Origin of the sequence: Frondihabitans sp. 4ASC-45 (assembly GCF_049472575.1) — a bacterium.
Classification (GTDB): domain Bacteria; phylum Actinomycetota; class Actinomycetes; order Actinomycetales; family Microbacteriaceae; genus Frondihabitans.
Map to the genome: position 1 here is coordinate 1 of NZ_JBCEBN010000010.1, position 57114 is coordinate 57114.

Annotated in this window: 52 protein-coding genes and 1 pseudogene (1 of these 53 only partly in view); 32 read left to right on the forward strand and 21 right to left on the reverse strand. The window is 68.5% G+C overall.

All coding sequences use genetic code 11. The annotated features are described in order from the left end of the window. The first annotated feature begins 51 nt into the window (after positions 1–51). The 6 genes from VH571_RS14445 (at position 52) to VH571_RS14470 (ending at position 6391) form a co-directional block, all read left to right on the forward strand. Positions 52–1065, forward strand: coding sequence for a sortase (locus tag VH571_RS14445; protein WP_423265125.1), 1014 nt, complete (start codon positions 52–54; stop codon positions 1063–1065). Positions 1066–1078: 13 nt separating this feature from the next. Then, the gene (locus tag VH571_RS14450; RefSeq protein ID WP_423265126.1) at positions 1079–2008 is read left to right on the forward strand and encodes a phosphate ABC transporter ATP-binding protein; all 930 of its coding nucleotides are present in this window, start codon (positions 1079–1081) and stop codon (positions 2006–2008) included. Between the two features lie 179 nt (positions 2009–2187). Beyond that, positions 2188–3099 (forward strand): ribokinase, encoded by a 912-nt coding sequence (locus VH571_RS14455; protein ID WP_423265127.1) that lies wholly within the window; start codon positions 2188–2190, stop codon positions 3097–3099. Positions 3100–3111: 12 nt separating this feature from the next. Next, positions 3112–4113 (forward strand): Gfo/Idh/MocA family protein, encoded by a 1002-nt coding sequence (locus tag VH571_RS14460; RefSeq protein WP_423265128.1) that lies wholly within the window; start codon positions 3112–3114, stop codon positions 4111–4113. A gap of 56 nt (positions 4114–4169) precedes the next feature. After that, positions 4170–5675 carry a D-alanyl-D-alanine carboxypeptidase/D-alanyl-D-alanine-endopeptidase gene (locus VH571_RS14465; protein WP_423265129.1) on the forward strand — a complete coding sequence of 502 codons (1506 nt, stop codon included), beginning with the start codon at positions 4170–4172 and terminating at the stop codon, positions 5673–5675. After that, a complete protein-coding gene (locus VH571_RS14470) occupies positions 5672–6391 on the forward strand; it encodes an isochorismatase family protein (RefSeq protein ID WP_423265218.1) in 720 nt (239 codons plus the stop codon). The genes VH571_RS14465 and VH571_RS14470 overlap by 4 nt, the downstream gene beginning before the upstream one ends. A 636-nt stretch (positions 6392–7027) precedes the next feature. Here the strand turns inward: VH571_RS14470 and VH571_RS14475 are convergent. The 9 genes and pseudogenes from VH571_RS14475 to VH571_RS14515 all read right to left on the reverse strand — a co-directional run bounded on the left by VH571_RS14475 (position 7028) and on the right by VH571_RS14515 (position 16131). Then, a complete protein-coding gene (locus tag VH571_RS14475) occupies positions 7028–9025 on the reverse strand; it encodes an ABC transporter ATP-binding protein (RefSeq protein WP_423265130.1) in 1998 nt (665 codons plus the stop codon). Between the two features lie 91 nt (positions 9026–9116). Then, positions 9117–10490: an MFS transporter gene (locus VH571_RS14480; RefSeq protein ID WP_423265131.1), complete on the reverse strand. Its 1374-nt coding sequence runs from the start codon at positions 10488–10490 to the stop codon at positions 9117–9119. A 212-nt stretch (positions 10491–10702) separates the two neighbouring features. Beyond that, a pseudogene (gene ribA, locus VH571_RS14485) lies at positions 10703–11296 on the reverse strand (GTP cyclohydrolase II); the annotation flags it as partial. Between the two features lie 26 nt (positions 11297–11322). Continuing rightward, positions 11323–12324, reverse strand: coding sequence for a bifunctional diaminohydroxyphosphoribosylaminopyrimidine deaminase/5-amino-6-(5-phosphoribosylamino)uracil reductase RibD (ribD, locus tag VH571_RS14490; protein ID WP_423265219.1), 1002 nt, complete (start codon positions 12322–12324; stop codon positions 11323–11325). A gap of 160 nt (positions 12325–12484) precedes the next feature. Next, a complete protein-coding gene (locus VH571_RS14495) occupies positions 12485–13042 on the reverse strand; it encodes a GNAT family N-acetyltransferase (RefSeq protein ID WP_423265132.1) in 558 nt (185 codons plus the stop codon). A 19-nt stretch (positions 13043–13061) separates the two neighbouring features. Further along, complete coding sequence (gene trpS / locus VH571_RS14500; protein ID WP_423265133.1) at positions 13062–14087, reverse strand: tryptophan--tRNA ligase; 1026 nt, start codon at positions 14085–14087, stop codon at positions 13062–13064. Between the two features lie 44 nt (positions 14088–14131). Beyond that, the gene (locus VH571_RS14505) at positions 14132–14977 is read right to left on the reverse strand and encodes an exodeoxyribonuclease III (RefSeq protein ID WP_423265134.1); all 846 of its coding nucleotides are present in this window, start codon (positions 14975–14977) and stop codon (positions 14132–14134) included. Between the two features lie 66 nt (positions 14978–15043). After that, positions 15044–15316 carry an HPr family phosphocarrier protein gene (locus VH571_RS14510; protein ID WP_123942003.1) on the reverse strand — a complete coding sequence of 91 codons (273 nt, stop codon included), beginning with the start codon at positions 15314–15316 and terminating at the stop codon, positions 15044–15046. A gap of 44 nt (positions 15317–15360) precedes the next feature. Next, the gene (locus VH571_RS14515) at positions 15361–16131 is read right to left on the reverse strand and encodes a DeoR/GlpR family DNA-binding transcription regulator (protein ID WP_055959507.1); all 771 of its coding nucleotides are present in this window, start codon (positions 16129–16131) and stop codon (positions 15361–15363) included. 215 nt (positions 16132–16346) lie between these two features. Between VH571_RS14515 and ptsP the strand changes: the two genes are divergently transcribed. The 6 genes from ptsP (at position 16347) to VH571_RS14545 (ending at position 22882) form a co-directional block, all read left to right on the forward strand. Further along, a complete protein-coding gene (gene ptsP, locus VH571_RS14520; RefSeq protein WP_423265135.1) occupies positions 16347–18005 on the forward strand; it encodes a phosphoenolpyruvate--protein phosphotransferase in 1659 nt (552 codons plus the stop codon). Positions 18006–18063: 58 nt separating this feature from the next. Then, positions 18064–19623 carry a PTS mannitol transporter subunit IICB gene (locus VH571_RS14525; RefSeq protein WP_055959503.1) on the forward strand — a complete coding sequence of 520 codons (1560 nt, stop codon included), beginning with the start codon at positions 18064–18066 and terminating at the stop codon, positions 19621–19623. Between the two features lie 108 nt (positions 19624–19731). Beyond that, on the forward strand, positions 19732–20169 hold the full coding sequence (locus VH571_RS14530; protein ID WP_055959501.1) for a PTS sugar transporter subunit IIA: 438 nt from the start codon (positions 19732–19734) through the stop codon (positions 20167–20169). Then, positions 20166–21344, forward strand: a complete 1179-nt coding sequence (locus VH571_RS14535; protein ID WP_423265136.1) for a mannitol-1-phosphate 5-dehydrogenase — start codon at positions 20166–20168, stop codon at positions 21342–21344. The genes VH571_RS14530 and VH571_RS14535 overlap by 4 nt, the downstream gene beginning before the upstream one ends. A 157-nt stretch (positions 21345–21501) precedes the next feature. After that, positions 21502–22548, forward strand: coding sequence for a DUF6177 family protein (locus VH571_RS14540; RefSeq protein WP_423265137.1), 1047 nt, complete (start codon positions 21502–21504; stop codon positions 22546–22548). Then, positions 22538–22882 (forward strand): hypothetical protein, encoded by a 345-nt coding sequence (locus VH571_RS14545; RefSeq protein WP_423265138.1) that lies wholly within the window; start codon positions 22538–22540, stop codon positions 22880–22882. The genes VH571_RS14540 and VH571_RS14545 overlap by 11 nt, the downstream gene beginning before the upstream one ends. Positions 22883–22932: 50 nt before the next feature. Here VH571_RS14545 and VH571_RS14550 read toward each other — a convergent pair whose 3' ends face one another. The 5 genes from VH571_RS14550 to VH571_RS14570 all read right to left on the reverse strand — a co-directional run bounded on the left by VH571_RS14550 (position 22933) and on the right by VH571_RS14570 (position 27679). Next, positions 22933–23685: a succinate dehydrogenase iron-sulfur subunit gene (locus VH571_RS14550; RefSeq protein ID WP_055959493.1), complete on the reverse strand. Its 753-nt coding sequence runs from the start codon at positions 23683–23685 to the stop codon at positions 22933–22935. 1 nt (position 23686) lies between these two features. Next, positions 23687–25501, reverse strand: coding sequence for a succinate dehydrogenase flavoprotein subunit (gene sdhA, locus VH571_RS14555; protein WP_233573016.1), 1815 nt, complete (start codon positions 25499–25501; stop codon positions 23687–23689). 21 nt (positions 25502–25522) lie between these two features. After that, positions 25523–25972, reverse strand: coding sequence for a succinate dehydrogenase hydrophobic membrane anchor subunit (locus VH571_RS14560; RefSeq protein ID WP_423265139.1), 450 nt, complete (start codon positions 25970–25972; stop codon positions 25523–25525). Positions 25973–25979: 7 nt separating this feature from the next. Further along, positions 25980–26414 carry a succinate dehydrogenase, cytochrome b556 subunit gene (gene sdhC / locus VH571_RS14565; protein ID WP_123942015.1) on the reverse strand — a complete coding sequence of 145 codons (435 nt, stop codon included), beginning with the start codon at positions 26412–26414 and terminating at the stop codon, positions 25980–25982. 92 nt (positions 26415–26506) lie between these two features. Beyond that, positions 26507–27679, reverse strand: coding sequence for a glycosyltransferase family 4 protein (locus tag VH571_RS14570; protein ID WP_423265140.1), 1173 nt, complete (start codon positions 27677–27679; stop codon positions 26507–26509). A gap of 144 nt (positions 27680–27823) precedes the next feature. Here VH571_RS14570 and VH571_RS14575 point away from each other — a divergent pair, with 144 nt between their 5' ends. The 10 genes from VH571_RS14575 to VH571_RS14620 all read left to right on the forward strand — a co-directional run bounded on the left by VH571_RS14575 (position 27824) and on the right by VH571_RS14620 (position 38218). Then, positions 27824–28933 carry a mannose-1-phosphate guanylyltransferase gene (locus tag VH571_RS14575; RefSeq protein ID WP_123942019.1) on the forward strand — a complete coding sequence of 370 codons (1110 nt, stop codon included), beginning with the start codon at positions 27824–27826 and terminating at the stop codon, positions 28931–28933. A gap of 207 nt (positions 28934–29140) precedes the next feature. Next, positions 29141–30223, forward strand: a complete 1083-nt coding sequence (locus VH571_RS14580) for a BMP family lipoprotein (protein WP_084816140.1) — start codon at positions 29141–29143, stop codon at positions 30221–30223. Positions 30224–30308: 85 nt separating this feature from the next. After that, positions 30309–31853 (forward strand): ABC transporter ATP-binding protein, encoded by a 1545-nt coding sequence (locus VH571_RS14585; RefSeq protein WP_055959483.1) that lies wholly within the window; start codon positions 30309–30311, stop codon positions 31851–31853. Next, complete coding sequence (locus VH571_RS14590) at positions 31850–33163, forward strand: ABC transporter permease (RefSeq protein ID WP_423265141.1); 1314 nt, start codon at positions 31850–31852, stop codon at positions 33161–33163. Before VH571_RS14585 ends, VH571_RS14590 begins: the two co-directional genes overlap by 4 nt. Next, positions 33160–34449: an ABC transporter permease gene (locus tag VH571_RS14595; protein WP_423265142.1), complete on the forward strand. Its 1290-nt coding sequence runs from the start codon at positions 33160–33162 to the stop codon at positions 34447–34449. The genes VH571_RS14590 and VH571_RS14595 overlap by 4 nt, the downstream gene beginning before the upstream one ends. Further along, positions 34446–34916, forward strand: a complete 471-nt coding sequence (locus VH571_RS14600) for a cytidine deaminase (RefSeq protein WP_423265143.1) — start codon at positions 34446–34448, stop codon at positions 34914–34916. Before VH571_RS14595 ends, VH571_RS14600 begins: the two co-directional genes overlap by 4 nt. After that, positions 34913–36205: a thymidine phosphorylase gene (locus tag VH571_RS14605; protein ID WP_423265144.1), complete on the forward strand. Its 1293-nt coding sequence runs from the start codon at positions 34913–34915 to the stop codon at positions 36203–36205. The genes VH571_RS14600 and VH571_RS14605 overlap by 4 nt, the downstream gene beginning before the upstream one ends. Before the next feature lie 66 nt (positions 36206–36271). Further along, complete coding sequence (locus VH571_RS14610) at positions 36272–37393, forward strand: adenosine deaminase (RefSeq protein ID WP_423265145.1); 1122 nt, start codon at positions 36272–36274, stop codon at positions 37391–37393. Between the two features lies 1 nt (position 37394). Next, positions 37395–37949, forward strand: coding sequence for a PTS sugar transporter subunit IIA (locus VH571_RS14615; RefSeq protein WP_423265146.1), 555 nt, complete (start codon positions 37395–37397; stop codon positions 37947–37949). Beyond that, a complete protein-coding gene (locus VH571_RS14620) occupies positions 37946–38218 on the forward strand; it encodes a PTS sugar transporter subunit IIB (RefSeq protein ID WP_123942037.1) in 273 nt (90 codons plus the stop codon). Before VH571_RS14615 ends, VH571_RS14620 begins: the two co-directional genes overlap by 4 nt. 301 nt (positions 38219–38519) lie before the next feature. Here VH571_RS14620 and VH571_RS14625 read toward each other — a convergent pair whose 3' ends face one another. Further along, a complete protein-coding gene (locus VH571_RS14625; protein WP_423265147.1) occupies positions 38520–40256 on the reverse strand; it encodes a phospho-sugar mutase in 1737 nt (578 codons plus the stop codon). After that, entirely contained in the window at positions 40253–41107 is an 855-nt protein-coding gene (locus tag VH571_RS14630; RefSeq protein WP_423265148.1) for a purine-nucleoside phosphorylase, read from the reverse strand. The genes VH571_RS14625 and VH571_RS14630 overlap by 4 nt, the downstream gene beginning before the upstream one ends. Before the next feature lie 188 nt (positions 41108–41295). On the opposite strand from VH571_RS14630, the gene VH571_RS14635 reads away from it, so the two are divergent. Continuing rightward, positions 41296–42183: an endonuclease domain-containing protein gene (locus VH571_RS14635; RefSeq protein ID WP_423265149.1), complete on the forward strand. Its 888-nt coding sequence runs from the start codon at positions 41296–41298 to the stop codon at positions 42181–42183. 311 nt (positions 42184–42494) lie between these two features. On the opposite strand, the gene VH571_RS14640 is transcribed toward VH571_RS14635, so the two are convergent. Both VH571_RS14640 and VH571_RS14645 read right to left on the reverse strand, forming a co-directional pair. Beyond that, positions 42495–44282: an acetyl/propionyl/methylcrotonyl-CoA carboxylase subunit alpha gene (locus VH571_RS14640; RefSeq protein ID WP_423265150.1), complete on the reverse strand. Its 1788-nt coding sequence runs from the start codon at positions 44280–44282 to the stop codon at positions 42495–42497. Positions 44283–44387: 105 nt separating this feature from the next. Continuing rightward, positions 44388–45077 (reverse strand): Maf family protein, encoded by a 690-nt coding sequence (locus VH571_RS14645; RefSeq protein WP_423265151.1) that lies wholly within the window; start codon positions 45075–45077, stop codon positions 44388–44390. Between the two features lie 38 nt (positions 45078–45115). Between VH571_RS14645 and VH571_RS14650 the strand changes: the two genes are divergently transcribed. The 4 genes from VH571_RS14650 to VH571_RS14665 all read left to right on the forward strand — a co-directional run bounded on the left by VH571_RS14650 (position 45116) and on the right by VH571_RS14665 (position 49487). After that, a complete protein-coding gene (locus VH571_RS14650) occupies positions 45116–46345 on the forward strand; it encodes a class I SAM-dependent RNA methyltransferase (protein ID WP_423265152.1) in 1230 nt (409 codons plus the stop codon). 85 nt (positions 46346–46430) lie between these two features. Further along, positions 46431–47132 (forward strand): response regulator transcription factor, encoded by a 702-nt coding sequence (locus tag VH571_RS14655; RefSeq protein ID WP_055962098.1) that lies wholly within the window; start codon positions 46431–46433, stop codon positions 47130–47132. Further along, positions 47122–48405, forward strand: coding sequence for a sensor histidine kinase (locus VH571_RS14660; RefSeq protein ID WP_423265153.1), 1284 nt, complete (start codon positions 47122–47124; stop codon positions 48403–48405). Before VH571_RS14655 ends, VH571_RS14660 begins: the two co-directional genes overlap by 11 nt. Next, positions 48402–49487: a hypothetical protein gene (locus tag VH571_RS14665; RefSeq protein WP_423265154.1), complete on the forward strand. Its 1086-nt coding sequence runs from the start codon at positions 48402–48404 to the stop codon at positions 49485–49487. Before VH571_RS14660 ends, VH571_RS14665 begins: the two co-directional genes overlap by 4 nt. Positions 49488–49868: 381 nt before the next feature. On the opposite strand, the gene VH571_RS14670 is transcribed toward VH571_RS14665, so the two are convergent. After that, positions 49869–50108: an acyl-CoA carboxylase epsilon subunit gene (locus tag VH571_RS14670; protein ID WP_423265155.1), complete on the reverse strand. Its 240-nt coding sequence runs from the start codon at positions 50106–50108 to the stop codon at positions 49869–49871. Then, positions 50105–51703, reverse strand: coding sequence for an acyl-CoA carboxylase subunit beta (locus tag VH571_RS14675; protein WP_423265156.1), 1599 nt, complete (start codon positions 51701–51703; stop codon positions 50105–50107). The genes VH571_RS14670 and VH571_RS14675 overlap by 4 nt, the downstream gene beginning before the upstream one ends. A 141-nt stretch (positions 51704–51844) precedes the next feature. On the opposite strand from VH571_RS14675, the gene VH571_RS14680 reads away from it, so the two are divergent. The 5 genes from VH571_RS14680 (at position 51845) to purE (ending at position 56407) form a co-directional block, all read left to right on the forward strand. After that, on the forward strand, positions 51845–52660 hold the full coding sequence (locus tag VH571_RS14680) for a biotin--[acetyl-CoA-carboxylase] ligase (RefSeq protein WP_423265157.1): 816 nt from the start codon (positions 51845–51847) through the stop codon (positions 52658–52660). Between the two features lie 3 nt (positions 52661–52663). After that, entirely contained in the window at positions 52664–53176 is a 513-nt protein-coding gene (locus tag VH571_RS14685) for a PH domain-containing protein (RefSeq protein WP_423265158.1), read from the forward strand. Between the two features lie 83 nt (positions 53177–53259). Next, complete coding sequence (locus VH571_RS14690) at positions 53260–54603, forward strand: UDP-glucose dehydrogenase family protein (protein ID WP_423265159.1); 1344 nt, start codon at positions 53260–53262, stop codon at positions 54601–54603. Then, positions 54603–55739: a 5-(carboxyamino)imidazole ribonucleotide synthase gene (locus VH571_RS14695; RefSeq protein WP_423265160.1), complete on the forward strand. Its 1137-nt coding sequence runs from the start codon at positions 54603–54605 to the stop codon at positions 55737–55739. Before VH571_RS14690 ends, VH571_RS14695 begins: the two co-directional genes overlap by 1 nt. Before the next feature lie 200 nt (positions 55740–55939). Further along, positions 55940–56407, forward strand: coding sequence for a 5-(carboxyamino)imidazole ribonucleotide mutase (purE, locus tag VH571_RS14700; protein ID WP_055962092.1), 468 nt, complete (start codon positions 55940–55942; stop codon positions 56405–56407). A gap of 81 nt (positions 56408–56488) precedes the next feature. Here the strand turns inward: purE and VH571_RS14705 are convergent, their stop codons facing one another. After that, positions 56489–57114, reverse strand: partial view of a glycosyltransferase family 4 protein gene (locus VH571_RS14705; RefSeq protein WP_423265161.1) — the 3' portion only. It continues 520 nt past the right edge of the window; 626 of the gene's 1146 nt are visible here — the last part of the coding sequence; its start codon lies off the right edge, out of view — the gene reads right to left on this strand; the stop codon is at positions 56489–56491.

Genomic DNA, 57114 nt, shown 5'->3' on the forward strand with positions numbered 1-57114 from the left:
CTCGTGCGACCGGCCCGCTTCCCCCGTTCCTCCTCCCGACTGGCACACCACATGACCACCACCGTCCGCCCCTCGAGCGGCCCGAGCGCCCTCCTGCGGCGTCTCCGCTGGCCGAGCCGCGCCGTCTCCGGGAAGCCACGCTCTTCCGCCGGGGCCGCGGGATGGTCCGATCTCGACACCACGAGCCCCGCCGCCCAGTCGTTCCCCGCGCTGTCCACACCCGACCGCCTCCGCTTCTCGGGCTCGGCCGTCATCGTCGTCGGCCTGCTCGCGGTCGGCTTCGTCGCCCAGTTCGCCGGCGTCTCGCAGATCAGCGCCGTCCGCGACCAGCAGCTGTCGGTCTCGGATTTCCGCTACCAGCTCGCGAACGCCACCGCCCCGGTCGGCCAGACCGGCACAGACGGGCACCTGCTCGCCCTCGGCACCCCGGTGGCGATCCTCGAGATCCCCTCGATCGGTCTGAACCAGGTCGTCCTCGAGGGCACCTCCTCGTCGGTCACCGAGGGCGGGCCGGGTCACCGCCGCGACACACCGCTGCCCGGCCAGCAGGGCGCCAGCGTGCTCTACGGCCGCCAGGCCTCGAACGGTGCGCCCTTCGCCCACCTCGCCTCGCTCAAGGCCGGCGACGTCATCGTCGCGACGACCGGACAAGGATCCGCGAAGTACTCGGTGATCGGTGTTCGCCACGAGGGGGATCCCGTGCCGAAGGCGATGGCGTCGGGCGGCGGCCGACTAACCCTGGTGAGCGCCGAAGGGATGCCGTTCTTCCCCGATGGGATCGTCCGCGTCGATGCGACTCTCACGTCAGCCGCTCAGCCGACACCTCAGACCGTGCTCGACTACGCCGCGCTCGGCCAGGAGGAACTCCCGATGGTCGGCGACGGCGAAGCCTGGCCGTTCCTGCTGCTCGGGCTGATCCTCCTTTTCGGCCTGATCACGCTCTTCGCACTGAGCACACGCTTCTGGGGACGACGACAGACCTGGGTCGTCGCCGTTCCGGTGCTCCTCGCCGTCGGGCTCGTCGCCGCCCGACAGACCATGATCCTGCTTCCCAACCTGATGTGATTCGAGAACTCCCATGACTACTGCACCCGTTCCCGCACCGGTGTCCGGCACGGCCCCGCTCGACGCGCCTTCCGGTCCGTCCGCCGGTGTGCCGACCGGCCTCTCCACTACCGCCGAGTTCGGCGCCTGGTTCGACGAACCCGCCGTCGACACGGCCGCCCTTCCCGCCCTCGCCACCCTCGACGCTCGCGCGATCTCCGCCTGGTTCGGCGACCGCAAGGTGCTCGACCGGGTGTCGCTGACCATGCAGCCGGGGGAGGTGACGGCGCTGATCGGACCCTCGGGGTGCGGTAAGAGCACGTTCCTCCGGATCCTCAATCGCATGCACGAACTGGTGCCGAGCGCCTCACTCGCCGGCGAGGTGCTGCTCGACGGCGTCGACGTGTACGACGCGAGCCGCCGCATCACCGATGCCCGTCGTCAGATCGGAATGGTCTTTCAGAAGCCCAACCCGTTCCCGGCGATGAGCATCCAAGACAACGTGCTCTCCGGGCTGGCGCTGACCGGCGTGAAGCTCGACAAGTCGGCGAAGGCGGATCTCGTCGAGGAGACCCTTCTCAAGGCCGGCCTCTGGACCGAGGTCAAGGACCGCCTGCGTCAGCCGGGCGGCGGCCTCTCGGGCGGCCAGCAGCAGCGGCTCTGCATCGCGCGCTCGCTCGCCGTGCGCCCGCGAGTGCTGCTGATGGACGAGCCGTGCTCCGCACTCGACCCGACGTCGACGCGCCGCATCGAGCAGACGATCACCGAGCTCGCGACCGACGTGACCATCGTCATCGTGACCCACAACATGCAGCAGGCCCAGCGCGTCTCGAAGCGCTGCGCCTTCTTCCTCGCCGAGGCGGGCACCCCCGGTGCCATCGTCGAACACGGGCTCACCGAGGCCATGTTCGACCGCCCCCAGGATCCCCGGACTTCCGACTACGTCAACGGCCGCTTCGGCTGACGGGTCGTCCGGGCGAGGGAGCACCGGTGCTGGTGCGCCCTCCGGGTCCCGTCTCGCGCGAGCTGTTTCGGGACGGCGAGACGGGACCCCCACCAACCGCGCCGAGCGCGGCAGCTCGGCGCGGCTGTTCGGCGTGGGGCTCGGTGAATTGAGGGCGGGATCGTGACAGTCTTGACGGCGTGAACAGCTCGCGCGTCATCGTCGTCGGATCAGCGAATCAGGATTACCTCGTCCGCACCCCGAGGTCACCCCGTCCCGGTGAGACGACCATCGCGACGAGCCTCGCCAAGCAGCCCGGCGGCAAGGGCGCGAACCAAGCCGTCGCCGCCGCGCGGTTGGGGGCAGACGTCCACTTCGTCGGCGCAGTCGGTCGGGATGACGACGGCGCGCGGATCCTCCGCTCCCTTCAGACCGACGGCGTCTCGATCGACGACGTCTCGATCATCGACAGCCAGCCGACCGGCCTGGCCTTGATCATGGTCGACGACGCCGGCGAGAACTCGATCACGGTCGTCTCGGGGGCCAACAGCACCGTGACGGCCGACCGCGCCTCGCGGGCCGTGCGGCGCCTGGCACAGCCCGGGGCGATCCTCTCGCTCCAGGGGGAGCTCTCCGTTGCGGTGCTCGAGGCCAGCGTGCGGGCCGCCGCCGACACGGGTCTCCGCGTTCTGATCAACCTCGCGCCCTTCACGTCGATCGCGAGCGACGTGGTCGCGCTCGCCGACCCTCTCGTGCTTAACGAGGGCGAGGCCGCCGAGATGACGGGGCTTGCCGTCGCCGACAGGGCGGGGGCCGACGCGGCTCTCGAGGCCCTTCGGTCGCGGGCACGATCGGTCGTCATCACGCTCGGGCCCGAGGGAGCGATCTGGGCGACATCCGACGCGACCGGGCACGCACCCGCGGAGGCGACCGACGAGGTCGTCGACACGACCGGGGCAGGCGACGCCTTCACCGGCGCGATGGCCTCGGCGATCGCCCGTGGCAGCTCGCTCGCCGACGCGGTGAGCCTCGGCACCCGTGCTGGCAGCTTCGCGATCCACGGCCTCGGGGCGCAATCCTCGTACGCGAGGGCCGCCGACCTCGGCATCTGACAGGATCGACCCATGTCACGTATTCGCTGGGGAATCCTCGGTCCGGGCGGTATCGCCTCCACCTTCGTCGCCGACCTCGTCGGTGCTCGCGAACAGGGCGTCGACCTCGACGTGACCGCGGTCGGCTCGCGCACGCTGGCCACCGCACAGAAGTTCGCCGACGAGTTCGGCATCGCCCACGCGCACGGCAGCTATGAAGCTCTGGTGGCTGACGACACCGTCGATGCGATCTACATCGCCACCCCGCACGCCTTCCATCGAGACCAGGCCCTGCTCGCCATCGCCGCCGGCAAGCACGTGCTGATCGAGAAGCCGATCACGCTGAACGCCGACGAGGCACGCGAGGTCTACGCCGCGGCAGAGCAGGCCGGCGTGATCGCGCTGGAGGCGATGTGGACGCGATTCCTGCCGCAGAATCGGGAGCTCCGTCGGATCCTGCGCTCGGGAGCCATCGGCGACCTCCGTCTCTTCACCGGCACGCACGCGCAGAAGCTGCCGAGCGACCCCGACCACCGTCTCAACGACCCGGCGCTCGGTGGCGGGGCTCTGCTCGACCTCGGGGTCTACCCGGTGGCGTTCGCGCTCGATGTGCTGGGAGCGCCGACCTCGGTCAGCGCCAGCGGAGTGCTGAGCGACCGCGGCGTCGACCGATCGTCGGGCGTCGTGCTGTCGCACGACGGGGGAGCAACCTCGCTGATCTACAGCGCCCTCGACGTCGCGCTCGTCAACAGCGCCCGGATCGACGGCACCCACGGCCGTATCGAGATCGACGACACGTTCTTCGCCCCGTCGGGGTTCAGCGTCTACGCCGCCGACGGCTTGCTGGTGACGCGCTACGACGCCGACGACGACGGGCTGCGCGGAATGCAGTTCCAGGCGTTCGAGCTCGCGCGGCTCGTCGACGAGGGCTGGAGCGACGACGCCGCCCTCACGCCGGCCGCATCGATCGCGGTCATGGAGACGATGGACGAGGTGCGGCGCCAGCTCGGTGTCGTGTATCCCGGCGGCAGGTAGGGGCCAGCCTCGCTCGGGGGCTGGCGTTCTCGCTGACGTTTCGTAGGATGGCCTGGATGACTTCCGACGACGAGGCCACCTCGGCCGGCCCGCTTTCCCGCGCCACCGCCTTCATTCGCTCCCACCCCCGCGGCTCCGCGATCACGGGAGGGGCCCTGGCGCTGGTGCTGTTCGGCGGCTCCGCGCTAGCCGCCGGTGCGGCGACGGCCCCGACGGCGCCCTCGACGCAGGCGGGTGCGGTCGCCGACTCCACGCCGTCGCCGTCCGCTCCGTCGTCGAAGAAGGCCACCCCCAAGGCCACCTCGACCCCGAAAGCGACCGCGTCGGCCGAGCGTGCAAAACCGTCGCCCGTCGCCTCGCCCGTGCCGCTGCGCACCTGCTCCGTCGCCTCCGCGGCCGCCGACGGCCGTCTCGGCACCTTCGAGGGCACTGTCGTGAACGCCGCGACCGGCGCGACCCTCTTCGACCGCAACGGCCAGACCCCGGCGCGCACCGGAAGCGTGATGAAGACGCTCACGACCGCGACCGCGCTCTCGGTGCTCGGCCCCGACTACCGCTTCACGACCAAGGTCGTCGGCAAAGACGGCGACATCACGCTCGTCGGCGGCGGCGACGCCACTCTCTCGGCCACGCCGGCCGGTTCCGAGAGCGTCTACAGCGGAGCGCCGAAGCTCAGCGACCTCGCCACGCAGGTCAAATCGCGCCTCGGCACGAAGGCGCTCAAGTCGATCCAGCTCGACGACAGCTTCTGGAACGACGCCGACCGCTACGACGCCAGCTGGCCCCTCACCGAGCGCACCATCGGCTACCAGCCCGAGGTCGTCGCGCTCATGGTCGACGGCGATCGTGCCAACCCCGCCTTGGCGACGAGCCCGCGCAGCACCGACCCGGTCGGCCGTGCCGGTGAGGCCTTCCGCGCGGCCCTCGCCGCAGCCGGGGTGAAGGGCGCCTCGACGGCCCCACTCACCCGCGGCGTCGCGACCAGCAAGACCGTGCTCGGGCAGGTGCAGTCGCAGCCCGTGTCGACCCTCGTCGGGCAGATGATCCCGAACAGCGACAACACGCTGGCCGAGATGTTCGCTCGCGTGTCGTCAAAGGTCTCAGGATCCGACGGCTCGGCCGCATCCCTCACGAGCGTCTACCAGGCGGCCCTGAAGAAGGCGTACAGCCTCGACTCGTCGAAAATCAAGATCGTCGACGGCTCCGGCGAGAGCGCCAATAACGGCGTTCCGACGGCTTTCGAGGCGAACCTGATGATCAAGGTGCTGAACCGCGAAGGATCCCTCGGGGTCCTGTACGACGCCCTGCCCGTCTCGGGCCAGAGCGGCACCCTGGCGACGCGGTTCACCGGCGCGAACGCCGTCGCCCGCGGGGCCGTCCACGCCAAAACCGGCTGGATCGACAGCGCCTACACGCTCGCCGGAACCATCGACGCGAAAGACGGCACCAAGCTGGCGTTCGCGTTCTACGCCATCGGCAACGTCACCGGCACAGCCCGCGAGGCGCTCGACACGCTGACCACCGCCGCCTACTCGTGCGGCGCCAACCTGACCAACTCGTGATGCGCGCGCTCCTCATCGTCGACGTGCAGAACGACTTCACGGAGGGCGGGGCACTCGGCGTCGACGGGGGAGCGGCGGTCGCGCGGGGGATCACGGCGTTGGTGCGGGGTGGTGCCGGGGGTGCTGGGAGTGCCGGTGCTGGGGGCGCTGGCGGTGCCTCGGGTGTGTCTGGCGCTTCTGCCTCGGGTGTGTCTGGCGCGTCTGCTGCTTACGACCTCGTGGTGGCGTCGCGGGACTGGCACGATGCGGGGAACGACAACGGTGGGCATTTTGCGGGGGGAGCGGATCCTGATTTCGTTACTACCTGGCCTGTGCACTGCGTGGCCGGCACCGTCGGCGCGGACTACCACCCGAGCCTCGACACGGCTTTGATCGATGTGCATGTTCGCAAGGGCATGGGCGAGCCCGCGTACTCGATGTTCGAGGGCGTGACCGACGACGGCTCGCGCGTGGCGTCGGTGCTGGCCCGAGCCGGCGTCGACTCGGTCGACGTGGTCGGCATCGCGACCGACTACTGCGTGCGGGCCTCGGCGCTTGACGCGGTGGCGCTGCTCGGGGCGGGCGTGGGTGGCTTGCGTAATTCGCGTGGTGCTGGTGCTGGTGCTGGCGGTGCTGGGCGGGTGCGCGTGCTCGGCGATCTCGTCGCGGGCGTCGATGCCCGCTCGAGCGCCGCGGCTCTCGACGAGATGCGTGCTGCGGGCATCGAGGTCGTGTAGTCGCGCTGCGCTCGCTTTTGCTTCTGCCTGCGCCGAGATCGCACTTGGCGTCGGGTGTGGGCGACCTCAACTGCGATCTCGGCGTCGTGGGTCCGCCCGGGCCCGCCCGCCTGCCGCGAGATGGCCCTACCCACGATAAGCGTGGCTAGCTCCCGTCGATTAGGCCATCTCGTTGAGGCTCGTTGCCCGCGCCGAGATCGCACTTGGCGTCGGGTGTGGGCGACCTCAACTGCGATCTCGGCGTCGTGGGCTGTCCGGCAGTGTCCGCCCGCACGCCGCGAGATGGCCGTACCTACGTCGAGCGTGGCTAGCTCCCGTCAATTGGGCCATCTCGTGGGGGGAGCGACCGCCGTTCGCGCGTGCACCCAGGGCTATGGCCCGCACCATCGGCCCAGACCCGCAAGAGCGGCGTGCACCCGCCGGCTAGGGCGGCTGCCTGGGTCGACCGTGCGGGTGTGAGCCGATCGTGCGGGTGTGAGCCGATCGTGCGGGTGTGAGCCGATCGCGTGGGTGCGAGTCGGCCGGGCGGGTGCGAGTCGGCCGGGCGGGTGCGAGCCGGCCGGTCGGGTGCGAGCCGGCCGGTCGGGTGCGAGCCGGCCGGTCGGGTGCGAGCCGAAGCCAGCACACAGCCGCGAACTACACGAGCAGCTGGTGCTTGGCGAGATCGCGGTAGAGGGGCGTGCTTTGAACGAGCTCGGAGTGCGTGCCGACACCGACCACGGAGCCCTCGGCGAGCACGACGATCTGGTCGGAGTCGACCACCGTCGAGAGGCGGTGGGCGATGATGATCAGCGTGCGGTTCTCGGCGACCGCGTCGATCGCCTCGCGGAGACGCTGCTCGTTGATGCCGTCGAGAGACGAGGTCGACTCGTCGAGCAGAAGGATCGGCGGTGCCGCAAGAAGGGTGCGCGCGATGGCGAGGCGCTGCTTCTCGCCACCGGACAGCATCACGCCGTCTTCGCCGACCTGGGCGTCGAGGCCGTGCTCGCCGCGTTCGAGAACGGCGGTGAGGTTGACGGCCTCGAGTACGCGACGGCAGTCGTCGTCGGTGGCGCCGGGAGCGCCGAGCACGAGGTTGTCTCGGATCGTGCCGGCGAGCACGGGAGCGTCTTGCTCGACGTAGCCGATCTGAGCCCGGAGCTCGATGCGGTCGAGAGCCCGGATGTCGACGCCGCCGAGTCGGATCACGCCGGTCGTCGGATCGTAGAAGCGTTCGATGAGCGCGAGGATGGTTGACTTACCGGCACCGGACGGCCCGACTAGCGCGGTGCGCTTGCCCTGGGGTGCAGTGAACGAGACGCCGCGGAGCACTGTCAGGTCGGAGTCGACGCCCGATGACGGCGCAGGTTTGGGGGTGATGGGGGCGAGGAGCTCCTCCTCGCTGGGAGGAGCGGTCGGGTAGCTGAACTCGACGCCCTCGAAGGTCAGCGAGTGGTCGGACTCGGCCACGGTGCCAGCAGTCGCGGCCGCTCGGGCCAGAGCCTCGTCGTTCGCGGTCTCACCGGGGAGATCGATGATCTCTTGGATGCGGCCGAGAGCACCGAGCGCGGAGTTGACGCTGGTGACGGCGCCGAACGCCTGGCCGAGAGGCATGATCATGAGGAACAGGAACAGAATGAACGAAACGAGGTCGGCGATCGTGTCGGCACCGGTCGCGACACGGTAGCCGCCCACGCCGAGGACGACGAGGAACGACACCTGCATGGCGACGCTGGCGATCGGCACGACGACGGCGGAGGCGCTCGCCACCTCGAGACCGCGGTCGTAGGCGCCGCGGGCATCGACGTCGATGGCGTCGATTTCGCGCTCCGTGGCCCCGGAAGCCCGGACCGTGCGAATAGACGAGATAGCCCGCTCGACGGCGGCGGTCAGGTCGCCGACTTTGCGCTGTGCCCGCTGGCTCGCAACGCGGATGCGGCGCGACAGCGTCACGACGACCACGACCGAGATGGCCACGATCAGCACCGTGAGGGCCAGCAGCACGGGGTCGATGATTGCCATGCCGATGATGGCGCCGATGAAGGTGAGCGAGCCGCCGACCGCATCGACGAGCCCCTGCGTGAGGACGGCCCGGAGCAGGGTGGTGTCGGAGCCGACGCGCGACACGAGGTCGCCCGTCCGTCGCGCGTCGAATTCGCTGATCGGGAGGTTGAGCATCCGCGCAACGAGTCGACGGCGGCTCGAGAGCACGACCGCCTCGCCAGTTCGTTGCAGGAGGTAGTGCTGGAACCCGTTGACCAGGCCCGAGACGACCACCAAGGCGACGAGGGCGAAGACCAATGGCCCGAGAGGCTTGTTGGCCTGGACGAAGCCGATCACCTGCTGAACGAGCAGCGGTTGAGCCAGCGATGCGGCCGCACCGAGAACACTGAGCCCGACGATCACGAAGAGCACCGGTTTGTTCTCGAAGAGGTAGGGCAGCAGCTGGCTGAACTTCGCTCTGGGCCCCTCGGGAATGGGCCGCCCGTTACGGTCGAGACGCGGCGGGCGAGGGCGACGCGCGCGCTTCTTCGTGCCGGACGACGCAGAACCCGAAGAAGACGCCGAACCCGCAGCAGACGAAGACGCCGAGTCGGCAGAGGGCACCGACGCGGTCGGAGAAGCGGTGGGGCGCGAGTCGGTGTCGGAGCTCATTCTGTCCTTCTGATGGGTGCTCCGTCGATTTTAGCCTCGGCGTCCGACACCGCCCACGAATCCCTCGGGTCTGTGAATAACAGCCAGACGGCTAGCTCAGGTTGTCGCCGTAGTCGACGTCGCGCGTCTCTTTGCTGAGCACCAGTGCGCCGAGCGTGATGAGCGCCATCGCCGACAGGTAGACGCCGACGAGCCAGGTGCTTCCCTCGGCGGCTTTCCAGAGCGCCACGGCGATGAAGGGGGCGACTGCGGCGCCCAGGATGCTCGCAAAGTTGTAGCTGATGGCGGATCCTGTGTATCTGACGTTCGCGGGAAACAGCTCCGGCAGCACCGCACCCATGGGCCCGAAGGTGAGCCCCATCAGGATGAACCCGACGATCAGCAGACCCTGCGCACCGGCGAAACCTGCCCCGAAGAGCGGGGTGAACAAAAAGCCGAAGACGAGGATCCCACTGGTCACCACGAGCAGGAGGCGTCGCCGACCGAAGCGCTCGGCCAGCGGCCCCGACACGAGCGTGAAGATGCCGAAGAACGCGACACCGACGATGAGCATGAGCAGGAACTTCTCGCGGGTGTAGCCGAGCCCGGCCACGGGGGCGTCGGCTGGTGTCGTGCCGTAGGTGAGCGTGAACGTCGTCATCAGGTAGAAGAGCGTGTAGGTCGCCAGCATGATGAACGTGCCGAGGATCAGCTGACGCCAGCTGGTGCGGAACACGCGGCCGAGGGGGAGCTTCGACACGTTTCCGGTCTCGATGACCTTGGTGAACGCGGGGGTCTCGACGAGCTTGAATCGGGCGTAGAGGCCGACCGCGACGAGCAGGGCCGAGCCGAGGAACGGGATGCGCCAGCCCCAGCTGGCGAACGCCTCGGCCGACATCGACACGTTGAGCACCAGGAACAGCCCGTTGGCGATCATGAAGCCGATGGGTGCGCCGAGCTGCGGGAACGTGCCGTAGATGGCGCGCTTGCCCTTGGGGGCGTTCTCCGTCGCGAGCAACGCCGCCCCGCTCCATTCGCCGCCGAGTCCGAAGCCCTGGGCGAAGCGCAGGATGACGAGGAACGTCGGAGCCAGAATCGACCATCCGGTGGTTGTGCCGGCGGGAATGAGTCCGATCAAGAAGGTCGCGATACCCATCGTGAGCAGCGATGCGATGAGTGTGTTCTTCCGACCGATGCGGTCACCGAAGTGGCCGAAGACGATCGAGCCGACCGGTCGGGCGACGAAGGCGACGCCGAAGACCGCGAACGACTGGAGCAGAGCGATCGTCGGGTCGGAGTTGGCGAAGAAGAGGGTGGGGAACACCAGCACTGCCGCGGTCGCGTAGACGTAGAAGTCGTAGAACTCGATCGAGGTGCCGATGAGGCTCGCGACGATGACGCGGGAGCGCGAGTTCACCGGCGCGGCGTCGGAGCCGGTCGCGGTGGGCTTGCCGGGTGTTGCGGGCGTGGTGGTGCGGGCTGACATGCGAGTGTCTCCGTCGCTGACGTGCAGGGTGCGAGCCCGAGAGATCGCACCGAGAGAGGCGGCGGAGAGGCGCTTCGAGAGGCGGCGCGGGGTGAGGCGGGGCTCCCGAGCATCGTCGCCACCGGGGAAGTAATTGGCCGTTTGTAACAGCCGAGTGGCACATTACTACGACACGCCCGGCCCGTCGAACCGCGCGGCAGGGTTTCGCGAGCTCAGGCGGTACCGAGCGACCCCGGAAGCTGGTGTCCCATCCGGTCGCGCTTGGTGTCGAGGTACGACTCGTTGAACGTGCCGACGCCGACGACGAGGGGCACCATCTCGCTGACCTCGATGTCGTGCTGCGTGAGCTGCAGACGCTTGTCGGGGTTGTTCGACAGCAGCCGCACCGATGTGATGCCGAGGTCGCGCAGGATGTCGGCGGCCGCGACGTACTCGCGCGCGTCGGCGGGGAGTCCGAGCGCGAGGTTCGCGTCGAGCGTGTCGAGGCCCTCCTCCTGCAGCTTGTAGGCGCGCAGCTTGTTGATGAGGCCGATGCCTCGGCCCTCGTGGCCCCGGAGGTAGATCACCACGCCGCCGTGGTCGCGAATGGTGTCGAGGGCGGCGTCGAGCTGGGGCCCGCACTCGCACTTGAGTGACCCGAACGCTTCACCGGTGAGGCACTCCGAGTGCACGCGCACGATGGCGCCGTCGCCGGGACGCCCCGACACGATGGCGATGTGGTCCGCTCCGGTGTCGAGGTCGCGGTAGGCGCGCATGCGGAACGTGCCGTGCGTCGTCGGAACGGTGGTCTCGACTTCGAATGAGACGTGCGGTCGAACCGCGGGGGTGTCGGTCATGAAGAGCTCCCGCTCCGGGTGCGGGCGAGGATCGCGAGATCGTCGCCGAGGGGTGTGACGTGCGTCACGGTGAGACGGTGCTGCCCGTCGATCGTGTCGACGCCGAGGTCGCCGAGGGCGAGCCCGGGGCCACCGATCAGCGTCGGCGCCAGGTAGACGAGGATGTCGTCGGCGAGACCCCGACGGATGAATTCGGAGGCGACCGTCGGCCCGCCCTCGACGAACACGGTGCGGATTTCGCGGGCGTACAGGTCGGACAGCACCGCGTCGAGGTCGCGTGTGCCGGTGACGATCGCTTCGCGAGGGTGCTTCAGGATCCGACTGGTCGCCGGCAGGGACCGCTCACCAACCACCACCGGCACGGGCTGGCTCGCGAGCAACTCGCCGCCGTCGCCCCGGGCGGTCAGGCTCGGGTCGTCGCTGAGGACCGTGCCTGTTCCGACGAGGATGGCGTCGTGCTCCGCACGCTGCTCGTGTACGTGCTGACGAGCGGCCGCGCCCGTGATCCACTGGCTCGTGCCGTCGGAGGCCGCGGCGCGGCCGTCGAGGCTCGACGCCCATTTCACGGTGACGAACGGTCGGCCGAGTCGCACGGCGGTCAGCCATCGGCGCATCCACTCTGAGACCTCGTCGACCAGGACGCCCTCGTCGACCGGGACGCCGGCGTCTCTGAGACGCTCCTTGCCTCCGCCCGAGTGAGCACCGGGATCCTCGACGGAGAAGACGACCCGACTGATTCCCGCGTGGATGAGGGCCTCGCTGCACGGGCCCGTCCGCCCCCAGTGGTTGCAGGGTTCGAGCGTGACGACGGCGGTCAGGCCGCGTGCGTCGCCCCCGGGGAGTTTCGCGAGTGCGTCGACCTCGGCGTGCGGTGTGCCGGCCCCGCGGTGCCAGCCCTCGGCGACGGTCGCTCCGGCGTCGTCGAGCAGGACGCAGCCGACTCGAGCGTGCGGGCCGGTGACGGGACCGTGGGCGGCGAGGCTGAGTGCGTGCCGCATCGCAGTCGCGAGTCGGTCGGGGGAGAGGGGCACTGATCGGTCTTTCGAGTAGGGGGTTGCTGTTCGACCTTAGCCAACGCCCTCCGCCGTGCTGTATTCCGGGCAGGGTCGCAGGAGAGCAGTGGTGGCGCGGCAGGCAGGGTCAGAGCGGAGAGCCGACTCAGGGCCGAGCGACGCTCTCGGCCGGCCAGCCGGGCTTTTCGGTGGCGTCGTCGGTAGCCGAGAGAATGCCCTTCCAGCACTTCGGGTGACGCCCGGCGCGGTCGGGCTGGAGCCCGGGGCCCGTACCGATGTACCTGAAGCCGGAACGGCGGGCGACTCCGGCCGAACCGGTGTTGCCGACGTAGCCCTCCCACCGGATGTCAGGAAGGCCCTCGTCGAAGGTCCAGTCGCTGACCAGGCGCAGTGCCTCCGTCATCAGGCCGCGCCCCCGTGCCTCGGCGGCGGACCAGAAACCGACGTCGCGGTGCAGCAGACGGATGCTGATCATTCCGACGAGCAGGCTCGACCCGGGCTCGCGGAGCCCCCAGGTGTACTCGCGGCCGGTCGTCCAGCCGCGCTCGACCACCTGCGAGACGAAGAACTGGGCGTCGCGGAACGTGTACGGCACCGGCACCGTCGTGTACTTCTGGAGCTGTTCGTCTTGGCAGGCATCGAAGATGGCGCCGACATCGGCCGTCCGCGGCACTTCGAGCCGCAGCCGCTTCGATTCGAGCACGAACGGCAGCATGGTGTCGTCAGCCGAGCTGTCGACCGGAAGGGCCCCGACGGACGAAGCCGATCTTGTCGTAGACCGTCGCCAGAGTCGCCTCGGCGATTTCGGCCGCGCGGTCGGCGTTCTCGGCGAGGACCCGGTCGAGCTCGGCGGGGTCGTCGAGCAGCTCGAGGGTGCGTTCGCGGACCGGGGTGAACTTCTCGACGACGGCCTCGGCCACGTCACCCTTGAGATCGCCGTAGCCGCGCCCGGCATACGACTCTTCGAGCGCGGGGATCGCGGTGCCGGTGAAGGCCGACAGGATCGCGAGGAGGTTGGAGACGCCGGGCTTGGCACCCCGGTCGAAGCGGATTTCGCGTTCGGTGTCGGTGACCGCGCTCTTGATCTTCTTCGCGGTCTTCTTCGGCTCGTCGAGCATCCAGACGATGCCAGCGTCGCTCGCGGCCGACTTGCTCATCTTCGACTCCGGGTTCTGGAGGTCGTAGATGCGCGCGGTGTCTTTGAGAATGTAGGGCTCGGGCACGACGAACGTCTCGCCGAACCTCGAGTTGAAGCGCCCGGCCAGGGTGCGCGTGAGCTCGACGTGCTGCTTCTGGTCGTCGCCGACCGGAACGAGCTCGGTGCCGTAGAGCAGGATGTCTGCGGCCATCAGCACCGGGTAGGTGAAGAGGCCGACCGAGGCGGAGTCGGCGCCCTGCTTGGCCGACTTGTCTTTGAACTGTGTCATCCGGCTCGCCTCGCCGAAGCCCGTGAGCGTGTTGAGCACCCAGGCGAGCTCGGCATGGGCCGGCACGTGCGACTGGATGAAGAGAATGGACTTCGACGGGTCGATGCCACCGGCGATGTACTGCGCGGCAGTGCGGCGCGTGGTCGCCCGGAGCACCTCGGGGTCTTGCGGCACGGTTATGGCGTGCATGTCGACGACGCAGAAGAGGGCGTCGTATGTGTCTTGCAGCGCGACCCACTGCTGGAGGGCGCCGATGTAGTTGCCGGCGTGGAGGGAGTCGCCAGACGGCTGCATGCCGGAGAAGAGACGGGGGAGTGACATTGCGTTCCTCGGAGGAAGAGAGGGGAAGGAAAAGGGGAAGAGTTTTAGAAGGAGTAGTCGACGACGACAGGGGTGTGGTCGGACCATCGCTTGTCGTACGACTCGGCACGGTCGACGGCGTAGGCGGTGACCTTGTCGGCCAGAGCCGGAGTCGCCATCTGGTAGTCGATGCGCCAACCGGAATCGTTGTCGAAGGCCTGACCGCGCCATGACCACCAGGTATACGGCCCGTCGACCTCGCCGGCGGCCCGGCGACCCACATCGACCCAGCCGAGACCCGGGCCGGTCGTGCCGTCGACACCCTCGACGCTCGTACCCGCCTCGCCGAAGAACCGGTCGAAGTAGGCACGCTCGCGGGGCAGGAACCCGGCGCGCTTGACGTTGCCCTTCCAGTTTTTGATGTCGAGAGGAGTGTGCCCGACGTTGAGATCGCCCGTGACCACAGCCAACTCGTTGTGCTCCTGGAGTTCGGGAAGTCGCTTCGACATGGCGTCGAGGAACTTCCACTTCTCGTCTTGCTTGGGAGTGTCGACCTCGCCGGAGTGCACGTAGGTGCTGACGACGGTGACGATTGTGCCGTCGACGTCGTAGTCGGCCTCCAACCAGCGGCCGGCGCTGTCGAAGTCGGTCGGGCCGAGGTCGACGCGGTGGATCTCGGCCTTCTTGCGGCTGGCGATCGCGACACCCGCGCGACCCTTTGCGGACGCGGGGTCGTGGAGCACGTTCCACTCGGGGCCGAGGAGACCCTCGATGTCGTCGGTGGACGCCCGCACCTCCTGAATCGTGAGGATGTCGACGTCGCGGCTCTCGACCCACTCGCCCATGCCCTTGCGGTAGGCGGCGCGGATGCCGTTGACGTTGACAGTGGCGAGACGGAGACGTGAACCCATGCCGAAAAGACTACTGGCGCCCACCGACATGAGTGTCGAGGGCGCCAGCGGGGAAGAGCGGAGCGGTCAGGCCGCGTCGTGGTCGGTCGTGAGGAACTCGACCAGAGAGTCGGCGGTGGTCTCGGCGTCGTCGCCCGAGACGGTGAGGACGACCTCGTCGCCCGTGTTCACACCGAGGCCGAGCAGTCCGAGGATGCTCGCCGCGTTGACCGACTTGTCGCCCTTCGCGATGGTGACCTGGTGGCCGGAGGCCGTGACCGTCTGGACGAACAGCGACGCGGGTCGGGCGTGCAGGCCGGACGACGAGGCGACGGTGACGGTACGGGTGGCTTCGGACATGACTCCTCCAAGGGAAGTGGCTAGATGGTGATGGTGGTCGACGATCAGGCGCGGCCAGGCCAGAAGACCTCGGTGCCGGCCCCCTCGACCTCGCGGACGAGATCGAGGTTGACGCTCGGGTCAGTGATGATCGTATCGATCGCGGCGATGGGTGCGACGCGACCGAACTCCTCTCGGCCGAACTTGGTGTGATCTGCCAGGAGAACGCTTCGGCGGGCCGACTTGATGAGGGCCGACTTCACGGCCGCCTCCGAGATGTTGTGGGTGGTGAGGCCCCGTTCTGGCGTAATTCCGCCGACGCTGAGGAACGCGGTGTCGACCGAGACCATGCCGACGAGCTGGTGCGTCCAAGTGCCGACACCGGCGAGCGAGTCACGGCGGATGCTGCCGCCGAGCAGGTGGAGGTCGATGCCCGGGCGGTTGGCGACGGCCATGGCCACCGGCAGCGAATGCGTCACGACCGTCAGGCCGCGGTCAGACGGCAGCATCTGGGCGAGCAGGATCGTCGAGGTGCCGGCGTCGATGATGATCGAGCCGTTCTCGGGGATCTCGTCGACGGCCGCCTGCGCGATCACCATCTTCTCGGCCGTGTTGATTCCGCCTCGGTCGCCGACGCCCGGGTGGAAGGTGATGCGTTCCACGGGGATCGCCCCGCCGTGCGCCCGACGGACCAACCCTCGCCGCTCCAGGCTGGTGAGGTCGCGACGGATGGTCTCGGGAGTGACCTCGAGCAATTCGGCGAGGTCTCGGACATCGACCCGACCGTGCTGCCGAGCCTCTTCGACGATGCGGAGGTGGCGTTCTGGAGCGTACATCGGTCCTCATCGGTGAGAAATGGGCATCTTCGGGGTCGCAAACTCGGATCCGGAACCCAACCAAGCGCAAACAAATGTCTGTTGATGCATTTTTAGCCCTGATTTTGTTTGTTTGTCAATTCACTTCGAGGTATGGTCGTCCTTGCGCCTCGTGCGCGTTAGTCATGCGACGACAGTCGCTCCCAGACAGCTCAGCCCAGATGAAGGAGTCTCGGATGCCCGAACTGACCGGTGTAGGCGTAGGTCGCGGTACCGCGTCCGGCCCCGTCCTCCGTATGGCCGAACCCCTTGGCGAACCCGACCAGACCCCTCTCCAGGGCGACGCGGCCGACGCCAAGGCCCGAGTCGGCGAGGCGCTCGCGTTCGTCGCCGCGGATCTCGGCACGCGAGGCGCGGCAGCCGGCGGAGACGCGCAGGCCGTTCTCGAGGCGCAGGCGCTCATGGCTCAGGATCCCTCGATCCTCGATGACGTCCACGCACAGATCGACTCCGGCACGAACCCCGAGCGAGCGGTCTTCACGGCCTTCAAGTCGTTCCAAGACATCTTGAGCGGCATGGGCGGCTACATGGGCGAGCGCGCCGCCGACCTGGGCGACGTGGGCCAGCGGATCATTGCGCACCTCCGCGGCGTCAACGCTCCGGGCGTGCCCGAGTCGGCCACCCCCTTCATCCTCGTCGCCCGCGACCTCGCACCGGCCGACACGGCCCTTCTCGACCTCGACAAGGTGCTCGCTCTCATCACACGCGACGGCGGTCCCACGTCTCACACCGCGATCCTCGCCCGGTCCAAGGGCATCACGGCGATCGTCGGAGTTACCGAGGCCGAGAAGCTCGGCGACGGCGACGTCGTCATCGTCGACTCCGCTGCCGGCGTCGTCGTGACCGACCCCACCGCCGAGCAAATCGCCGACGCCGAGCAGAAGCGGGCCGAGCGTCTCGCCGCAGCCTCCGCGCCGCTCACGCCGGGCGCCCTCGCCGACGGCACGAAGGTTCCCCTCCTCGCGAACCTCGGCTCTCCGAAAGACGCCGCGGCGGCTGTCGCCCTCGGCGCCGAGGGCGTCGGGCTGTTCCGCACCGAGTTCCTGTTCCTCGACGCGCCCTACGCCCCCGACGTCGCCTCGCAGAAGGCGTCGTACGTCGCCCTGCTGAAGGAGTTCCCCGGCAAGAAGGTCGTCGTCCGTGCCCTCGACGCCGGTGCCGACAAGCCTCTGCCGTTCCTCACCGACTCGGGCGAAGAGAACCCGGCCCTCGGTCGTCGCGGCCTCCGCGCCCTTCGCGCCCACGAGCAGATCCTCCGCGACCAGCTCACGGCGCTCGCCGAAGCAGACGCCGAGACCGACGCCGACCTCTGGGTCATGGCGCCGATGGTCGCCGACGTCGAAGAGACCGAGTACTTCGTCGATCTGGCTCGCGAGCTCGGCATCAAGACCGCCGGAGTCATGGCCGAGGTCCCGTCGCTCGCACTGATGGCCGACCAGGTGCTCGGTGTCGCCGACTTCGTCTCGATCGGCACCAACGACCTCACCCAGTACACGATGGCCGCCGACCGCATGCTCGGCACCGTCGCCTCCTACCAGGATCCCTGGCACCCGGCAGTTCTGCGCCTCGTCGCCCAGCTCGGCGAGGCCGGCGCGCGGGCATCGAAGGGCGTGGGCATCTGCGGTGAGGCGGCCAGCGATCCGCTCCTCGCGGTCGTGCTCGTGGGCCTCGGCGCCACCACCCTGTCCATGACGCCCGCGGCCCTGGCCGATGTGCGCGCGGAACTCTCGACTCACACCCTCGACGAGGCGAAGGCGATGGCTCAGGCCGCCGTCGCCGCTCCGTCGGCTGCTGCGGCTCGTGCCGCGGCGGTGTCCTCCGTCTCCACCTCGTAATCAGCAACCCTGCCCTCCCGCATCACAACCCCCCACCACACGACAGAAAGATCCGACAATGACAACGACGTCTCCTGACGCCCGAGTGAAGGAAAGCGAAGGCGCCCGCGTTCGCATCCAGCGCTTTGGTGCCTTCCTCTCCGGCATGGTCATGCCCAACATCGCGATCTTCATCGCGTGGGGCTTCATCACCGCCTTCTTCATCGAGACCGGCTGGACTCCGGTCGGCATCCTCGGCGGCTTCGGCACCACCGACGGGGTGGCCAACATCGGCCTCGTCTCGCCGATCCTCACCTACCTGATCCCCCTCGCGATCGCCTTCCAGGGTGGCCGTATGGTCTATGACACCCGCGGCGCCGTCGTCGGATCGATCATGGCCATGGGTGTCATCGTCGGTGCGAACGGCACCATCATGATCCTCGGTGCGATGGTCTGTGGCCCCCTCGGCGCATTCCTCATCAAGCGTCTCGACCGCATCTGGGACGGCAAGATCAAGCCCGGCTTCGAGATGCTGGTCAACAACTACGCTGCCGGTATCCTCGGCTTCGCGCTCGCCCTCATCGGCTTCTTCTGGCTCGCGCCGCTCTTCAAGCTGATCGCCACCGGCCTCGGCAACGCGGTCGAGACCCTCATCAACGCCGGTCTGCTGCCGCTCGCGAGCATCATCATCGAGCCCGCCAAGATCCTGTTCCTCAACAACGCGATCAACCACGGCGTTCTCGACCAGCTCGGCGCCCAGCAGGTCCAGGACTCGGGCAAGTCGATCCTGTTCCTACTCGAGGCCAACCCCGGCCCCGGCCTCGGAATCCTCCTCGCCTTCACTTTCTTCGGAATCGGTGCGGCCCGTGCCTCGGCTCCCGGCGCGATCATCATCCAGTTCTTCGGTGGAATCCACGAGATCTACTTCCCGTTCGTGCTGCAGAAGCCTCAGCTGCTGCTCGCCGTCATCCTCGGTGGCGCCACTGGCGTCGGCACGAACGTCGCGTTCAACTCGGGTCTCGTCGCACCGGCCTCGCCCGGCTCGATCATCGCGGTCCTGGCCAACACGTCGCGTGACAGCTACGTCGGCGTGATCCTCTCGGTCGTCCTCTCGGCAGCCGTCTCGGGTGTCGTCGCTTCGCTGCTCCTCATCGCCAGCCGCAAGAGCGACCTGGCTCGTGAGGGCGCCGGCGACATGACCGAGGCGCTCGCCAAGATGCAGGCCTCGAAGGGCCGCGACGCCAACGCCGCGACCACCGCGCTGTTCGGCAACAACGCCCCCGCGACCGAAGAAGAGGCCGAGTCCTCCTTCGGCGGCGTCGGCACCGCTGGCGGAACGACGACGACGGCGACGCGCATCGACAACATCGTGTTCGCCTGCGACGCCGGAATGGGCTCCAGCGCCATGGGTGCGAGCGTGCTCCGCAACAAGATCAAGAAGGCCGGCATCGAAGGGGTCACGGTCGTCAACAAGTCGATCGCCAACCTCACCGGTGACGAGCAGCTCATCATCACGCACCAGGATCTGACCGCCCGTGCCAAGCAGAAGAACCCCACTGCCCAGCACATCTCGGTCGACAACTTCATGAACTCGCCGAAGTACGACGAGGTCGTCAACGAGATCTCGCACCAAAACTGATCCGCGGCCGGGGGGGATCCCTCAAGGATCCGACCCGGCTCACGATTCACACCAAGGACGGCGCCCTTTCGAGGGCGCCGTCCGTCGAACGAAAGTAGCATCAGAGTTATGACCGATTCCGTCCTGCAGAAGAGCCAGATCAAAGCCGAAGGCACCGCCACCACCAAGTTGGAGGCGATGAGAGAGGCCAGCGAGATCCTTCTGGAGGCGGGCTCGGTCACAGCCGACTACCTGCCGGCCATGATCGAGCGCGAGAAGAGCGTCTCGACCTACATGGGCAACTTCCTCGCGATCCCGCACGGCACCAACGAGGCGAAAGACGCGATCCTCAAGTCGGCCCTCTCGTTCGTCCGCTACACGACCCCGATCGACTGGGACGGCAACCCCGTCCACTTCGTCGTCGGAATCGCCGGCATCGAGAACGAGCACCTCGACATCCTCTCCAAGATCGCGATCATCTTCTCCGACGACGACCAGGTGCAGGCGCTTCGCGACGCCGCCGGCGTCGACGAGATCTTCACGCAGCTCGAAGAGGTCAACGAGTGAGCGACAGCACCGACTCGACTCCCGGCACCGCCGTCCACTTCGGCGCCGGTAACATCGGCCGAGGCTTCGTCGGCCTGCTGCTCCACGAGGCCGGCTACGAGGTCGTCTTTTCTGACGTCAACGCCGAGCTGATCAACGAGCTCGCCGCCGCCGACTCCTACGTGGTGCACGAGGTCGGAACGGGAGCCCGCGACCACGAGGTCACTCGGTTCCGCGCGCTCAACTCGTCGGCCGATCCCGCGGCGGTCGTCCAGGCCGTTGCCACCGCCGACATCGTCACCTGCGCCGTGGGCCCGAACGTGCTGCGCTACATCGCGCCGGCGATCGCCGAGGGCCTCGCAGCGCGCGACGCCGCGCTGCCGAAACTCGCCGTTCTCGCCTGCGAGAATGCGATCAACGCGACCGACCGCCTCGAGGAGTTCATCGTCGCCGCCCTGCCGGGCGGAGCCTCGGATCCTTCTCTCGCGAAAGCGATCTTCGCCAACACGGCCGTCGACCGCATCGTGCCGGCGCAGGCCCCGGGCCAGGGCCTCGACGTCACCGTCGAGACCTACTTCGAGTGGGCCATCGACCGCACGCCGTTCGAGGGCGCCGAGCCCCAGATTCCGGGTGTCCACTGGGTCGACGGCCTCGAAGCCTCGATCGAGCGGAAGCTCTTCACGGTCAACACCGGCCACGCGACGACGGCGTACTTCGGTTTTGCCGCCGGCGCCGAAAAGATCTCGGACGCCATCGCGCTGCCCGAGGTCCATGCCGCTGTCGAGGCAGTCCTCGCTGAGACGAGCGCGCTGCTCATCGCCAAGCACGAGCTCGACCCGGCCGAGCACGCGAAGTACGTCGCGGCGATTCTCACGCGCTTCGAGAACGCGAGCCTGCCCGACACGGTCACCCGTGTTGGTCGCCAGCCGCTCCGCAAGCTGTCGCGAGACGAGCGGTTTGTATCGCCCGGTGCGGCCATTGCCGAGTCGGGCACCGAGCCGACTGCGCTGCTCGACGCCATGGGCGCGGCGTTGAAGTTCGACGTCACCGACGACGAGCAGAGCGTCGAGCTGCAGGCGATGCTGGCCGACACCTCGCTCGACGATGAGACCGTCGCGACGACGATCACGGGCCTCGATGCCGGGCACCCGCTCGTCGCCCCGTTCGCCGCACGAGTAGCTGCCGCGCGCGCCTAGCCCGCACCTCGAACCGACCTGAATCGGCCACCCCGACGCGAAGACCGTGTCGGGGTGGCCGATTCGCGTCTGGCCGTCGCGGCGGCCGACGAGTTCGCACCGCCCAGGATCCGACCCGGCTGGGCCGGTCGCGCACCCCCGGGAGTTCACTGGTCGCGTGGGCATACCGATTCGCCACCCTCTGATCGACGAGGTCACTCCGCACGTCGTGCGGATCGACTCTCGGGCGGTCGTGGTGCGCCTGAGTCCGCCGCTCGCCGAGCTGCTGGCTCGGCCGGCTCTCGGCGGGAGGCGCTTCGTGCTCGTCACCCCCGACACGTCGCGGCTCACTATTGGGCTCCGGGCTGCGCTGGTCGCCGCCGGGGGCGTCTGGGCGGTGACGACGCCGACCGGATTTCGCGACGGGATCACGGGTGTCGAACGCGCGTCGATCGACGACGCCGTGGAGGCACCCGTGGCGCCGCCTGGACAGGAGGCCGACGGTAGTCAGCCCGCCGCCTCGTGGGAGCAGGCTGTCGCCGACACGACGCAACTCAGCATCGACGTGGCGCTGCTGCATGCGGAGGCGCACGACACGGTGCTCGGCGGGGCGCTCGAGGCCCTGGCCGACGCCGTTTCGGGGACGAAGCCGCTCGTGTGGGGCCGGACCGAGCCGCTCGATCACGTTTGGGATCGCTGGGTGCTCACACAAGACGCACGGCATCGTGCTCCGGTGCCGTCTCGGATCCTCGTCGAGGGAGACCGTCTCTCCGCCGCCGTCACCGCCCGTGTCTCCGACGACGGGATCGAGGAGACCATCGCGCTGACCGTGGAGGTGCCGGGCGGAATCGAGGGGCTCGACCGTGCGATCGACCGGCTCCGGGCCGCGCTGGCCGAGCTCAGCAGGCGTTCGACGCCGACCTTCGCGCTCGTGCTGGCCCGCGTCGGCGAACCGGATCGGTGCCTGCGACCCGTCGAGTACCCGCCGCCGAACCCGGTCGCGCTTCTGATCGGTGCACCCTCGGTGGCACGCCTCGATCTCGACAGCCGGGACTTCGCCGGCGAGCAAGACGTGGTCGTCGTGGGCAGGCCCGCAGAGCCCGCCTACCTTCTGACGCTGGGGAGCGCGGCCAGCTCGGGGTGGGAGAGACTGAACGACGCGCTCAACTCGGTCGGCGGTGAGCCGATTGACCGGCGCGGGAGACGGGATCCTCATGCCCCGTGAGATCACAATTCTGAGCCCGGTCGACTTCGGCCTCACCGCTGTCGCGACGGCGTCGGAGGGGTTCGGCGGAGCGGTCGAGGTGCGCGAGATCGATGCGGGGGCGGCGCTTCAGGTCATGGCCGGCGACGGGGCCGTGCTACTGACCGTGTATCGACCGCTCCTGCTGAAGAGTGCGGGCGAGGTCGCTCGACTCCTGCCCGACGCACCCGACGTGGCGCTGCCGATCTGGTGGAGTGATGGGTTCTCGCCTCTCGGTGGCTCCGGTGAGGCGGGAGTGTCGATTGCCCTGCGGCTCGCTCTCGCGCTTGACGCGGTGTGTGTGGTCGCTGACTAGTGGGTCTGCGGGCTGCTCGGACCCGCAAGCGGCGGGAGGAAGCGCTAGGCCTACGCGTGACCCCGCAAGACAGCAGCCTTGACCTCGGCGATCGCCTGCGTCACCTGGATGCCACGCGGGCACGCCTCGGTGCAGTTGAACGTGGTGCGGCAACGCCACACGCCCTCTTTGTCGTTGAGGATGTCGAGGCGGACCTCGGAAGCCTCGTCGCGCGAGTCGAAGATGAAGCGGTGCGCATTGACGATGGCCGCCGGGCCGAAGTACTGGCCGTCGGTCCAGAAGACGGGGCACGACGAGGTGCACGCGGCGCAGAGGATGCACTTCGTGGTGTCGTCGAAGCGGGCGCGCTGCTCTGCCGACTGAAGTCGCTCTTTGTCGGGCTTCGACGAGGACTGCAGGAAGGGCTGCACTTCGCGGTAGGAGGCGAAGAAGGGCTCCATGTCGACGACGAGGTCTTTCTCGAGGGGCAGACCCTTGATCGCCTCGACGTAGACCGGCTTCGAGATGTCGAGGTCTTTCATGAGCGTCTTGCAGGCAAGACGATTGCGGCCGTTGATCCGCATGGCGTCGGAGCCACAGACGCCGTGAGCGCATGAGCGGCGGAACGTCAGCGAGCCGTCTTGCTCCCACTTGATCTGGTGCAGCGCGTCGAGCACGCGGTCGGTGGGGAGCATCTCGACCGAGAACTCCTGCCAGCGGGGCTCGGTGTCGGTGTCGGGATCGAAGCGGCGGATCATCATCGTCGCGGTGAACTTCTGGATCGCGTCGGCTGCAGCCGGACGCTCTTCGAGGACGGTGCTCATGTCAGTACTTCCGTTCCATCGGCTGGTAGTTCGTGATAACGACTGGCTTCGTGTCGAGTTTGATGTGGTCGCCGGCGTCAGCGGAGTGCGCGTCACCCGTGAGGTAGGCCATCGTGTGCACGAGCCACTTCTCGTCGTCGCGCTTCGGGAAGTCTTCGCGGAAGTGACCGCCGCGGCTCTCCTGGCGGGAAAGCGCCGAATAGACGACGACCTCGGCGAGGTCGAGCAGGAAGCCGAGCTCGATCGCCTCGAGCAGGTCGGTGTTGAAGCGCTTGCCCTTGTCTTGCACCGAGATGTTCAAGAACCGCTCGCGCAGCTCCTCGATCTTCTCGGTCACGGCGGTCAGCGTCTCTTCGGTGCGGAACACCTGGGCGTTGTCGTCCATCGAGTCTTGGAGCTCTTTGCGGAGTGTCGCGATCCGCTCGGTGCCGGTCGCTCCGCGCACCTGATCGATGAGGCCCTTCACGAAGTCGGCTGCGTCGTCGGGGAGCGGCACGAAATCGGCGGTCTTGACGTACTCGACGGCGTTGTCACCGGCGCGCTTGCCGAAGACGTTGATGTCGAGCAAGGAATTGGTGCCGAGACGGTTGGAGCCGTGCACGCTGACGCAGGCGCACTCGCCGGCGGCATAGAGGCCGGGCACGACCGTGGTGTTGTCGGCGAGCACCTCGGCCTTGACGTTGGTGGGGATGCCACCCATCGCGTAGTGAGCCGTCGGGAGCACAGGAACGGGCTCGGTGTACGGCTCGACGCCGAGGTAGGTGCGCGCGAACTCGGTGATGTCAGGCAGCTTGGCATCGATCACCTCGGGAGAGAGGTGGGTGATGTCGAGGTACAAATAGTCTTTGTTCGGGCCGGCGCCGCGACCCTCGCGGATCTCGGTGCGCATGCACCGGGCGATGATATCGCGGGGCGCCAGGTCTTTGATCGTGGGGGCGTAGCGCTCCATGAAGCGTTCGCCCTCGCTGTTGCGGAGGATGGCGCCCTCGCCACGGGCCGCCTCTGACAGGAGGATGCCGAGGCCCGCGAGGCCGGTGGGGTGGAACTGGAAGAACTCCATGTCTTCGAGCGGGAGGCCCTTGCGCCAGATGATGCCGACGCCGTCGCCGGTGAGCGTGTGCGCGTTCGAGGTCGTCTTGTAGATCTTGCCGAAGCCGCCCGTCGCGAAGATGACGGCCTTGCCCTGGAACACGTGCAGCTCGCCGGTCGAGAGCTCGTAGGCGACGACGCCCGCGGGGCGCTTCTCACCGTCGACCTCGGTCATGATCAGATCGAGCACGTAGAACTCGTTGAAGAAGTTGATGCCCAGCTTGACGCAGTTCTGGAAGAGCGTCTGCAGGATCATGTGGCCGGTGCGGTCGGCCGCGTAGCAGGCGCGACGCACGGGTGCCTTGCCGTGCTCAGACGTGTGGCCACCGAAGCGGCGCTGGTCGATCTTGCCCTCGGGGGTGCGGTTGAACGGCAGCCCCATGTTCTCGAGCTCAAGCACGGCGGTGATCGCCTCTTTGGCGAGGATCTCGGCGGCGTCTTGGTCGACGAGGTAGTCGCCGCCCTTGACGGTGTCGAAGGTGTGCCACTCCCAGTTGTCGTCTTCGACGTTCGCGAGAGCCGCGGCCATTCCGCCCTGAGCCGCACCGGTGTGCGAGCGGGTCGGGTACAGCTTCGAGATCACGGCGGTCGACGCACCGGCACCGGCCTGAATGGCGGCGCGCATTCCGGCACCACCGGCACCGACGATGACGATGTCGTGCTGGTGGTAGTGGATGCCGTCGACGGTGCGTGTCGGGGCGGTGGAGGAGTCTGGGATGTCTGACACGAGAGCCTTACGAGAGAGGGATTACTGGGCCGGGCAGAACGACGGGAGGTCGCTCGGAAGTGCGCCGGCGGGGCAGGGGCTGAAGGTCCACACGACGAGCGTGCCGAGGACCAGCAGGACGACGCTGGAGATGACGAGGGCCAACACGATGATCTTGCGGAGGCGCTGGTTGCCCACGTAGTCGTTCACGATCGTGCGCATGCCGTTCGAGCCGTGGATCAGGGCGAGCCACAGCAGGAGGGTGTCCCAGACCTTCCAGAACGGGTTGGCCCACTTGCCGGCGACGAAGCCGAAGTCGATGGCCTTGACGCCGCCCTCGCCTGCGATCAGGTTGGTGAAGAGGTGGGCGAAGATCAGCACCACGAGCAGCACGCCGCTGCCGCGCATGTACAGCCAGCCCCACTTCTCGAAGTTGGTGCTGCGCTTCGACACCCGCGCCGAGCGGGGAGCTTCGATGGTCTCGGTGGTCATCAGTGCATCACTCCGAGAAGACGTTCATGAGCTGGCGGGGGACGAAGCCGATGAGGAGGATGATCCACAGCGCGATCACGATCCAGAACATCAACCTCTGGTGCTTCGTGCCGTTGCCCCAGAAGTCGATGAGGATGATGCGCAGCCCGTTGAGGGCGTGGAAGCCGATCGCGGCGACGAGAGCCGTCTCGCCGAGCCCCATGATGGGCGTCTTGTAGGTGCCGATCACGGCGTTGTAGGCCGCGGGGCTGACCCGTACGAGAGCGGTGTCGAGAATGTGCACCAGGAGGAAGAAGTAGATCGACACACCGGTGATGCGATGGAGCACCCACGACCACATGCCTTCACGACCGCGGTAGAGCGTTCCCTGCACCCGACCAGGTCGGGGTGCGGGGATCTTCGGTGCGGGGGATCCGGTAAGGACCCCTGTCTGCTCGGCCATGAGCAACCCTCCAACTGGTCGGGGTGTGTCCGTAAGAAAAACTATTCCATCCTAGGCATCAGCCGAGAGTGGCCCGGACGGGGCCCTTCGACTTATCTCGATACCGAGAGAATGCTGGGACGCCGGGCGGCCGGCCTCCCGACACCCGTGGCGAAGGTCGAGCGTGCCGTCTCGTAGTGCTCGATGAGCTCGTCGCCGAGGGCCGTCCAGGTGCGCGCGACGACGGTGCGACGGCCGGCCTCGCCGAGTCGGGCCCGCTGCTCGGGCGACTCGACGAGAGACAGCACGGCGCGGCGGAACGAGTGCTCGTGCCGCGGGTCGAAGAGGTAGCCGTCGACGCCGTGGCGCACCAGGTCGAGCGGCCCTCCGGCGGCGGGTGCGACGACCGGCAGACCCGAGGCGTGTGCCTCCTGCAGCGTCTGGCCGAAGGTCTCGGTCGTGCCCGTGTGCACGAAGACGTCGAACGCCGCGTACGCCGTGGCGAGCTCCTCCCCGCGGAGGGCGCCCGTGAACACCGGGTCGAGCGGCGCGAGCTTGCGAGCGAGGGCACCCCGGCTCGGACCGTCGCCGACGACGACCAGCCGGATGTCTCGGATCCTGCGCAGCGCCGTCAGCCGCTCGAGCTCCTTCTCGGGTGCCAGGCGCCCCACGTAGCCGACGACGACCCGGTCGTCGCCGCCGAACGACGAGCGCAGGATCCGAGTGCGCGCCTCGAGACGCCGGTTCGGGTGGTAGAGGGCCGAGTCGACCCCTCGCCCCCACGTGGCGAGCGATTCGACGCCGATCCGCTCGAGGTCGCGGCGCGACGCCTGCGACGGCACGAGCGTGAGGGTCGCCCCCTGGTGCACGCGGCGGATCAGCTTCCAGACGAGAGCGGTTCCGGCGGCGCCGAAGCCGTTGCGGCCGGCGTACTTGGCCATATCGGTCTGGAAGATGGCCACGCTCGGCACACCGAGGCGGGCCGCCGCGGTGATCGCCTGGGCGCCGAGCACGAGGGGTGACGCGGCGTGCACGACGTCGGGGTCGAAGCCGGCGAGGAGGGCGCTCAGCTGGGGGCCGGGGATGCCGACCGGAAACTGGCGGTAGCCCACCGCCGGCATGCGGTGGACGGGAAAACCGGCGAAGCGATCGGGCCCGCGCCCGGCCGGGGCGATCACCATCGCCTCGTGGCCGCGGTCACGCAGGTGCTCCAGCACCCGGCACACGCTCGTGGTGACCCCGTTCAAGGTCGGCAGGAAGCTCTCGGTGACGATGGCTACGCGCAATCTGTTCCCCTCGGTTGCTGCTTGGAGGCTAGAAGCCCGGCGTGACGGGGGAGTGGCGGTGCTGTGAACGGCGGGTAGCGCGAGAGGGGCCGGGTCAGGGGGGCTTCTCGCGGATCCTCGGCGGCTCGCCGATAGGGTGTGGCCATGACAGCACTCGACCGCTTCTACAGCATCATCCCGGCCGGCGGGATCGGCTCGCGCCTCTGGCCGCTCAGCCGGGCCGACGCCCCCAAGTTCTTGCACGACCTCACCGGCAGCGGATCGACGCTGCTCCGGGGCACGTGGGATCGCTTGGCGCCGCTCAACGGCGATCAGCGGATCATGGTGGTCACCGGTCGCTCGCACCGGGCCGCCGTCGAGGCGCAGCTGCCCGACCTCCACGACCACAACGTGGTGCTCGAGTCGGAGCCCAAAGACTCGACCGCGGCGATCGGTCTCGCCGCCGCCATTCTGGTGAAGCGCGAGCCCGATGTGATCATCGGCTCGTTCGCGGCCGACCACGTCATCGCCGACCAGCGCGGTTTCGTCCGCGCCGTGAAGGAGGCCATCGCGGCCGCCGACGCGGGCTACATCGCGACCATCGGCATCACGCCCACCGAGCCCGCAGTCGGATTCGGATACATCCACCGGGGCGAACCCCTCGAGATCGAGGGGGCGCCGCACGCCGCCGCCGTCACCTCGTTCGTCGAGAAGCCCGAGTTCGAGACCGCCGAGGCCTACCTCGCCGACGGCAACTACCTCTGGAACGGCGGCATGTTCATCTCGCGCGCCGACCGCCTCCTCGAACAGCTCGGCGAGACGCGCCCGGAGCTGCTCGCCGGGCTGCTCGAACTGGCCGACGCCTGGGACACCCCGGCCAGGGGCGCCGTCGTCGACCAGATCTGGCCGAACCTCGAGAAGATCGCCATCGACTACACGGTCGCCGAGCCCGCTGCCGCGCAGGGGCGCCTCGCGGTCATCCCGGGCGACTTCGACTGGGACGACGTGGGCGACTTCGCCTCGATCGCCAAGCTGCACTCGAAGGGGCGCGCCTCCGATCTCGCGATCCTGGGCGAGAACGCGCGCGTGCTCGCCGACTCGTCGTCGGGCATCGTCGTCAGCCAGGGCGACCGTCTCATCTCGCTGATCGGCGTCACCGACATCGTCGTGGTCGACACCCCGGACGCCCTGCTCGTCACGACGAGCGCCAACGCGCAGCGGGTGAAGAGCGTCGTCGACGCGCTCAAGCTCTCGGGGCGCAACGACGTCCTCTGAGGTGCCCGGCCGACGCGAGCGGCATCGGGCATCGCTAGCACATCGCAGATATCGGCGCTGTTTCGCGTTGGTCGCGAGTCGGTAACGCTTGAGTCAACCGGGTCGACCGTGGTCAATACACCGCGTCACTTTAGGTAACCTGCCAGACATAGTGCTCAGCACCCGATGCTGGGCCGATTCTTGAGAATGACTGTCTGGGAGGACACTTTGACAATCTCAGCGCGGAAGGCCGTACTCACCGGCCTCGCCATCGTGGGCTCGACGGCGATCCTCGCCGGCTGCGGCTCCGCACCCGAAGCAACCGGAACTGCCAGCAGTGGCGCGAAGTCGAGCTACCTGCCGTGCATGGTCTCCGACTCGGGCGGGTTCAACGACAAGTCGTTCAACCAGCTCGGCCTCGAGGGGCTCCAGGAGGCGGCGACGACGCTCGGCTCCCAGGAGAAGCACGTCGAGTCGGCCGACGAGACCGTTTTCAACTCCAACATCACCAGCCTCGTCAACTCGAAGTGCAACCTGATCATCACCGTCGGATTCCTTCTCGCCGACGCGACGAAGACGGCCGCTGCGGCGAACCCGAACGTCGACTTCGCCACCATCGACGACTCGTCGAACACGGGCAAGAACGTCCAGGCGATCACGTTCAACACCTCCGAGGCCGCGTTCCTCGGTGGCTATGCGGCTGCTGCCTACTCGAAGAGCGGCGTCGTCGGCACCATGGGCGGTCTCCAGATCCCGACCGTCACCATCTTCATGGACGGCTTCGCCGACGGTGTGAAGTACTACAACGAGCAGAAGAACAAGAACGTCAAGGTCGTCGGCTGGAACGTCGACAGCCAGAAGGGCGTCTTCACCGGTGGCTTCGAGGCCGGAACCTCCGCCAAGCAGGCCGCTCAGAACCTCCTCGACCAGGACGCCGACGTCATCATGCCCGTCGGTGGCCCGATCTACCAGAGCGCCGCACAGGCCGTGAAAGACGCTGACAACGGCACCGTCCTGATCGGTGTCGACTCCGACACCTACGAGACCGACCCCGCCAACAAGTCGCTGTTCCTCACCAGCGTGGAGAAGGGCATCAAGCCCGCCACCAACGACGTCGTCACCGCGGCCGCGGAGGGCAAGTTCTCGAACAAGGCCTACGTCGGAACCCTCGCTAACGACGGTGTCGGACTGGCGCCGTTCCACGACTACGCAGACAAGGTCCCCTCGACCCTGCAGGGCGAGCTCGACAAGATCAAGGCCGGCATCATCGACGGTTCGATCCCCGTCGAGTCGAAGGCCACCGAGAAGTAGCACCTCAGGAGGGCCCGGAGCGACTATCGTCACTTCGGGCCCTCCGCTCTGCTCCGCCCCTGCCCCCGATCCAGGGAGAACCACCATGAAGCTCGAACTCCAGGGCATCACCAAGCGCTTCGGCGCCCTCACCGCGAACGATCACATCAGCCTCACTGTCGAGGCGGGTGAGATCCACGCTCTCCTCGGTGAGAACGGCGCCGGTAAATCCACCCTTATGAACGTCCTCTACGGCCTCTACCAGGCTGAAGAGGGCGACATTTTGCTCGACGACGTCGTCCAGCACTTCGACGGCCCCGGCGACGCCATGGCGGCCGGCATCGGCATGGTGCACCAGCACTTCATGCTCGTGCCCGTCTTCACCGTCGCCGAGAACGTCATGCTCGGCCACGAAGAGACGACCTTCGGCGGCCGCCTCGATCTGCCGGGCGCCCGCGCGAAGGTGCGCGAGATCTCACGGCGCTTCGGCTTCGACATCGACCCCGACGCCCTGGTCGAAGAACTGCCCGTCGGCGTTCAGCAGCGTGTCGAGATCATCAAGGCGCTCTCGCGCGACGCCAAGGTGCTCGTGTTCGACGAGCCCACCGCCGTGCTCACCCCGCAAGAGACCGATGAGCTGATGGTCATCATGCGGCAGCTCCGCGACGCGGGCACCGGCATCGTGTTCATCACGCACAAGCTGCGCGAGGTGCGCGAGGTCGCCGACCGCATCACGGTCATCCGCCTCGGCAAGGTCGTCGGCGAAGCCTCGCCCACCGCGTCGAACGCGGAGCTGGCCTCGCTGATGGTCGGTCGGTCGGTCGAGCTGACCGTGCAGAAGAACCCGCCGCAGATCGGCGACACAGCGCTCGTGGTCGACGACCTTCGGGTGATCGACGCGATCGGCCAGGTCGTCGTCGACGGTGTCTCGTTCGAGGTCAAGCGCGGCGAGGTGCTCGCCATCGCGGGTGTGCAGGGCAACGGGCAGACCGAGCTGACGGAGGCCCTCCTCGGACTCCAGGAGCGCGTCGAGGGGTCGGTCACTCTCGACGGCAAGCAGATCCAGGGCCTGAGCGTGCGCAAGGTGCTCGACGCCGGTGTCGGCTTCGTGCCCGAGGACCGCACCGAAGACGGTCTCGTCGGTCAGTTCACCATCGCCGAGAACCTCATGCTCGACCGCACCTACTCCGGCCCGTTCGTCAAACGGGGCTGGCTCAAACTGGTCGACCTCGCCGCGTTCGCGACCGAGAAGGTGCGCGAGTTCGACATCCGCAGCCAGGGCATCGCGACCCCGGTCGGCCGACTCTCCGGCGGAAACCAGCAGAAGGTCGTGCTCGCCCGCGAGCTCTCGCGCGACCTGCGCCTGTTCGTGGCGGCCCAGCCGACGCGAGGCATCGACGTCGGCTCGATCGAATTCGTGCACAAGCGCATCGTCGAGACCCGCGACTCGGGCGTGCCCGTCATCGTCGTGTCCACCGAGCTCGACGAGGTCGTCGCGCTCGCCGACCGCATCGCCGTCATGTACCGCGGCACGATCATCGGCATCGTCCCCGCCGACACCCCGCGCGACGTGCTCGGGCTCATGATGGCCGGCGAGACGCCGCCCGAGCTCGTCCCGCCCACGACCCACGAAACGGAGCCGGTCGCATGACCGAGACGACACCCACCCCGCCCGGGGAGACCGGGCTGGTCGAAGCCGCACCCGCCGCTGCCGGAACCCCGGCGCCGCACCGCGACGAGCCTGACGACCGCACCGCCAGGATCCTTCGCGACATCGTCTCGTCGAACGCGATGATCTCGGTGCTGGCCGTCGTGCTCGCCCTGGTGATCTCGGGGATCCTGATCGCCGCCACCGACCCCAACGTGCAAGAGACGGCGGGCTACCTCTTCGCCCGCCCGAGCGACTTCTTCGGGGCCGCCTGGAAGTCGATCTCGGTCGCATACGTGTCGATCTTCCAAGGGTCGATCATCGACTTCAGCGCCTACGGGTTCGCGGCGGGTATCCGCCCGTTCACCGAGACGCTGAACTACGCGATGCCACTGATCGTCGCCGGTCTCGGCGTCGCGCTCTCGTTCCGTGCCGGGCTCTTCAACATCGGCGGCCAGGGGCAGATCCTCGCCGGTGCCGCCGCGGCCGGTTGGGTCGGCTTCTCGTTCGACCTGCCGATCGGCGTCCACCTGCCGCTGGCGATTCTCGCCGGTATCGCCGGGGGCGCGTTCTGGGGCTTCATCGTCGGGTTCTTGAAGGCCCGCACGGGTGCCCACGAGGTGATCCTCACGATCATGCTCAACTACATCGCTCTCTACCTGCTGTCGTTCATGCTGCGCACCCCGGGCCTCCTCCAGATTCCCGGCTCGGCCAACCCGCAGTCGCCCGCGACGCTGCCGTCGGCGATCCTGCCGAAGATCCTCGGCCCGAACTACAACCTCAACCTCGGCTTCATCCTGGTGATCGCCGCGACGATCTTCTGCTCCTGGTTGCTCAACCGCTCGAGCCTCGGCTTCCGCTTCCGCGCGGTCGGCGAGAACCCGCACGCGGCGCGCACCTCGGGCATCAACGTCAAGAACGTCTACATCTACGCGATGGTGCTCTCGGGCGCCCTCGTGGGCATCGCCGGTGCCACCCAGGTGCTGGGCACGCTGACCACCGGATTCTCGTCGGGAATCGACGCCGGTATCGGCTTCGACGCGATCACCGTCGCCCTCCTCGGACGCTCGCGCCCGTGGGGCGTCTTCGGTGCGGGCATCCTGTTCGGTGCGCTCAAGGCCGGTGGCTATGCCATGCAGGCGGCCAACGGCGTTCCGATCGACATCGTGCTCGTCGTCCAGTCGCTGATCGTGCTGTTCGTTGCTGCGCCCCCGCTGGTGCGAACGATCTTCAGGATCCGGCAGCCCGGCACCGGCACACCGCCCCGCGCCCGTAAGACCTCGTCCGCCAAGACCGCCGTGGTGACCAAATGAGCACTCTCGCCCCCGACACCGCCATCCCCGCCGGAGATACCCCCGGCCTGGCCGTCGCCCGTACCCGCTCGTGGAAGGCCCCGATCGCGCTCGGCATCTTCGTCGTCGTGGCGCTCCTGCTCTTCGTCGTCGGCCACCGCGACGGCGACTCGACGTTCCGCCTCTCGACGTCGACCGACTTCGTCAAGCTCCCCAACGCGGTGCTCCCGTCGTTCGGAGCGGGCATCGTCGTCACTATCGTGCTGGCCCTCATCGCCCTGATCGCGGTCTTCCGCGTCTCGCGGTACCAGCGGGTGCCGCTCTGGCTCATCGCGGTCTTCGGCGTGCTGTTCTTCGTCGCGTTCCTCGCCTGGGCCGGCGCCGGTCAGTCGATCCTCGTGCCGGGCCTCCTGGTCGGCTCGCTGGGTCTCTCGACCCCGCTGATCTTCGGCGCCCTCGGTGGCGTCGTGTCGGAGCGGGTCGGCGTCGTCAACGTCGCCATCGAGGGCCAGCTGCTCGGCGGTGCGTTCGTCTCGGCCGTCGTCGCCAGCATCACGGGTTCGCTCTGGGTCGGTCTGATCAGCGCCATGATCGCCGGTGCCCTCGTCTCGATGGTGCTTGCGGTGTTCAGCATCCGCTATCTGGTCGACCAGGTGATCGTCGGCGTGGTGTTGAATGTCTTCGTCACGGGCCTCACGAGCTTCCTCTACTCGGAGGTGCTCACGAACACGCCCGACCTCAACCAGGGTCTGCGATTCCCAAAGCTCGACATCCCGGGGCTGAGCACCATCCCGCTGATCGGGCCGCTGCTCTTCCAGCAGAACGTGATCGTCTACCTGATGTACATCGCGGTCGCGGGCGTCTTCTTCGGCCTCTTCAAGACCCGCTGGGGCCTTCGCCTCCGCGCCGTGGGTGAACACCCGCAGGCAGCCGACACCGTCGGCATCCGGGTCAACGCCACTCGTTTCTGGAACGTGACTCTCGCGGGCGCCATCGCCGGTCTCGGCGGCGCGTTCTTCACGCTCGGCGACCTGGGCGAGTTCCAGAAGTCGATGACGGCGGGCGCCGGCTACATCGCCCTCGCCGCGGTCATCTTCGGCCGCTGGGATCCCATCCGAGCGACCCTCGCAGCCCTGCTCTTCGGATTCGCCAGCAACCTGCAGAACGTGCTCAGCTCGGTCGGCTCGCCCGTGCCCAGCGAGTTCATGCTGATGCTTCCGTACGTCGTCACGATCCTGGCCGTCGCCGGCCTCGTGGGTCAGTCACGCGGGCCTGCGGCCTCGGGAAAGGCGTACATCAAGTCATGACCGAGACAGATGCTGCGCAGCCGGATCCTTCGCTCCGAACCGGTTCTCCGGTCGGGGTCGACTGGAACCTCCTGCGCGAGACGGCCCGGGCCGCGATGGAGCGCGCCTACGTGCCGTACTCGAAGTTCCCGGTGGGGGCTGCCGCTCTCACCGACACCGGCCGCATCGTGTCGGGCTGCAACGTCGAGAACGCCTCGTACGGTCTGACGCTCTGCGCCGAGTGCTCGCTCGTCTCCGACCTCGTCATGGGCGGTGGCGGGCACCTCGTCGCCTTCGCCTGCGTCGACGGCAACGGCGGCGTGCTGATGCCCTGCGGTCGCTGCCGCCAGCTGCTCTACGAACACTCCGCCGAGGGAATGGTGCTCGACACCGTCTCGGGATTCAAGACAATCGACGAGGTGATCCCGGACGCGTTCGGGCCCCGTCAGCTCGAGGCCTACGAGGCCTCGCAGAAAGGCCGCTCATGACCACCTCCGTAGAACCCTTCGACGTCGTCGACCTGATCCGCACCAAGCGCTCCAAGGAAGCCCTGTCGACACCCGAGATCCAGTGGCTGATCGACGCCTACACACGCGGCTACGTGGCCGACGAGCAGATGGCCGCCGTGATCATGGCGATCTTCCTCAACGGCATGGAGCGCGCCGAGATCCGCGACATGACGCTCGCGATGATCGCCTCGGGCGAGACCATGTCGTTCCAGACGCTCGGCAAGACGACCGTCGACAAGCACTCGACCGGCGGAGTGGGCGACAAGATCACCCTGCCGCTGGCCCCGCTCGTGGCGTCGTTCGGCGTCGCCGTGCCGCAGCTCTCGGGCCGCGGGCTCGGCCACACCGGCGGAACCCTCGACAAGCTCGAGTCGATTCCCGGCTGGCAGGCCGACGTCTCGAACGAGCGCATGTTCGAGATCCTGAAAGATGTCGGCGCCGTGATCTGTGCCGCAGGATCCGGCCTGGCCCCCGCCGACAAAAAGCTGTACGCCCTCCGTGACATCACCGGCACGGTCGAGGCCATCCCGCTCATCGCCTCGTCGATCATGTCGAAGAAGATCGCCGAAGGCACCTCCGCCCTGGTGCTCGACGTGAAGTTCGGCTCGGGTGCGTTCATCCAAGACATCGACCAGTCGCGCCTCCTCGCCCGCACGATGGTCGACCTCGGCACAGACGCCGGAGTCACGACGTCGGCGCTGCTGACCGACATGAGCATTCCCCTCGGACTGACCATCGGCAACGCCCTCGAGGTGCGCGAGTCGGTCGAGACGCTCGCCGGAGGCGGTCCCGCCGACATCCGCGAGCTCACCGTCGCCCTCGCGCGCGAGATGCTGACTGCTGCCGGCCAGCCCGACGCCGATGTCGAGGCCGCCCTCGACGACGGTCGCGCTATGGACAGCTGGCGCCGCATGATCGAGGCGCAGGGCGGCGACCCCGACGCCGCTCTTCCGGTCGCTCGAGAGACCCACGTCGTCACGGCGCCCCGCTCGGGCTACCTCGACAAGCAGGAGGCGCTGCCCTTCGGCATCGCGGCCTGGCGCCTCGGAGCCGGCCGTGCTCGCAAGCAGGATCCGGTGATGGCGACGGCCGGCATCGAACTGCACGCGAAGCCGGGTGACCGCGTGGAGGAGGGGCAGCCGCTCTTCACCCTGCACACCGACGAGGCATCGCGGTTCGAGCGCGCCCTGGCGTCGGTCGAGGGAGCGTGGGGCATCGGATCCTCGGCTCCCGCCGCTCGTTCTCTCGTCGTGGAGCGAATCTCCTAGATTCGTCTACCTCGCTTGTGGTCGCCGTTCAGAGTGTCGCCTCCGAGCACTAGTACGGTGGTGCGTATGAGCGCACCGGACCAGGAATACCGTCTGCCCAACGGAGGGCCGAGCATCGCCGCCCTCCCCAAGGTCAGCCTGCACGACCACCTCGATGGCGGGCTTCGGCCCGCGACCATCGTCGAGCTCGCCTCTCAGGCCGGCATCGCCCTGCCGGTCGACGATGCCGCCGGTCTCGAATCGTGGTTCCAGACGCAGTCCGACTCGGGCTCGCTCGTCGAATACCTGAAGACCTTCGACGTCACTCTCGCCGTGATGCAGACGGCCGCCAACCTCCGACGGGTCGCGCACGAGTTCGTGCTCGACCTGGCCGCCGACGGCGTCATCCACGGTGAGATCCGCTGGGCGCCCGAGCAGCACCTGCGCGAGGGCCTCACCCTCGACGAGACGGTCGAGGCGGTCCAGGCCGGTATCGACGACGCCATCACCGACCTCGCCGAGCGCGGTCACGAGATCACCATCGGCCAGCTGGTCACCGCAATGCGCCACGCCGACCGGTCGCTCGAGATCGCCGAGTTGGCCCTCCGCCACCGAGAGAACGGCGTGATCGGCTTCGACATTGCCGGCGCCGAGCTCGGCTTCCCGCCGTCGGCCCACCAGGCCGCGTTCGACCTCCTGGCGCGCGAGTTCTTCCCCGTCACGGTTCACGCCGGCGAGGCCGACGGGCTCGACAGCATCAAGAGCGCCCTCTTCGACGGACGCACCCTCCGCCTCGGTCACGGCGTGCGCCTCGCCGAAGACATCAGCGTGCTCGGTCGCGAGAGCGACCACACGACCGTCGGCCTCGGCCCGATCGCCGCCTGGGTGCGCGACCGCGAGATCGCCCTTGAGCTGTCGCCGTCGTCGAACCTTCAGACCGGGGCCATCGCCCAGTGGGGCACCGAGCTCTACGACCACCCGTTCGACCTGCTCTATCAGCTCGGCTTCCGGGTCACGGTCAACGTCGACAACCGCCTGATGAGCGCAACGAGCCTCAGCCGCGAGCTGTCGCTGCTGTCGCAAGCCTTCGACTACGACCTCAGCGACCTCCAGGCGTTCCAGCTCAACGCGGCAGCAGCGTCGTTCCTCTCACTCGAAGATCGCGACGACCTGGCCGACCGCATCGTCGCCGGGTTCGAGCAGGCCTGAGATGGCGCTGCCCCCGCTTCCCGACGAGGCCATCGTGCTCGGGTCGCTCGCGCCCGACTGGCGTTCCGCCGTCGCGGTCGCCGGGGCCGCTCTCACGGCGTCCGGGGCCGCGCGTCCGGGCTACTCCGATGAGATGATCCGCATGATCGACGAGCACGGCCCCTACGTCGTGATCGCTCCCGGCCTCGCCCTCGCGCACGCCCGCCCCGACGATCAGGTGATCAGCGACGGCCTCGCCGTCGTCACCCTGGCCTCGCCGGTCTCGTTCGGGCACCCGCACAACGACCCGGTGCGCGTCATCGTCGGCCTCGCGGTCGAATCGGTCGGCGGCCACCTCGACCTTATCGCCGACATCGCCAACGTCTTCAACGACCAGAGCCGGATCGGCGCCCTCGCCGACGCGACGAGGGCCGACGACGTGAGAGCGATTATGGGTGTTGGTGCGGGGTCTGGTTCTAGCGCGGGTTCGTCTTCGTCTGAGGGTGGTTCTGGTTCGGGTTCTGGTTCGTCTGCTGGTGGTTCTGCTTCGGGTTCGTCGTCTGAGGGTGGCTCGTGAAGATCGTCACGATCTGCGGTGTCGGCATCGGGTCCAGCGGAATCCTGAAGGTCAACGCCGAGCGCGTGCTCGCCAAGCTCGACATCGAGGCCGACGTCGTCGCGGCCGACCTGGCAAGCGTTCGGTCTGTCGCCGACGACGCGCAGGTGATCCTGACGTCGGCCGAGTTCGTCGACGCGATCGGGCCGACCTTCGCCGACGTGATCGTGATCGTCAACCACTTCGACCTCGCCGAGCTCACCGAGAAGCTGGAGCGAGCTCTGGGCTGAGCCCGGCCTTCTGCTGTGTGGTGCGGGGTGCTCCGCTGCTGGGTGCAGTGCCCGCTGCGGGGTGCGGCGACGCGGGGTGCCGTGCTGCGATCTCTCGTCCCGTGAGGCGACGCGAATCGGCCAAGGTGCCAGCGCCGCGGCGCGCGAGGTTGGCCGATTCACGTCAGGCCGCGGGGTCGCGTGGCAAAGCGACGCGGTTCGGCCAAGGCGACGCGGCGCGCCACGTCGCATTGGCCGAACCGCGTCGGTTCGCCGATCCAGGCGACCGCGACCGCGACTGCGCCTGCGCCCGCGCCCGCGATCAGCGCAGCAGCTCGCGCACCCCGGAGTCGAGGGCGGCGACCACGGAGTCGGCCGCGGCGCGACGCTCGGCCGCGTCACCCGTCGTGCTCCACGCGTCGATGTAGACCTTCAGCTTGGGTTCGGTGCCGCTCGGACGCACGATGACGCGCGACCCGTCGTGTGACTCGTCGCCTGCCAGCCAGAAGCGGAGGATGTCGCCGGGCGGGAACTGCTCGAAACCGTGGGCGAAGTCGTCGAGCCGGTCGACCGGATACCCGCCGATCGTCGTCGGGGGCGCGGCTCGGAGCGCAGAGGTGATGCGGGGGATCTCGGCGAGGTCGCTGACGCGCAACGACACCTGGGACGACGCGAATGCGCCGAAGGTGGCGTCGAAGGCGCCGAGATGCTCCGCGAGACTCGACCCGGAGGCGTGCAGCTCCGTCGCGAGAGCGAGGATGTCGAGTGCCGCCGAAATTCCGTCTTTATCACGGACCTTGGCTGGATCGACGAGGTAACCGAGGGCCTCTTCGTAACCGTAGATGAGCCCGTCGACGCGCGAGACCCATTTAAAGCCCGTCAGGGTATCGACTGACTCGAGGCCGTATGCGGCGGCGACTGTGCGAAGAGCGGGGGAGGAGACGATCGACGCCGCCAGCACACCGGACGAATCACCCGATGCCTTGGCGCGTTCGGCCGCACGCCACCCCAGGATCGCTCCGACCTCGTTGCCGGTGAGACGACGCCAGCCGTCGCCGGACGGGTCGGGGATGGCGACGGCAAGCCGGTCGGCGTCGGGGTCGTTGGCGAGGATCAGGTCGGCCTCGACACGATCGGCGGTGGCGTACGAGAGGTCGAGAGCGCCGGGCTCTTCGGGGTTCGGGAAGGCGACCGTGGGGAAGGCCGCATCGGGTGCGACCTGCTCGGCGACGGGAATGGGCTCGGGGAAGCCCGCTGTGGCGATCGTGCGGCGAGCCACCTCCCACCCCACGCCGTGCATCGCCGTGTAGACGACTCGAGGCGCTGCAGCAGCGACGGCAAGCGAAGCCGAGCGCCCGGCGACGGCTGCGGTAAGCCTGACGTAGTCCGCGACGATGTCATCGCCGGCGATCACGTAGTCGTCGGAACGAGGCAGGTCGAGCACGGAGCCGGTGGCTGCCCGCTCGATCGCGGAGGCGATCTCGGCGTCGACGGGGCTGACGATCTGCGAGCCCTGATCCGCGCCGCCGAGGTAGACCTTGTAACCGTTGTCGCGCGGCGGATTGTGGCTGGCGGTGACCATCACGCCGGCTGAGACGTCGAGGTGGCGCACGGCGAAGGCCAGCACGGGGGTGGGGAGTGCCCGCGGGAGGAGGGTCGCGCGCACGCCGGCGGCGGTCATGATCTCGGCGGTATCGCGGGCGAAGACGTCGCTGTTGGTGCGGCCGTCGTAGCCGATCACGATGCTGGGGGAGGCAGAGGTGGGATCCGACGCTGCCCGGTCGACGAGGAACGCAGCAAACCCGGCGGCGGCCTGAGCGACGAGCACGCGGTTCATCCGCTTGGAGCCGGCTCCGAGTTCGCCTCGCAGGCCTGCCGTGCCGAACTCGAGCCGGCCATCGAACCTGTCGGCCAGGTCGGCGTGGGCTTCCGCAGCCACTTCGGCGTCGTCGCCGTCGAACCGAGCGAGCAACTCAGACAGCTCGGCGCGCGTCTCGGCGTCGGGGTCTTGTGCCAACCAGGCTGCTGCGGTGGCGCGAAGAGTATTCGCGTCGCTCACAGGGCCGCCACCACCCGCGCGAGCAGCTGGCTGATCGCACCTTCGGCGTCTTTGCCGGCCTGGAGCACCTCTTCGTGGGCGAGGGGCGTCTTCTGGATGCCGGCCGCGAGGTTGGTGATCAGCGAGAAGCCGAGGATTTCCATGCCGGCCTGGCGTGCCGCGATGGCCTCGAGGCTCGTGGACATGCCGACGATGTGGCCTCCGATTGCCTTGGCCATCTGCACCTCGGCCGGTGTCTCGTAGTGGGGGCCTCGGAACTGCGTGTACACGCCTTCGTCGAGGCTGGGGTCGACGGAGCGTGCCACGTCTCGGAGTCGCTTCGAGTAGAGGTCGGTGAGGTCGATGAACGTGGCGCCCTCGAGCGGCGAGTCGGCCGTGAGGTTGATGTGGTCGCTGATGAGCACGGGCTGCCCGGGCTTCCAGGTCTCGCGGATACCCCCGGCTCCATTGGTCAGAACCATGATCTTCGCGCCTGTCGCGGCGGCGGTGCGCACGCTGTGGACGACGCGTCGCACGCCGTGGCCTTCGTAGTAGTGCGTGCGCGCACCGATGATCAGCGCATGACGGCCATCCGCAAGGCGGATGCTGCGCAGCGACCCGGAGTGGCCGACGACGGCCGAGGCGCCGAAACCAGTGATTTCGGTCGCGGGAATCTCGGCCACGCTCTCGCCGATCAGCTCGGCGGCGCGACCCCATCCGCTCCCGAGCGTGAGTGCGATGTCGTGACTTGCCACGCCGGTGGCCTCCGCAATCTCGGCGGCGGCCGTGGCTGCGACCTCGAACGGGTCGGTCGACGGATCGTCGAGGGGGGTCGCGGGGCTGCCGAGTGAGGGGCTGGAGGTCGAAGACATGCGAACAACTCTAGGGGCGACGGAGGGCGGTCGGGGGCACTCTCCACAGGGTGGCGCGAGAGCGCAGGATCCGGGCGGCCTCTGCCGGATCCCGCGTCTTCGTCTCCACAGATCAGGATCCGGCCCCACCCCTGCACAGATCGCCGCCGCCCGCGCCCCGGCCGCTGCCGACCCGCCACCCTCGTGGGATGGACACTGTGCAAGCGACCGTTCGCCGACTTGGCGGCCTCGTTCCGGCCAAGCTGCTACTCGGAGCGGGGGTGAGCCCGCGAGATCTTCAGCAGGCGGTGGCGACTCAGACACTTCTTCGCGTCCGGCGGGGTTTCTACGCCGTACCGGAGACCCCCGCCGCGGCCCTGACTGCGGTTCGGGTCGGAGGCCGGCTGTCGGGGTTGAGCGCCACCGATTCTTACGGGCTCTGGGGCGGTTGGAGTGAGCCCGTCCACGTCAGCGTGCTGCCGAATGCGAGCAGACTCCGCACTGTCTCCGTTCCCTCGGGCCGTCACCCGGGCACCTGCCTCGTGGACGATCGATGGCACCGGCCGGTCCTCCTGCACTGGGACGACGATCATCGCGACGCCGACCAGTGCTGGCGGGTCGGCCTGCCCCGTGCGGTGGCGCAGGTAATGCGCTGGCATGACACGGAGACGGCGGTTGCATGCCTCGACACGGTGCGCTCGCTTCGTGGTGCCGGCGAGGTCGCATTGAAGCGACTCGCCGACGGCATCCCGCGCCTGGAAGCCCTCGTCAGGGCAAGTCGGCCCGGCATGGGATCAGGAGTCGAGTCGATCACACGGCAGAGGCTGACGGCCCAGGGCGTCGAACTCGAGGCGCAGGCCGACATCCCGTTCGTGGGGACCGTCGACTTTCGCGTCGTCGGTACGGCCGTGCTCATTGAAGTCGATGGGTTCGAGTTCCACAGGTCGAAAGCGCAGTTCGACGAGGATCGGCGGCGCGACGCCGTGGCGGTCTCGCGGGGCTGGATCCCGCTGCGGTTCAGCGCCGACCAGGTGCGCGATCGCTGGCTGTGGGTGCAGGGCACCGTGTTGGCGACGGTGGCTCGAGCGCGGCTGTGAGTGATGGTCGGCTCGTTCCAGACGCCCGAGCCTGAATTCAGGTGTGGGCGAGCGCGGTCGGTGGCCTGAATTCAGGAGTGGAGGATCCTGGCGCCTGCAATCAGGAGCGTCCAAGGGGCCGGCTCCTGCTTAATACGCTCAGCCCGTCCCCACTCCTGAGTCGGGAGACGACGCACCTGAATTCAGGAGTGAGCCGTGTGAATACGGGCAAGCAACGCGATCGGCGGCAGGTAGGCAGAGCATACAACAGTGAGTGCTGACATGAGCGCACGCCGCACGCGCGAAAGGAGCCAAGCAGGCAGCGAGCCCAGCTAATCGCCGATCGACAGCAGCACGTGCCCCGCCGACACGGTGGTGCCGACGGCCGCATCGATGCCCGTGATGACGCCATCGCGGTGGGCCGCGACGGGCTGCTCCATCTTCATGGCCTCGAGCACGAGCACGAGGTCGCCCTTGACGACGGCCTGGCCCTCGGTCACGGCGAGCTTCACGACGGTGGCCTGCATCGGAGCAACGACCGCGTTGCCGGTAGCAGCCGAGCCGGCGTTGCGGCCGGCACTGCGACCCGAGCGCGATCCACGCGGGGCCGGAGCGGAGGCACCGGCGCCGGCGGCACCGGAGCGCGAGCCGAGAGTCGCGGGGAGCGTCACCTCGATGCGCTTGCCACCGACCTCGACCACGACGGTGGAGCGGGCCGCGGCGACGGAGGGCGCGGAGGCCTCACCCGACCACGGCTCGATGGTGTTGTCGAATTCGGTTTCGATCCAGCGGGTGTAGATCGAGAACGGGGTGCCGGGCTCGGGCGCGAACGCGGGGTCGTCGACGATCACGCGGTGGAACGGCAGCACGGTGGGGAGACCGGCGACCTCGAACTCGGCGAGAGCGCGGCGCGAGCGCTCGAGGGCGTCTTCGCGCGACGAACCCGTGACGATGAGCTTGGCGAGCAGCGAGTCGAACGATCCGGAGATCTCATCGCCCGCCTGCACGCCAGAGTCGACGCGAACGCCGGGGCCGCTGGGTGCCTTGAAGACGTGCACCGGGCCGGGTGCGGGCATGAAGCCGCGACCGGCGTCTTCGCCGTTGATGCGGAACTCGAAGGAGTGGCCGCGCGGCTCGGGGTCGGCGTAGTCGAGCGTGCCGCCCTCGGCGAGACGGAACTGCTCGCGCACCAGGTCGATGCCGGTGACCTCCTCCGAGACGGGGTGCTCGACCTGGAGGCGCGTGTTGACCTCGAGGAACGAGACGGTGCCGTCTTGGCCGATCAAGAACTCGCAGGTACCGGCGCCGACGTAGCCGACCTCGCGCAGGATCGCCTTCGAGGCGGTGTAGAGCGCGGTGAGTTGGTCGGGGGAGAGGAACGGGGCGGGTGCCTCTTCGACGAGCTTCTGGTGACGACGCTGGAGCGAGCAGTCGCGGGTCGAGACGACGACGACGTTGCCCTCGGCATCGGCGAGGCACTGGGTCTCGACGTGGCGGGGCTTGTCGAGGTACTTCTCGACGAAGCACTCGCCGCGACCGAAGGCGGCGACAGCCTCGCGCACGGCCGAGTCGTACAGCTCGGGGATCTCTTCGCGGGTGCGAGCGACCTTGAGGCCGCGACCGCCGCCGCCGAAGGCCGCCTTGATCGCAACGGGAAGGCCGTGGGTGTCGACGAAGTCGAGTACCTCGTCGGAGCCGGTGACGGGGTTGAGGGTGCCGGGGGCGAGCGGCGCTCCGACCTTCTCGGCGATGTGACGCGCCGAGACCTTGTCGCCGAGCTTCTCGATCGCGTCGGGCGACGGGCCGATCCACACGAGGCCGGCGTCGGTGACGGCTCGGGCGAAGTCGGCGTTCTCGGCCAGGAACCCGTAGCCCGGGTGGACGGCATCGGCCCCCGAGCGGCGGGCGATCGACAGGATCTTGTCGATGACCAGGTACGTGTCGGCACTCGTGGTGCCGTCGAGCGAGTAGGCCTCGTCGGCGAGGCGGGCGTGGAGGGCGTCTCGGTCTTGGTCGGCGTAGACCGCGACGGACGCGATAGAGCTGTCTCGCGCGGCGCGGATGACCCGGACTGCGATCTCTCCACGGTTGGCAATGAGCACCTTGGTAATTCGCGGCATAAATCCCAAGCCTACGGCCCCGAGAGGTCGCTCCTTTGGTCGCCCCGCACAAAAAGCCCGATTGCGGACGGGCCGGATCCTACAATTTTGTGACGACCGGAGACCTCAGGATCCGGCGGAGGCGCCGCTCAGGCCACCCTGAACGGCGTTCCACAGCTCGGGCCACTCGATGCCGAAGTGGTCGCGGAGGAGCTTTCGCAGCACCGGGATCGACAGGCCGACTACCGCGCTCGGCGTGCCCTCGATTTCGGTGATGAACGCCGAGGCCAGGCCGTCGATCGTGAATGCGCCGGCGACCTCGAGCGGCTCTCCGGACGCGATGTAGTGGGCGATCTCGGAGTCGGTGAGGTCGTCGGCGAAGGTGAGGTGGGCCTCTGCGGCGGCGGAGTGGCCGGCGTGCGGGCGCCCGCCGCGGTGGTCGATGAGGTGGTGCCCGGAGTGGAGAGTGCCCCGGCCGACGCGGGCCATCTGGCGCCAGCGGTCGGTTGCGACGAGGGGGTCGTGCGGCTTGCCGTAGACGGCGCCTTCGATCTCGAACGCCGAGTCGCCGCCGAGGATGAATCCGTCGATGTCGGCGCCGTCGACCTGCGCCCCGATCACCGCCTCCGCTTTCGCGCGGGCCAGGAGCGTGACGGTCTCGACGGCGGTCAGCGGCCGGCCGAGGGTGGCCTCCTCGTGCGCCACCGCCTCGTCTTCGTCGACGCCGGGCGAGATGAGCAGGGGTTCGATTCCGGCAGCCCGCAGCAGGGCGAGGCGGGCGGGCGAGGTGCTGGCGAGATAGAGGCGCACGGGCATGCGTCAAGAGTGTCAGACCGATACGCCAGACTTGCTCCATGGGTGAAATGCTTGGAAAAGACGTCGAGCTCGACGTGACCGGAATTGCACACGGCGGAATCTCCGTCGCACGCCTCGACGGTCGGGTCGTCTTCGTGACCGATGCGATCCCGGGCGAGCGGGTGCGCGCGCGCATCACCGAAGACCGCAAGAAGTCGTTCTGGCGAGCCGACACCGTCGAGGTGCTCGACGCTTCGCCGCACCGACAGGAGCACGTCTGGGGCGCCGCCTCGGTCGATCGCGACCCGTCGCAGCGTGCTGGCGGGGCCGAGTTCGGGCACATCGCCCTCGCCCACCAGCGCGAACTCAAGCGTCAGGTGCTGATCGACGCTCTCTCGCGCATGGCGGGCATCGACTTCGACGTCGTCGTCGAGGGCGTTCCGGGCGACGACGAGGTCGGCGGAACCCGCTGGCGCACCCGCGTACGGCTCCACGTCGATGAGTCCGGCCGCCCGGGGCCGTACGCGCAGCGCTCCCACACCGTCATCGCCGTCGACGACCTGCCGCTCGCCACCGCGGCCGTCGAGGAGGCCGCGCCCCTCGAGCAGCGCTTCGTGGGCGAGGAGCACGTCGACGTGCTCTCGCCGAGCGAGGGCGGGGCCCGTCTGATCATCGGCAAGCAGGCGCGCACCACCGTGGTCGAGCGCGTCGGCGAGCGCGAGTTCCGGCTCGACGACGGGGGGTTCTGGCAGGTGCACCACGGGGCTGCCCAGACCCTTACCGCGGCGGTACAAGATCTGATCGACCCGGCCCTGATGGATCCTCGGGCGATGAACCTCGACCTCTACGGCGGAGTCGGCCTTCTCGCCGCGGCCGTCGGCGATCGATTCGGCCAGGCTCTTCGCATCACCAGCGTCGAGAGCGACTCACGAGCCACCGACCACGCGGCCGAAAATCTGCAGGAGTGGATCGGTGCATCGGCCGTCACGGGTCGGGTGGAGCGCTGGATCCGAGAGCTCACCTCGACCGCGAACCAGGGCGACCGCGAGCGGTTGCGTCAGGCGACCGTCGTGCTCGACCCGCCCCGATCGGGGGCTGGGAAGGACGTCGTGGGCCGGATAACCTCAGCGAGTCCCGCTCAGGTCGTCTACGTCGCCTGTGACCCCGTCGCCCTGGCGCGAGACATCGCCCTCTTCCAGGAGGGCGGTTACCACCTCGACGGCATTCGTGCTTTCGACCTGTTCCCCCACACGCACCACCTTGAAACCGTGGTGCGCCTGACCCGGTGAGCGACACCCATCCCGATAGAATCCGAGTGTGACGCTCGGTATCAGGGACCGAGCGCCCATCGAACGAAGGATTCTCGTGCCCGAAATCTTGCCCGAACCGACTGCATCCGGTACTCCCAAAACCACGGCCCCGGTGCGTGTCGCCATCGTCGACGACCACGAGTCGGTGCGGCTGGGTATCCAGGCGGCCTGCCAGAACGAGGGCTTCGACGTCATCCTCACCGCGGCGGGCGTGCAGGAGTTCGTCGACAACCTCGCGGGCCGCGAGGTCGACGTCGTGGTGCTCGACCTCTCCCTCGGCGACGGCTCGACCGTCACCGAGAACGTCAAGCGCGTGCAGGCCACCGGCTCCGCCGTCCTCGTGCACAGCATCGCCGACCGTGTCGCCTCTGTCCGCGAGGCGCTCGCCGCCGGGGCAGCCGGCGTCATTCCGAAGTCGTCCGCGACGAAGACCGTGATGGCCGCGGTCGCGACCGTCGCTCGCGGTGACGTGCTGAACAACCTCGAGTGGGCCAGCGCGATCGACGCCGACCGCGACTTCGCCAAGGCGCAGCTCGGGCGACGTGAACGCGAGATCCTTCACCTGTACGCATCGGGTCTGCCGCTCAAGCTCGCCGCTCAGCAGCTCGGCATCGGCTACTCGACCGCCCGTGAATACCTCGACCGGATCCGTGTGAAGTACGTCGAGGTCGGGCGCCCCGCGCCGACCAAGGTCGACCTGCTTCGCCGCGCGGTCGAGGACGGCATTCTGCCCGGCCTCGATGCGGATGGCGGAGATGGCCGCTGACGGAGCCTCCTCCGCACCGACCTTCCGGCCGAGGTCAACCCGCAACCCGATCAGCGGTCCGCTGCTCGACAAGATCTTCGCGCGCCTCCTCGCTGCACTCGGCCTCGTCTACGGGGCCCTCGCAATTCCCTATCTGCTCGATCAGCAGTCGAGTATGCAGCCCGCCTGGGCGTGGATCATCTCGGTCGCCCTCCTCGGTGGAATCGTCGCCGTCGGAGTCACCAGTGTCTCGATGCGAGGCCTCGAGACAGCCGCCGCGTTCCTGGCCATCTCGTTTCTCGTCGCGCTGCTGACCTGGCCGCTGGCGGTTGACGACCCGGCTCGGGTGCTCGACGAGTCACCGTGGCTGTATTACCTCATCACGGTCGCGACGGCCGCTGCCGCCATCGCGTTCACCCCCTGGGTTGCGACGGTCTATCTGCTGCTCACTCCGATCGTCTACGGGCTGATCGAGCTCACGCCGTCGGGCGGGGGACTCGAACCGTTCTGGGCAGCCATCGACTCGATCTACTCGATCATTCTCGGCGGCGCCGTGCTCATTCTCATCACGCTTCTGCGGCAGGCCTCCGTCGCGGTCGACCGGGCGCAGAACATGGCCGTCAGCCGCTATTCGGGGGCCATTCGCGAGCACGCGATCGAGCTCGAGCGCGTTCAGGTCGATGCGATCGTCCACGACAGCGTGCTCACGACCTTCATCTCGGCAGCGCGGTCGTTTTCGCCCGAGGAGAAGGCCCTGGCCACCACGATGGCTCGCAACGCCATGTCGCACCTCACGACGGCCGCGAGCGTGACACCCTTCGACGAGTCGTCGACGAGCCTCACCTCGATGCGGGAGCGCCTCGAGGTGCTCGTCTCGAACCTCGGGGCCGAGGTCGAGGTTCGGTCGAAAGCGCTCGACGACCATGCCATTCCGGCGGCGGCGGCCGAGGCCCTGTACTCGGCGGCGGTCCAGGCGGTGGTCAACAGCGTGCAGCACGCGGGCTCGGTCGGCGTCTCTCGGTGGGTCTCCCTGCTCTGGACGGCCGAGCGCGTCTGTGTCGAGGTCGGCGACACCGGGTCGGGCTTCAACCCCGCCGCGGTTCCCGGTGAGCGCCTCGGGGTGCGCGTCTCGATCACCGAGCGTTTGGCGAACGCCGGCGGCTCAGCCGTCATTCAGACCGCCGCGGGCGAGGGAACGATCATTCGCCTCTCCTGGCCCCGCTCCGACGACTCGCAGCAGTCGGCCGCTTCGCCCTCCGCACCCGCACCACTCAGCCCCGAGGAGCCCTCGTGAACGTCAAACTGCCCCGCTGGCTCCCCATCGGCCTCGCTGCCGTCTTCTCCGTCTATCACCTCCTTCTGGCGACGGTCTCGCTCGGCATTCCGAGAAACGCCGCGCCCGTCATCGTCTGCATGGTCCTCTACGCGGTCGCCACGGCGCTCGCGCTCATCCCGGTCAAGAAGCAGGGGCTCACGATGCCCGTGTGGATGGCCAGCGTCTGCCTCGCCGTCGCGGTAATCGTGCCCTTGGTCGTCGCTTCGCAACTCGATCCGAACCACCCGGGTGGCACCGGCTACGCCACCTGGTACGTGGCTGCGGTGGGCACGCTCATGGTGATCGTCTCCACCCGGCGCCGGCACGGTTTCGCCTGGGCGGGAGTGGCTTTCCTCGCGGTTCACACTGTCGTGTGGAGCGGCAACCTGTCTGATCTCGCCGCATTCGGCGTCGTCGGCAGTGTCAGCTGGGTGGGCATCTCGCACGCGCTGCAGGCCACACTCGCTCGTGCGGGCCGCGACACCCGCGAGTTCATCCGCGCCGAGCAGGAGGCCGCCGATTGGCAGGCCGCTCAAGAGGCGCACGTCAACGAGCGGCAGTTCCGCCTCCTGCAGACCGGCCGGACCGCCAGGCCCATGCTCCAGCGCATCGTGGCCACCGGCGGCGACCTGACGCCCGAGGAGCGCCAGGAGTGCCTGAACCTCGAGGGCGCCATCCGCGACGAGATCCGCGGGCGCAGGCTCCTCTCCGATGAGGTCCGGCACGAGGTCATGGCGGCCCGGCGCCGAGGCACGATCGTCAGCCTGCTCGACGAGGGCGGCATCGACGACGTCGAAGACGACGAGCTGGCGCGCGTGCATGCGGAGCTCGCGTCGGCGATCCGAGACGCGGCGGCCGACCGCCTCATCATCCGCACCGTGGCTCCGGGGAGCGAGTACGCGGTCACGGTGGTCGGGCTGAGCTCCGAAGACCTCGAATCGAGCGCTCTCGGCTCCTCGAACGCCGGCGATGACGACGAAGACGATGACGACGAAGACGAAGTGAGCCTGTGGCTGCAGATCCGCCGGTCGTCGGTCGAGGTGGAGCGCGCCGACGCATAGAAGGCCGACACACCGGGAGCGGAAGCGGCCGAGGCCGCAGCGGAAAAGCAGAAGGGCCGGATACCCAGTCCGGCCCTTCCTGTATTCCCGAATTCAGAGCGACAACCCGAATGACGCCCTGACTCGCCCCCGAACGAAAATCGGCCCGCTTACCCTAGTGAGCCGATGTCCGGTGGTGTCTCTCAAAGGAGACACCTTGGCACTAGTAATACTGCGCGCTGCGCCTCCTGAGCAAAAGTCGTCATTTAGGGGGACAGCAGGCGGGCCGTCGACGGGATAAACACACCGACATGCCCCCCATTCGGGGGAATTCGTGACGTCTTACACCCGATACGCGAGCATTTCGGGGGACGGAATAGGCCCGTCGGGGTGAACGCCGGGTCAGGCGCTGTGGCGGTTCCATTGCCCGGCGCCGACGCGGAGCGGCGCCCGCAGGGGCCGCTGGCTCTCGGCCCAGGCACTCGACGCCAGGGGCAGACGCCGGGCCGAGCTCTCGTCGCGCGCGGCGGCCTCGAGAGCCGCCAGCACGGCGGTGACCGCGGCCAGCTCTTCTGCAGAGGGGTTGCCGGATACGACCTGGATCGTAGGATCCTGCGGTCCGTCTGCCAGCGAATCGTTCACAGCGGGATGTTCCCGTGCTTCTTGGTCGGCTGAGAAGCCCGCTTGGTGCGCAGCGCCCGAAGCGCCTTGATCACTGCGGTGCGGGTCGACGACGGCTCGATGATGCCGTCGAGCTCGCCGCGCTCGGCCGCGAGGAACGGCGACGCCACGTTGTACGTGTAGTCGTTCGCGAGCTTCGTGCGCACGGCAGAGACGTCTTCGCCGGCCTCGGTCGCCCGCTTGATCTCGGAGCGGTAGAGGATGTTGACAGCGCCCTGACCGCCCATGACGGCGATCTCGGCGGTGGGCCAGGCGAGGTTGATGTCGGCGCCGAGCTGCTTCGAGCCCATGACGATGTACGCCCCGCCGTAAGCCTTGCGCGTGATGACGGTGACGAGGGGCACTGTCGCCTCGGCGTAGGCGTAGAGGAGCTTGGCGCCGCGGCGGATGATGCCGGTCCACTCCTGGTCGGTGCCCGGCAGGAACCCGGGGGTGTCGACGAGGGTGAGGATCGGGATCGAGAACGCATCGCAGAACCGCACGAAGCGCGCTGCCTTCTCGCCGGCATCGATGTTGAGCGTGCCGGCCATGACGTTCGGCTGATTGGCGATGATGCCGACGGAGCGGCCTTCGACGCGGCCCAGGCCGACGACGATGTTCGGGGCGAACAGCGGCTGGACCTCGAGGAACTCGCCGTCGTCGACGACGTGCTCGATGACCGTGAGGATGTCGTACGGCTGGTTCGCGGAGTCGGGGATCAGGGCGTCGAGTGTGGCGTCGGCATCGGTCGTCTCCATTTCGGGAGCGACCTCGTAGACCGGGGGGTCGGTGAGGTTGTTGTCGGGCAGGAAGCCGAGCAACGTCGCCACGTAGTCGAGCGCGTCGTCTTCGTCGGCGGCGAGGTAGTGCGAGACACCCGAGATCGTGTTGTGCGTGAGGGCGCCGCCGAGCTCTTCGAAGCCAACGTCTTCTCCGGTGACGGTCTTGATCACGTCAGGGCCGGTGACGAACATCTGGCTGGTCTTGTCGACCATGACGACGAAGTCGGTGAGAGCGGGGGAGTACACGGCACCACCCGCGGCCGGGCCCATGATGATCGAGATCTGCGGGATCACGCCGGAGGCGGCCGTGTTGAGCTTGAAGATCTCGCCGTACTTGCCGAGAGCGACCACGCCCTCCTGGATGCGGGCTCCGCCGGAGTCGAGGATGCCGATGATCGGCACGCCGGTCTTGAGGGCGAGCTCCATCACCTTGATGATCTTCTCGCCGGCGACCTCGCCGAGCGAGCCGCCGAAGGTCGTGAAGTCTTGGGAGTAGATCGCCACCTGACGGCCGTTGATCGTGCCGGTACCGGTGACGACCGAGTCGCCGTAAGGCCGCTTCGCATCCATGCCGAATGCCGTGGTGCGGTGCCGCACGAACTCGTCGAGCTCGACGAACGAGCCGGAGTCGAGGAGCCCGTCGATGCGCTCGCGGGCGGTCTTCTTACCGCGGGCGTGCTGCTTCTCGATCGCGGTCTCTTCGGGCGCCGTCACTGCCTCGTGGAAGCGCTTCTTGAGATCGGCGACCTTACCGGCGGTGGTGGCGTGGTTGGTCTGCGGGGTCTCTGGGGTCACGGCGACAACTCTATCTTCCAGTCGCGACCGGGGCTGGAGCGCCGGGCCCGCACACCCGGAGCTCCCGGCGTGCGCCTTCGAGCGCCGGGTGCATGCGCGCCGGAGCGTCCTCTTCCAGGTGGTGCTGAGAGGATTCGCCCTATGAGCGACTCTGAGCAGTTCCCGATCACGAGCGGGCTGGTATCCGAATTCGACTACCGCCAGACGACCGGGTCGACCAACGTCGACCTCGTCGAGGTGGCATCCGAGCGGGGTGACTTCGCAGTCGTCGCGTCGCTCGACCAGACGGCCGGGCGCGGCCGGCTCGATCGTCAGTGGTCGTCGCCCGCCGGCGAGTCGCTCGCCGCGAGCGTGCTGCTGCGCACCCGCACCGCGTCGGGCCATCCCCTTCCGATCGATTCGTGGGGGTGGTACCCGCTGGTCGGTGGGGCCGCCCTGCGGCAGGCGGTCGCCGACCTGCTCCCCGAGGCGCATGTCACCCTGAAATGGCCGAACGACGTGCAGGTGTCGGGGCGCAAGATCTCCGGGATCCTGGCCGACCTCGTCACGGTCGACGGTGTGCCCGACTCGGTCGTGCTCGGCACTGGCATCAACCTGGCCATTCCCACCGACCGCCTGCCGACCCCGACGTCGACGTCGCTCGTCGTGGAGGGGGCGAACGGCAGCGCTCTGCATCTCGCCGACGCGGTGTTCGGCGCCTACCTCATCCACCTCCGGCGTCTCGTCGGGCTGCTCGCCGAAGGAGAGCCGGACGGCATCGAGGCGGTGCGGCAGGAGGTCACCGCGGCCTGCGACACTCTCGGGCGTCCCGTTCGGGTCGAACTGCCCGACGGGATCCTTCTCGAGGGCGTCGCCGAGGGGCTCGACGGGGCAGGCCGCCTCGTCGTCCTCTCGAATGATTCTCACGATCCTCTGACCATCGCCGCCGGAGACGTGACCCACCTGCGGTATGAATGACGCATGACCTCCCCTGACCAGCGCCTGGCCGAGCCGTTCGGCGAGCCCGCGCGTGAAGAGGTCATAGCGAGGCTCCGCCCGCACGCTCGCGTGCTGTTCTGGCCATCGCTCGCTCTCATCGTCGTGTCGGGGCTCGGCGGGTGGTTCAACGGTCGGCTGCCGGAGCGCTGGCAGAACGACGCCGTGCTGATCGCGGCGCTCGCGCTCATCCTGCTTCTGTTCGTCATCCCTCTACTCGCCTGGCTCGGTCGGCACTACACGATCACGACGAGGCGCATCATCATCCGGCGCGGGCTCTTCGTGCGCACCCGCCAAGAGTTGATGCACACCCGCGGCTACGACCTCACGGTTCGCAAGAACAGCGCGCAGAGCCTGTTCGGATCGGGGGATGTGTTGATCAACTCGGGGCTCGACCGGCCCGTCGTGCTCTGGGACGTCCCCACGGCCGACCTCGTGCAGTCGACCCTGCACGATCTAATGGAAGAAAACATCTCGGCGGTGGCGAGGCTGCGGTAGCAAGAGCAGTCGCACGCGCCCGACGGATCGACCCTGTGGAACGGCGACGAGCGTCACGGCTGACTTCCGTTAGGGTCGTGCACGTGAAGATCTCAGTCATCGGTTGCGGTTATCTCGGGGCAGTCCACGCGGCCTGCATGGCCGAGCTCGGTCACGACGTCGTCGGCATCGACGTCGACGAACACAAAGTCGCCGAGCTCCAAGCCGGTCGGGCCCCGTTCTTCGAGCCGGGCCTTCCTGAAGTCCTCGGCCGGGCACTCGCCTCCGGGCGCCTGCGGTTCACCACCGACATGTCGGCCGCGGCCGAGGCGACCGTCCACTTCGTCGCCGTCGGCACGCCTCAGACCAAGGGCAGCTACAACGCCGACCTCACCTACGTCAACGCCGCCGTCGACGGTCTGCTGCCGTTCCTTTCGGCGGGCGACCTGGTGGTCGGCAAATCGACGGTGCCGGTCGGAACGGCCGCTCGTCTCGCAGCGGTAGTCGAGGCTGCAGCCGTCAAGGCTGCGGGTGCTCCTGAGGGCGAAGGATTCCGCGCGACTCTCGCCTGGAACCCCGAGTTCTTGCGCGAAGGCTTCGCCGTGCAAGACACCGTCGCCCCCGACCGCTTCGTCTACGGCGTGCCCGCGGGCGAGGCGGGCGAGAAGGCCACCGCCGTGCTCGACGAGGTCTATGCCACGGCGCTCGCCACCGGCACCCCGCGCATCGTCACCGACTACGCGACGGCCGAGCTGGTCAAGGTGTCGGCGAACGCGTTCCTCGCGACCAAGATCTCGTTCATCAACGCCATGGCCGAGGTGGCCGAGGCCACCGGTGCCGACGTGACACAGCTCGCCGACGCGATCGGCCACGATGCCCGCATCGGCCGCAAGTTCTTGAACGCGGGGCTCGGCTTCGGTGGTGGCTGCCTGCCCAAAGACATCCGGGCCTTCCGCGCGCGCGGAGACGAGCTCGGTCTGCACGACACCCTGTCCTTCCTGGGCGAGGTCGATGCGATCAACCTGCGCCGTCGTGAGCGCGTCGTCACGCTGACCCGCGAGCTCGTCGGCGACCTCGCCGGCGCCAGAATCGGCGTGCTCGGGCTCGCGTTCAAGCCGAACTCCGACGATGTGCGCGACTCGCCGGCCCTCGACGTGGTGAAGAAACTCGTCGACGCCGGCGCCATCGTCACGGCGTACGACCCCGAGGCGAACGACACCGCCCTCCGCAGCCTCCCGACGCTGACGGTCGCCCCGACCGCCGCCGAGGCCATCGCCAGTGTCGACGCAGTGCTCGTGCTGACCGAGTGGACCGAGTTCCGCGAGCTCGATCCGAGCGTCGTCGCCGCCGCCGTGGCCAAGAAGAACGTGGTCGACGGCCGCAACTGCCTCCATCCCGTCGCCTGGCGCGCGGCCGGCTTCGAGGTTCGCGGTCTGGGGCGCCCCTGATGGCGCTCCGCGTCGGAGTGATCGGCGGAGGCCAGCTGGCGCGCATGATGGTGCCACCGGCCGTGCACCTGGGCCTCGAGATCTCGGTTCTCGCCGAGACCGAGGGGTCGAGCGCCCGCCTTGCGGCGACGCAGGTCGGCGACTACCACGACGTCGAGACCGTGCTGGCCTTCGCCCGCGGTGTCGATGCGATCACGTTCGATCACGAGCACGTGCCGCAGACCGTTCTTCGCGCTCTCGTCGATGCCGGCGTCGAGGTCCATCCGTCGCCCGAAGCCCTCTTCGTCGCCCAAGACAAACTCGTCATGCGCGAGCGGCTGAGCGCCCTCGGTCTTCCCGTGCCCGACTGGGCGCGACTCGAGACCGCTGCCGACCTCGATGCCTTCCTCGCTGATCACGGCGGCCGCGTGGTCGTCAAGACGGCTCGCGGCGGCTACGACGGCAAGGGCGTCCGCGTCGTGTCGTCGTCGCACGAGGTCGCCGACTGGTTCGACGGTCTCTCCGACCCCGCGACCGGCGGGGCACTCCTCGCCGAAGAGCTCGTCGATTTCCGCCGTGAGCTCGCGCAGTCGGTGGCGCGGCGCCCGAGCGGCGAGATCGTCGCCTGGCCCGTGGTCGAGTCGATCCAGCGCGACGGCGTCTGCGCCGAGGTGCTCGCGCCAGCACCGCGGTCGACCGGTCGCATCGCCGACATAGCCGAAGACATCGCCCGGAGAGTGGCGACCGAGCTCGGAGTGACAGGCGTTCTCGCTGTCGAATTGTTCGAGACGAACGACGACCGGATCCTGATCAACGAGCTCGCGATGCGCCCGCACAACACCGGCCACTGGTCGATCGACGGGTCGACGACGAGCCAGTTCGAGCAGCACCTCCGAGCGGTGCTCGACCTGCCGCTCGGTGACACCGGCACCCACGCCGACTGGAGCGTCATGGTCAATGTGCTCGGCGGGCCGTCCGACGGCACAATGGCCAACCGCTTGCCAGCGCTGATGGCCGATCAGCCGGGCGCGAAGGTGCACGACTACGGCAAAGAGCCCCGGCCGGGCCGCAAGGTGGGGCACGTCACGACCCTGGGCGACGACCTCGACGATGTGGTGTACCGGGCACGTGCTGCAGCGGAGTTCTTCGCGGGCTGAGGCGTGATTTCGGCTAAACCCTCACGATCGGCGTAAACGCCCCGCCTAGGGCGAGGGTGTGTGCCGGCCGTGCGGGTGTGTGCCGGCGGGGCGGGCCTGTGCCGATCGTGAGAGCCTGCGATCCTGGCTAGGCTCGTAGCGTGACCGACACCAGCTCTGCACCCACCGCCAACTCCGCCGCACCGCTCGTCGCCCTCGTCATGGGCTCCGACTCCGATTGGGCGACGATGAAGTCGGCGGCCGACATCCTGACCGAGTTCGGCATCGCGCACGAGGTCGAGGTCGTCTCCGCTCACCGCACGCCCGACAAGATGATCGCGTTCGGCAAAGCGGCGGCCGGTCGGGGCGTCCGCGTCATCATCGCCGGTGCCGGAGGGGCCGCGCACCTGCCCGGAATGCTCGCGTCGGTGACCACGCTGCCCGTGATCGGCGTGCCCGTCGCACTCGCCAAGCTCGACGGACTCGATTCGCTGCTGTCGATCGTGCAGATGCCCGCCGGTATTCCGGTTGCCACGGTGTCGATCGGTGGGGCAGCGAACGCCGGGCTGCTGGCCGCACGGATTCTCGGGTCGTCCGACCCGGCCGTCTCAGCACGCCTCGCCGACTACGCGAGCAGTCTCGCCGAGCTCGTCGAGGAGAAGAACGCGAAGCTCAAGCTCTCGCTGTAAGCGACAGCGACAGCGACAGCGACAGCGACAGCGACAGCGACCGCACTAGCGACAGCGGTACGCGACAATCCCGCACAGCTTCTACAGGTCGGCGTGCAGCTGCCAGACCTTCTCGGCCGAGTCGCGCCAGCTGAAGGCACGCGCGCGGTCGAGCCCGGCCACTCCGAGCCGGGTGGCCAGCTCGAGGTCGTTGACGACCTGGAACATCGCCTGGGCGAGTCGCTCCGGGTAGCCCGCGGCGTCGTCGCGGGGCACGGTGATGCCGGCCCCCGCCGCGACCTCGACGAGCGCGGGGGCGTCGGAGTGCACCACGGGGGTGCCGAAGCTGAAGGCCTCGATCACCGGCAGCCCGAAGCCCTCGGCGACCGACGGGAACACGAAGACGCTGGCGCGCTGCAAGAGCACCGACAGGGCTTCGTCGGAGACCCGGCCGAGGATCCGCACGCGCCCCTCGGGCAGACCGAGTCGGGCAACCACGTCGTCGATGTGCACGTCGCCCCAGCCCTCGGGGCCGACGATCAGCAGCGGCACATCGGGGGCGTCGGGGTGAGCCATCGCCTGGAGGAGCGGCTCGAGGCCCTTGCGGGGTTCGAGGGTGCCGACGCTGAGCACGTAGCGTTCGGGCAGGTCGAGCTCGTCGGCGATGCGGGCGGCGATCGCCTCGTCGGGGGCATCGAGTTCGGTCGAGACGGCGCCGCCGATCACTC

What these genes read in the sequence shown, in the direction of transcription:
- VH571_RS14630 (WP_423265148.1), bottom strand. Translation starts at nt 41,107, where the DNA reads ATGTCTTCGACCTCCAGCCCCTCACTCGGCAGCCCCGCGACCCCCCTC.
- VH571_RS14660 (WP_423265153.1), top strand. Translation starts at nt 47,122, where the DNA reads ATGGCCGCTGACGGAGCCTCCTCCGCACCGACCTTCCGGCCGAGGTCA.
- VH571_RS14450 (WP_423265126.1), top strand. Translation starts at nt 1,079, where the DNA reads ATGACTACTGCACCCGTTCCCGCACCGGTGTCCGGCACGGCCCCGCTC.
- VH571_RS14475 (WP_423265130.1), bottom strand. Translation starts at nt 9,025, where the DNA reads ATGAGCTCCGACACCGACTCGCGCCCCACCGCTTCTCCGACCGCGTCG.
- VH571_RS14695 (WP_423265160.1), top strand. Translation starts at nt 54,603, where the DNA reads ATGGCGCTCCGCGTCGGAGTGATCGGCGGAGGCCAGCTGGCGCGCATG.
- VH571_RS14530 (WP_055959501.1), top strand. Translation starts at nt 19,732, where the DNA reads ATGACCGATTCCGTCCTGCAGAAGAGCCAGATCAAAGCCGAAGGCACC.
- ribD (WP_423265219.1), bottom strand. Translation starts at nt 12,324, where the DNA reads ATGCGGCACGCACTCAGCCTCGCCGCCCACGGTCCCGTCACCGGCCCG.
- VH571_RS14590 (WP_423265141.1), top strand. Translation starts at nt 31,850, where the DNA reads ATGACCGAGACGACACCCACCCCGCCCGGGGAGACCGGGCTGGTCGAA.
- VH571_RS14460 (WP_423265128.1), top strand. Translation starts at nt 3,112, where the DNA reads ATGTCACGTATTCGCTGGGGAATCCTCGGTCCGGGCGGTATCGCCTCC.
- VH571_RS14635 (WP_423265149.1), top strand. Translation starts at nt 41,296, where the DNA reads ATGGACACTGTGCAAGCGACCGTTCGCCGACTTGGCGGCCTCGTTCCG.
- VH571_RS14615 (WP_423265146.1), top strand. Translation starts at nt 37,395, where the DNA reads ATGGCGCTGCCCCCGCTTCCCGACGAGGCCATCGTGCTCGGGTCGCTC.
- VH571_RS14545 (WP_423265138.1), top strand. Translation starts at nt 22,538, where the DNA reads ATGCCCCGTGAGATCACAATTCTGAGCCCGGTCGACTTCGGCCTCACC.
- VH571_RS14685 (WP_423265158.1), top strand. Translation starts at nt 52,664, where the DNA reads ATGACCTCCCCTGACCAGCGCCTGGCCGAGCCGTTCGGCGAGCCCGCG.
- VH571_RS14525 (WP_055959503.1), top strand. Translation starts at nt 18,064, where the DNA reads ATGACAACGACGTCTCCTGACGCCCGAGTGAAGGAAAGCGAAGGCGCC.
- VH571_RS14595 (WP_423265142.1), top strand. Translation starts at nt 33,160, where the DNA reads ATGAGCACTCTCGCCCCCGACACCGCCATCCCCGCCGGAGATACCCCC.
- VH571_RS14650 (WP_423265152.1), top strand. Translation starts at nt 45,116, where the DNA reads ATGGGTGAAATGCTTGGAAAAGACGTCGAGCTCGACGTGACCGGAATT.
- VH571_RS14445 (WP_423265125.1), top strand. Translation starts at nt 52, where the DNA reads ATGACCACCACCGTCCGCCCCTCGAGCGGCCCGAGCGCCCTCCTGCGG.
- VH571_RS14680 (WP_423265157.1), top strand. Translation starts at nt 51,845, where the DNA reads ATGAGCGACTCTGAGCAGTTCCCGATCACGAGCGGGCTGGTATCCGAA.
- VH571_RS14515 (WP_055959507.1), bottom strand. Translation starts at nt 16,131, where the DNA reads ATGTACGCTCCAGAACGCCACCTCCGCATCGTCGAAGAGGCTCGGCAG.
- VH571_RS14560 (WP_423265139.1), bottom strand. Translation starts at nt 25,972, where the DNA reads ATGACCACCGAGACCATCGAAGCTCCCCGCTCGGCGCGGGTGTCGAAG.
- sdhC (WP_123942015.1), bottom strand. Translation starts at nt 26,414, where the DNA reads ATGGCCGAGCAGACAGGGGTCCTTACCGGATCCCCCGCACCGAAGATC.
- VH571_RS14585 (WP_055959483.1), top strand. Translation starts at nt 30,309, where the DNA reads ATGAAGCTCGAACTCCAGGGCATCACCAAGCGCTTCGGCGCCCTCACC.
- VH571_RS14465 (WP_423265129.1), top strand. Translation starts at nt 4,170, where the DNA reads ATGACTTCCGACGACGAGGCCACCTCGGCCGGCCCGCTTTCCCGCGCC.
- VH571_RS14600 (WP_423265143.1), top strand. Translation starts at nt 34,446, where the DNA reads ATGACCGAGACAGATGCTGCGCAGCCGGATCCTTCGCTCCGAACCGGT.
- VH571_RS14640 (WP_423265150.1), bottom strand. Translation starts at nt 44,282, where the DNA reads ATGCCGCGAATTACCAAGGTGCTCATTGCCAACCGTGGAGAGATCGCA.
- VH571_RS14480 (WP_423265131.1), bottom strand. Translation starts at nt 10,490, where the DNA reads ATGTCAGCCCGCACCACCACGCCCGCAACACCCGGCAAGCCCACCGCG.
- VH571_RS14505 (WP_423265134.1), bottom strand. Translation starts at nt 14,977, where the DNA reads ATGGGTTCACGTCTCCGTCTCGCCACTGTCAACGTCAACGGCATCCGC.
- VH571_RS14645 (WP_423265151.1), bottom strand. Translation starts at nt 45,077, where the DNA reads ATGCCCGTGCGCCTCTATCTCGCCAGCACCTCGCCCGCCCGCCTCGCC.
- VH571_RS14610 (WP_423265145.1), top strand. Translation starts at nt 36,272, where the DNA reads ATGAGCGCACCGGACCAGGAATACCGTCTGCCCAACGGAGGGCCGAGC.
- VH571_RS14605 (WP_423265144.1), top strand. Translation starts at nt 34,913, where the DNA reads ATGACCACCTCCGTAGAACCCTTCGACGTCGTCGACCTGATCCGCACC.
- ptsP (WP_423265135.1), top strand. Translation starts at nt 16,347, where the DNA reads ATGCCCGAACTGACCGGTGTAGGCGTAGGTCGCGGTACCGCGTCCGGC.
- trpS (WP_423265133.1), bottom strand. Translation starts at nt 14,087, where the DNA reads ATGTCACTCCCCCGTCTCTTCTCCGGCATGCAGCCGTCTGGCGACTCC.
- VH571_RS14575 (WP_123942019.1), top strand. Translation starts at nt 27,824, where the DNA reads ATGACAGCACTCGACCGCTTCTACAGCATCATCCCGGCCGGCGGGATC.
- VH571_RS14510 (WP_123942003.1), bottom strand. Translation starts at nt 15,316, where the DNA reads ATGTCCGAAGCCACCCGTACCGTCACCGTCGCCTCGTCGTCCGGCCTG.
- VH571_RS14550 (WP_055959493.1), bottom strand. Translation starts at nt 23,685, where the DNA reads ATGAGCACCGTCCTCGAAGAGCGTCCGGCTGCAGCCGACGCGATCCAG.
- purE (WP_055962092.1), top strand. Translation starts at nt 55,940, where the DNA reads ATGGGCTCCGACTCCGATTGGGCGACGATGAAGTCGGCGGCCGACATC.